Annotated in this window: 50 protein-coding genes, 2 tRNA genes and 1 pseudogene (1 of these 53 running past the window's edge); 37 read left to right on the top strand and 16 right to left on the bottom strand. The window is 70.2% G+C overall.

The features are described from left to right. From pstA to D8Y23_RS04820, 10 genes are all read left to right on the top strand, one after another. On the top strand, window positions 1-499 hold the final stretch of the coding sequence (gene pstA, locus D8Y23_RS04865) for a phosphate ABC transporter permease PstA (RefSeq protein WP_240663788.1). It extends 782 nt beyond the left edge of the window; the window shows 499 of its 1281 coding nt (coding positions 783-1281); its start codon lies beyond the left edge, outside the window; it ends in the stop codon at window positions 497-499. Then, window positions 496-2133: a phosphate ABC transporter substrate-binding protein PstS gene (gene pstS, locus D8Y23_RS04860; RefSeq protein ID WP_205796850.1), complete on the top strand. Its 1638-nt coding sequence runs from the start codon at window positions 496-498 to the stop codon at window positions 2131-2133. The genes pstA and pstS overlap by 4 nt, the downstream gene beginning before the upstream one ends. 201 nt (window positions 2134-2334) lie before the next feature. Beyond that, window positions 2335-4887 (top strand): hypothetical protein, encoded by a 2553-nt coding sequence (locus D8Y23_RS04855; protein WP_164878143.1) that lies wholly within the window; start codon window positions 2335-2337, stop codon window positions 4885-4887. A 60-nt stretch (window positions 4888-4947) separates the two neighbouring features. Beyond that, entirely contained in the window at window positions 4948-6078 is a 1131-nt protein-coding gene (locus D8Y23_RS04850; protein WP_128217040.1) for a substrate-binding domain-containing protein, read from the top strand. A 23-nt stretch (window positions 6079-6101) separates the two neighbouring features. Continuing rightward, window positions 6102-7136: a hypothetical protein gene (locus D8Y23_RS04845; protein ID WP_128217039.1), complete on the top strand. Its 1035-nt coding sequence runs from the start codon at window positions 6102-6104 to the stop codon at window positions 7134-7136. A 112-nt stretch (window positions 7137-7248) separates the two neighbouring features. After that, window positions 7249-8346 carry a WxL protein peptidoglycan domain-containing protein gene (locus D8Y23_RS04840; RefSeq protein ID WP_128217038.1) on the top strand — a complete coding sequence of 366 codons (1098 nt, stop codon included), beginning with the start codon at window positions 7249-7251 and terminating at the stop codon, window positions 8344-8346. A 2-nt stretch (window positions 8347-8348) separates the two neighbouring features. After that, window positions 8349-9194 (top strand): hypothetical protein, encoded by an 846-nt coding sequence (locus D8Y23_RS04835; RefSeq protein ID WP_164878142.1) that lies wholly within the window; start codon window positions 8349-8351, stop codon window positions 9192-9194. Beyond that, a complete protein-coding gene (locus tag D8Y23_RS04830) occupies window positions 9191-10150 on the top strand; it encodes a sortase (protein ID WP_128217036.1) in 960 nt (319 codons plus the stop codon). Before D8Y23_RS04835 ends, D8Y23_RS04830 begins: the two co-directional genes overlap by 4 nt. 224 nt (window positions 10151-10374) lie before the next feature. Further along, window positions 10375-11169, top strand: coding sequence for a phosphate ABC transporter ATP-binding protein (locus D8Y23_RS04825; RefSeq protein ID WP_205796860.1), 795 nt, complete (start codon window positions 10375-10377; stop codon window positions 11167-11169). A gap of 10 nt (window positions 11170-11179) precedes the next feature. Continuing rightward, complete coding sequence (locus D8Y23_RS04820; RefSeq protein WP_128217035.1) at window positions 11180-12013, top strand: hypothetical protein; 834 nt, start codon at window positions 11180-11182, stop codon at window positions 12011-12013. Window positions 12014-12047: 34 nt separating this feature from the next. On the opposite strand, the gene D8Y23_RS04815 is transcribed toward D8Y23_RS04820, so the two are convergent. Beyond that, window positions 12048-13445 (bottom strand): threonine/serine ThrE exporter family protein, encoded by a 1398-nt coding sequence (locus tag D8Y23_RS04815; protein WP_128217034.1) that lies wholly within the window; start codon window positions 13443-13445, stop codon window positions 12048-12050. Window positions 13446-13621: 176 nt separating this feature from the next. Here D8Y23_RS04815 and D8Y23_RS04810 point away from each other — a divergent pair, with 176 nt between their 5' ends. The 8 genes from D8Y23_RS04810 to D8Y23_RS04775 all read left to right on the top strand — a co-directional run bounded on the left by D8Y23_RS04810 (window position 13622) and on the right by D8Y23_RS04775 (window position 21578). Continuing rightward, window positions 13622-14908: an aspartate kinase gene (locus D8Y23_RS04810; RefSeq protein ID WP_128217033.1), complete on the top strand. Its 1287-nt coding sequence runs from the start codon at window positions 13622-13624 to the stop codon at window positions 14906-14908. Between the two features lie 79 nt (window positions 14909-14987). Continuing rightward, window positions 14988-15566 carry a DM13 domain-containing protein gene (locus D8Y23_RS04805; protein WP_128217032.1) on the top strand — a complete coding sequence of 193 codons (579 nt, stop codon included), beginning with the start codon at window positions 14988-14990 and terminating at the stop codon, window positions 15564-15566. A 65-nt stretch (window positions 15567-15631) separates the two neighbouring features. Then, window positions 15632-16702 carry an aspartate-semialdehyde dehydrogenase gene (locus tag D8Y23_RS04800; protein ID WP_128217031.1) on the top strand — a complete coding sequence of 357 codons (1071 nt, stop codon included), beginning with the start codon at window positions 15632-15634 and terminating at the stop codon, window positions 16700-16702. Window positions 16703-16804: 102 nt separating this feature from the next. Then, complete coding sequence (locus tag D8Y23_RS04795) at window positions 16805-18277, top strand: malate:quinone oxidoreductase (protein WP_128217030.1); 1473 nt, start codon at window positions 16805-16807, stop codon at window positions 18275-18277. Between the two features lie 7 nt (window positions 18278-18284). Beyond that, window positions 18285-18890: a thymidine kinase gene (locus D8Y23_RS04790; RefSeq protein WP_128217029.1), complete on the top strand. Its 606-nt coding sequence runs from the start codon at window positions 18285-18287 to the stop codon at window positions 18888-18890. A gap of 40 nt (window positions 18891-18930) precedes the next feature. Further along, a complete protein-coding gene (gene galE / locus D8Y23_RS04785) occupies window positions 18931-19959 on the top strand; it encodes a UDP-glucose 4-epimerase GalE (RefSeq protein ID WP_128217028.1) in 1029 nt (342 codons plus the stop codon). A 66-nt stretch (window positions 19960-20025) separates the two neighbouring features. Further along, window positions 20026-20760 carry a FadR/GntR family transcriptional regulator gene (locus tag D8Y23_RS04780; RefSeq protein WP_128217027.1) on the top strand — a complete coding sequence of 245 codons (735 nt, stop codon included), beginning with the start codon at window positions 20026-20028 and terminating at the stop codon, window positions 20758-20760. Then, complete coding sequence (locus tag D8Y23_RS04775) at window positions 20757-21578, top strand: siderophore-interacting protein (RefSeq protein WP_128217026.1); 822 nt, start codon at window positions 20757-20759, stop codon at window positions 21576-21578. Before D8Y23_RS04780 ends, D8Y23_RS04775 begins: the two co-directional genes overlap by 4 nt. 3 nt (window positions 21579-21581) lie before the next feature. Here the strand turns inward: D8Y23_RS04775 and D8Y23_RS04770 are convergent, their stop codons facing one another. Then, complete coding sequence (locus tag D8Y23_RS04770) at window positions 21582-22355, bottom strand: HAD-IIB family hydrolase (protein ID WP_128217025.1); 774 nt, start codon at window positions 22353-22355, stop codon at window positions 21582-21584. Window positions 22356-22514: 159 nt separating this feature from the next. Continuing rightward, a complete protein-coding gene (locus D8Y23_RS04765; protein WP_128217024.1) occupies window positions 22515-23114 on the bottom strand; it encodes a TetR/AcrR family transcriptional regulator in 600 nt (199 codons plus the stop codon). Window positions 23115-23203: 89 nt separating this feature from the next. On the opposite strand from D8Y23_RS04765, the gene D8Y23_RS04760 reads away from it, so the two are divergent. After that, window positions 23204-24037, top strand: a complete 834-nt coding sequence (locus tag D8Y23_RS04760) for an SDR family NAD(P)-dependent oxidoreductase (protein WP_128217023.1) — start codon at window positions 23204-23206, stop codon at window positions 24035-24037. 82 nt (window positions 24038-24119) lie between these two features. Here the strand turns inward: D8Y23_RS04760 and D8Y23_RS04755 are convergent. From D8Y23_RS04755 to D8Y23_RS04740, 4 genes are all read right to left on the bottom strand, one after another. After that, window positions 24120-24196 (bottom strand) — tRNA-Pro (locus tag D8Y23_RS04755). 108 nt (window positions 24197-24304) lie between these two features. After that, window positions 24305-25816: a hypothetical protein gene (locus tag D8Y23_RS04750; RefSeq protein ID WP_128217022.1), complete on the bottom strand. Its 1512-nt coding sequence runs from the start codon at window positions 25814-25816 to the stop codon at window positions 24305-24307. 114 nt (window positions 25817-25930) lie between these two features. Then, window positions 25931-26854, bottom strand: coding sequence for a metallophosphoesterase (locus D8Y23_RS04745; RefSeq protein WP_128217021.1), 924 nt, complete (start codon window positions 26852-26854; stop codon window positions 25931-25933). Then, on the bottom strand, window positions 26851-29571 hold the full coding sequence (locus D8Y23_RS04740) for a transglycosylase domain-containing protein (protein WP_128217020.1): 2721 nt from the start codon (window positions 29569-29571) through the stop codon (window positions 26851-26853). The genes D8Y23_RS04745 and D8Y23_RS04740 overlap by 4 nt, the downstream gene beginning before the upstream one ends. Window positions 29572-29678: 107 nt before the next feature. On the opposite strand from D8Y23_RS04740, the gene D8Y23_RS04735 reads away from it, so the two are divergent. Together D8Y23_RS04735 and D8Y23_RS04730 are read left to right on the top strand one after the other, a co-directional pair. After that, window positions 29679-29897, top strand: a complete 219-nt coding sequence (locus D8Y23_RS04735; RefSeq protein ID WP_128217019.1) for a hypothetical protein — start codon at window positions 29679-29681, stop codon at window positions 29895-29897. Further along, window positions 29894-30361 carry a RidA family protein gene (locus D8Y23_RS04730; protein ID WP_128217018.1) on the top strand — a complete coding sequence of 156 codons (468 nt, stop codon included), beginning with the start codon at window positions 29894-29896 and terminating at the stop codon, window positions 30359-30361. Before D8Y23_RS04735 ends, D8Y23_RS04730 begins: the two co-directional genes overlap by 4 nt. Before the next feature lie 6 nt (window positions 30362-30367). Here the strand turns inward: D8Y23_RS04730 and D8Y23_RS04725 are convergent, their stop codons facing one another. The 5 genes and pseudogenes from D8Y23_RS04725 to acs all read right to left on the bottom strand — a co-directional run bounded on the left by D8Y23_RS04725 (window position 30368) and on the right by acs (window position 36506). Beyond that, on the bottom strand, window positions 30368-31537 hold the full coding sequence (locus tag D8Y23_RS04725) for a bifunctional 2-methylcitrate synthase/citrate synthase (protein WP_128217017.1): 1170 nt from the start codon (window positions 31535-31537) through the stop codon (window positions 30368-30370). A 2-nt stretch (window positions 31538-31539) separates the two neighbouring features. Continuing rightward, a pseudogene (locus D8Y23_RS04720) lies at window positions 31540-32163 on the bottom strand (isocitrate lyase/phosphoenolpyruvate mutase family protein); the annotation flags it as partial. Between the two features lie 37 nt (window positions 32164-32200). Next, a complete protein-coding gene (locus D8Y23_RS04715) occupies window positions 32201-33727 on the bottom strand; it encodes an MmgE/PrpD family protein (protein WP_128217016.1) in 1527 nt (508 codons plus the stop codon). Continuing rightward, the gene (locus tag D8Y23_RS04710) at window positions 33724-34383 is read right to left on the bottom strand and encodes a GntR family transcriptional regulator (RefSeq protein ID WP_128217015.1); all 660 of its coding nucleotides are present in this window, start codon (window positions 34381-34383) and stop codon (window positions 33724-33726) included. Before D8Y23_RS04710 ends, D8Y23_RS04715 begins: the two co-directional genes overlap by 4 nt. 155 nt (window positions 34384-34538) lie before the next feature. Beyond that, window positions 34539-36506 (bottom strand): acetate--CoA ligase, encoded by a 1968-nt coding sequence (acs, locus tag D8Y23_RS04705; RefSeq protein ID WP_128217014.1) that lies wholly within the window; start codon window positions 36504-36506, stop codon window positions 34539-34541. A 470-nt stretch (window positions 36507-36976) separates the two neighbouring features. Here acs and D8Y23_RS04700 point away from each other — a divergent pair, with 470 nt between their 5' ends. From D8Y23_RS04700 to D8Y23_RS04645, 12 genes are all read left to right on the top strand, one after another. Beyond that, window positions 36977-37918 (top strand): TadA family conjugal transfer-associated ATPase, encoded by a 942-nt coding sequence (locus tag D8Y23_RS04700; protein WP_128217013.1) that lies wholly within the window; start codon window positions 36977-36979, stop codon window positions 37916-37918. Beyond that, entirely contained in the window at window positions 37915-38805 is an 891-nt protein-coding gene (locus tag D8Y23_RS04695; protein ID WP_240663787.1) for a type II secretion system F family protein, read from the top strand. Before D8Y23_RS04700 ends, D8Y23_RS04695 begins: the two co-directional genes overlap by 4 nt. A 26-nt stretch (window positions 38806-38831) precedes the next feature. Beyond that, window positions 38832-39062: a DUF4244 domain-containing protein gene (locus D8Y23_RS04690; RefSeq protein WP_128217012.1), complete on the top strand. Its 231-nt coding sequence runs from the start codon at window positions 38832-38834 to the stop codon at window positions 39060-39062. Next, entirely contained in the window at window positions 39059-39391 is a 333-nt protein-coding gene (locus tag D8Y23_RS04685; protein WP_128217011.1) for a TadE family type IV pilus minor pilin, read from the top strand. The genes D8Y23_RS04690 and D8Y23_RS04685 overlap by 4 nt, the downstream gene beginning before the upstream one ends. A 389-nt stretch (window positions 39392-39780) precedes the next feature. Beyond that, window positions 39781-42489, top strand: coding sequence for a type I DNA topoisomerase (gene topA / locus D8Y23_RS04680; RefSeq protein ID WP_128217048.1), 2709 nt, complete (start codon window positions 39781-39783; stop codon window positions 42487-42489). Beyond that, window positions 42486-43160 (top strand): dTMP kinase, encoded by a 675-nt coding sequence (gene tmk, locus D8Y23_RS04675; protein ID WP_128217010.1) that lies wholly within the window; start codon window positions 42486-42488, stop codon window positions 43158-43160. Before topA ends, tmk begins: the two co-directional genes overlap by 4 nt. 83 nt (window positions 43161-43243) lie before the next feature. Then, window positions 43244-44419, top strand: a complete 1176-nt coding sequence (locus D8Y23_RS04670; RefSeq protein WP_128217009.1) for a DNA polymerase III subunit delta' — start codon at window positions 43244-43246, stop codon at window positions 44417-44419. Beyond that, window positions 44416-45960: an alpha/beta hydrolase gene (locus D8Y23_RS04665; protein ID WP_240663786.1), complete on the top strand. Its 1545-nt coding sequence runs from the start codon at window positions 44416-44418 to the stop codon at window positions 45958-45960. Before D8Y23_RS04670 ends, D8Y23_RS04665 begins: the two co-directional genes overlap by 4 nt. A 60-nt stretch (window positions 45961-46020) precedes the next feature. Then, window positions 46021-46686 carry a deoxyribose-phosphate aldolase gene (gene deoC, locus D8Y23_RS04660; protein ID WP_128217008.1) on the top strand — a complete coding sequence of 222 codons (666 nt, stop codon included), beginning with the start codon at window positions 46021-46023 and terminating at the stop codon, window positions 46684-46686. 71 nt (window positions 46687-46757) lie between these two features. Beyond that, a tRNA-Thr gene (locus tag D8Y23_RS04655) sits at window positions 46758-46833 on the top strand. Between the two features lie 149 nt (window positions 46834-46982). Next, on the top strand, window positions 46983-47378 hold the full coding sequence (locus D8Y23_RS04650; RefSeq protein WP_128217007.1) for a hypothetical protein: 396 nt from the start codon (window positions 46983-46985) through the stop codon (window positions 47376-47378). 37 nt (window positions 47379-47415) lie between these two features. Then, window positions 47416-47991 (top strand): isochorismatase family protein, encoded by a 576-nt coding sequence (locus tag D8Y23_RS04645; protein ID WP_128217006.1) that lies wholly within the window; start codon window positions 47416-47418, stop codon window positions 47989-47991. Here the strand turns inward: D8Y23_RS04645 and D8Y23_RS04640 are convergent. Both D8Y23_RS04640 and D8Y23_RS04635 read right to left on the bottom strand, forming a co-directional pair. Then, complete coding sequence (locus tag D8Y23_RS04640; RefSeq protein ID WP_240663783.1) at window positions 47975-49090, bottom strand: sensor histidine kinase; 1116 nt, start codon at window positions 49088-49090, stop codon at window positions 47975-47977. The two genes, D8Y23_RS04645 and D8Y23_RS04640, sit on opposite strands and share 17 nt — an antisense overlap. Before the next feature lie 117 nt (window positions 49091-49207). After that, window positions 49208-50794: a molybdopterin-dependent oxidoreductase gene (locus D8Y23_RS04635; protein ID WP_128217004.1), complete on the bottom strand. Its 1587-nt coding sequence runs from the start codon at window positions 50792-50794 to the stop codon at window positions 49208-49210. A gap of 163 nt (window positions 50795-50957) precedes the next feature. Between D8Y23_RS04635 and D8Y23_RS04630 the strand changes: the two genes are divergently transcribed. Together D8Y23_RS04630 and D8Y23_RS04625 are read left to right on the top strand one after the other, a co-directional pair. Further along, window positions 50958-52001: a sodium:calcium antiporter gene (locus tag D8Y23_RS04630; RefSeq protein WP_128217003.1), complete on the top strand. Its 1044-nt coding sequence runs from the start codon at window positions 50958-50960 to the stop codon at window positions 51999-52001. A 100-nt stretch (window positions 52002-52101) separates the two neighbouring features. Continuing rightward, on the top strand, window positions 52102-52800 hold the full coding sequence (locus tag D8Y23_RS04625; protein WP_128217002.1) for a hypothetical protein: 699 nt from the start codon (window positions 52102-52104) through the stop codon (window positions 52798-52800). Between the two features lie 92 nt (window positions 52801-52892). Here the strand turns inward: D8Y23_RS04625 and D8Y23_RS04620 are convergent, their stop codons facing one another. Further along, window positions 52893-53618, bottom strand: coding sequence for an ABC transporter ATP-binding protein (locus D8Y23_RS04620; protein ID WP_240663782.1), 726 nt, complete (start codon window positions 53616-53618; stop codon window positions 52893-52895). A 28-nt stretch (window positions 53619-53646) separates the two neighbouring features. Continuing rightward, window positions 53647-55113, bottom strand: a complete 1467-nt coding sequence (locus D8Y23_RS04615; protein WP_128217001.1) for an ABC transporter permease — start codon at window positions 55111-55113, stop codon at window positions 53647-53649. A 154-nt stretch (window positions 55114-55267) separates the two neighbouring features. On the opposite strand from D8Y23_RS04615, the gene D8Y23_RS04610 reads away from it, so the two are divergent. Next, window positions 55268-55990: a response regulator transcription factor gene (locus tag D8Y23_RS04610; RefSeq protein WP_128217000.1), complete on the top strand. Its 723-nt coding sequence runs from the start codon at window positions 55268-55270 to the stop codon at window positions 55988-55990. After that, window positions 55987-57504, top strand: a complete 1518-nt coding sequence (locus D8Y23_RS04605; protein WP_128216999.1) for a sensor histidine kinase — start codon at window positions 55987-55989, stop codon at window positions 57502-57504. Before D8Y23_RS04610 ends, D8Y23_RS04605 begins: the two co-directional genes overlap by 4 nt. The last annotated feature ends 167 nt before the right edge of the window (window positions 57505-57671 follow it).

The raw sequence follows: 57671 nt of genomic DNA, 5'->3' as shown, positions 1-57671 counted from the left end.
CGTCCTTCGTCTGGTTCCCGGAAATCTGCGCGAGGCCTCGTACGCGCTCGGGTCCTCCCGGTGGCGCACCGTCTGGCACGTCGTCCTTCCGACGGCGCGTTCGGGTCTCGTCACCGCGGTGATCCTGGGCACCGCCCGCGGCATCGGCGAGACCTCGCCGGTTCTGCTCACCTCCGGGGTGACAGCCGTGATGAACGTCAACCCGTTCTCGGGCCCGATGATCTCCCTGCCCCTGCAGGTGTTCGACTTCGTCAAGTCGCCCGAGCCGAACATGATCGCCCGCGGATTCGGCGCGGCCGCAACCCTCCTCCTGCTCGTGCTCCTGCTCTTCGCGATCGCGCGCATCATCGGCGGCCGCGGTCCCGGACAGCTCAGCGCCCGCCAGCGTCGTGCCCGCACCGCGCAGTCGGCCGCAGACCTCCAGCGCATCGAGAACCGACACCGTGTCGCCGCCGAGGCGCTTCCGAACGACCCGACCCCTTCGAAGGACCAGCCGTGATCCGCCGCATCCGTTCTCTTCTGGCGGCTTCCGCCGTCGCCGTGCTCGTGGTCACGGGCTTCGTCTCGTCTTCTCCTCCGGCGGCGCACGCCGATTCCTGGGCGCCGATCTCCGGTACCGGGTCCACGTGGTCGCAGAACGCACTGGACCAGTGGCGCCGCAACGTCGGTGAGAACTACGGCATGACCGTGAACTACTCGGGCGTGGGTTCCTCCGCCGGTCGCCGCGACTTCATCAACGGCACCGTCGACTTCGCGATCAGCGAGATCCCGTTCCAGTCCAACCCGGAGGACGGCTCGCAGCCCGAGGTGCCACGCAGCGGTTACGCGTACATGCCCATCGTGGCCGGTGGTACCGCCTTCATGTACAACCTCAAGATCGGCGGCAAGCGCGTCACCAACCTGCGTCTGTCCGGCGCCGTGGTGACGAAGATCTTCTCCGGCGCCATCACGAAGTGGAACGACCCCGCGATCCAGGCCGACAACCCCGGCCTGGCGATGCCGGACCGGTCGATCGTCCCCGTCGTGCGCTCGGACGGATCCGGTTCATCCGCGCAGTTCACCCTCTGGATGTCGAAGCAGCACGGTGACATCTGGACGCGCGGAATGACGTCGCAGTTCCCCACGCCCGGTAACGGCAAGGCGCAGAACGGCTCGCTCGGCGTCGCCGGCTACGTCAGCCAGGATTACGGCGAGGGCGCCATCACCTACGTGGAGTACTCGTACGCGGTGAAGTCCGGCTTCCCCGTCGCGAAGGTCCTGAACTCCGCCGGTTACTACATCGAGCCGACCGCGCCGTCCGTGGCTGTCGCCCTGCTGCAGGCGCAGATCAACAACGACCCGAACTCGGCCGACTACCTGACCCAGATCCTGGACGGCGTCTACAACAACGGCGATCCGCGCACGTACCCGCTGTCGAGCTACTCGTACCTGATCGTGCCGACGCAGACGGCGGGGATCTTCACGGCGGAGAAGGGCCGCACCCTGGGCGGCTTCGCCGAGTACGTGCTCTGCGAGGGGCAGCAGTCGGCGACCGCTCTGGGATACTCGCCGCTCCCGATGAACCTGGTCCTGGCCGGTTCGGAGCAGCTCAAGCGCATCCCGGGAGCCAACGCGAACGGCGTCGACATCAATCGATGCAACAACCCGACCTTCAAGCCCGGCGACTCGCCGTCGAACAACCAGCTCGCGGTCTCCGCGCCGGCGCCGGCGGAGTGCGACAAGCAGGGCCCGAACCAGTGCACTTCCGGAACCGCGGGTTCCGCCGGTACCGACACGCCCGTGACGGGGACCGGCTCGGGCGGCTCCTCCGCCGAGGCCGGGGGAGCGGGCGGTTCCGCCGCGGGCGCGGCGACGGCAGACGCGGGGACCGCGGCCGCGGGGCCGGCGGACGCCGCGGCGGGTGTGGGTGACGCCGTCTACGACGCGAACGGCAACCTCGTTTCCGGGTCGGCAGCGAGCGGGGGTGGCGGTGTCGCTGCCGCTGCCGTTTCGTCTCCGTTCACCCTCGCCGAAGACGGATGGAAGGCACCGCAGTGGCTCATGCTGGCCGCCGCGTTGCTGTTGATCGCGGCGATCGTCCTCCCGCCCGTGGGGTTCCGTCGCATGCGTTCCAACACCGCCGGCAAACGCTGACCGCGATACACGCCGCCTCCCGTCCGGAGGCGGCATCCGGCGTGCCAAAAAGCCTCTTGACCTGGGCTTATATCTGAACCACCGGCTTCCATCAAGATACGACCCCTCGTTGGTCGATCGTTCATGCGGAAGTCACAACCCGCCCCTAATTTCATCGCTGTCGGCACCCGTTCAGGGTGTCGCCCTCACCTGGAGAATCTCGTGCGTAGTGCTCTACCCGAAGGGCGCGCCGCGCGACGTGTGCTGTCCGGCTTGTCCGGCGCGCTCGTCGGCGGCCTCGTCTTCGCCGCTCTGACCGCCGGCGGCGTGCTGCCGACCGGCGCAGCCGCGGCGGCCGATGCGACGTCGGCGACGGTCACCGCCAAGGCCTACGACTCGGATTGGGAGAACTCCCCGTTCCCGGATCTCTCCGTGACGGTGTCGCAGACGAAGGGCCTCGTCGCGCAGGGCCTGGAGATCAGCTGGACCGGCGGCAAGGAATCGACGCCGCCGACGCAGCAGTCCGGCGGCCAGAACTTCCTGCAGATCGCGCAGTGCTGGGGCGACGACCCGCAGAACCCGGGGCAGCCCGACCGCACGACGTGCCAGTACGGCGCGTTCGGAACACCCGGAGCGACACGAGACGGATACCGCTCCGAGGGCAGCACGGCCGAGGCCGACGAGTCGTTCTCCGTGCCGGGATCCGGCTCCCTCGACCCCGCCTACACCTCGGTTCCCTTCCGATCGGCGACCGGCGAAACGATCGCCTCCGTCGTCGATGGCACGCGCGTGCCCGACGTCGACGTGAACACGAACGCCTTCTTCACCCAGTACACCTCGAACGAGATCCCGTGGGCCGGCACCGGCGCGGACGGTACGGGCAGCACGAAGTTCGAGGTCCAGACGGTCACGCAGTCCCGCGGACTCGGATGCGGCACCCGCACCTCCGACGACGCCAACGCCGCGAGCGGCCAGCCCTGCTGGCTCGTGATCATCCCGCGCGGTACCGCCGACACGGGTGAGGCCGCCGTGGTGAGCTCCGGCCTCTTCTGGGACAACTGGAAGCACCACGTCGCGGTCAAGCTCGACTTCCGCCCGGTGGGCCTGCGGTGCGCGATCGGTGCGGCCGAGCGTCAGCTGGCGGGCAGCGAGGTCGTCGCGCGAGCGGTGTCGTCCTGGCAGCCGTCGCTGTGCTCGGGGACGGGAGGCAGCGTGTTCACGCTCCTCACCGGAACCGAGAGCGACGCGGTGGCCACGGCCAACGCGGCCGGCGACGACGCGCCCCTCGCCCTGACGTCGCTGCCCTACCGCGGGGAGGGGGAGGACAAGCTCGTCTACGCGCCGATCGCGCTGAGCTCGGTCACGGTGGGCTTCGCGATCGACCGATTCCCGCGCCAGGACGGAACCGTCCCCGATGATGCCCTCGCTCGGGCGCGTCTGCCGCTGACGGACATGAAGCTGACTCCGCGGCTCATCGCCAAGCTGCTGACCTCGTCGTATCTCGATTCGCTGCCGTATCAGGCCGACCGGTCGCACCTCGGCGAGAACCCCCGAAACCTCCTCTTCGATCCCGACTTCCTCGAGATCAACGACCCCGAGTGGGCACAGCAGGCGATCGCCAGCGTGGCCGTGGCCGACATGCTCGTGCCGCAGGGCCGCACCGATGTCGCCACCGCGCTGTGGGGCTACGTGATGGCCGACGCGGACGCTCGCGACTTCCTCGCGGGGAATGCCGACGCCTGGGGGATGGTGGTGAACCCCTACGCGTCGACCGACGCGGCGAAGAATCCCACCGGGAACGCCTTCGCCCTGCCGCGCGACAACTTCCCCCGCCCCGACCCCGTCGAGGTTCCGGCCGTCGAGGACGGCCCCGCGGCGATCAACTCCGTCACCTGGCGTCCCTACACGAACGACCTCGACAACGCGGCGTACTACACGTTGCGCGGCGACGGCCTGGCGTTGAGCGCCTGGGACCCTCTGGGGAACCCGCCCCGCTACACCCGGAGCCCGCGCAACCTGCCCGGCACGCAGGCGGTCGTCTCCCTCACCGACGGCGCCGCCGCGGACAAGTATCAACTGGTCACCGCTTCTCTGCGCAACCCGGCGGGGGAGTTCGTGAGCCCCACGAACGAGGCGCTGGTTGCGGCCGCTGCCGCGATGACGACGGTCGGCTCTCAGACCCAGGTCCGCAGCTTCGATCCCGCAAGCCCGGAGGCGGCTCGAGCGGCGGGCGCCTACCCGCTCGCGCTTCCCGTCTACGCCGCCGCGAGCCCGTTCGTGAAGGATGCCGACGTCCGCCGCGTCTACGCGGACTTTATCCGCTATGCGGCGGAGCCCGGTCAGGCCCCCGGGGTTCAGACGGGGCAGCTCCCCAACGGTTACGCTCCACTGCCCGACGGGTGGCGCGTCCAGGCGCGCGCGGCAGCCACCGCTCTGGAGAACGGCGTCACCCCGGGCAGTCCGACGACGCCGCCGCAGCCGTCCACGCCCCCGCGGCCCGGTGGATCCTCCGGATCGATCGGCGGCAGCTCCACGGGTGCCGGGGCGGCGTCCGGCGGCTCCACCGGAGCGGCCGCAGCACCCGCCGGATCGACCCCGGCGGGGGATTCCAACCCCGCCGCATCCGGGGCCGTCGCCGGCGCGCTCGCCGGAGCGAAGACCGCGGCCGACCCCGATTCGGGCGCCCTTCCGGCCGCCCTGCCGATCAGCCTCCTCGCCGGTCTCATCGCCGCGTTGGTCGTGCTGCTCATCCCGCGTCTGCCCCGCAGAACGTGACCTCCGACTTTTCCTTCCCGCAGTTCCCTCTCATCACAACAACCCACAGATAGGTCATCAGTGAAGATCAAGAAGATCGCCGCACTCGGTGCGGCTGTCGGCCTCGTCCTCTCGGGCGTCGCCTTCGCATCGTCGGCCTCCGCGGAGCCGGTCGCGAACAGCTACGCGGTCGTCGGTTCGGACACGCTCCAGGACTCGATGAACGCCCTCACCAACGGCACCAGCGTCTCGGGTGCCTCCGTCCGCATCCTCGCCGGTGGCAAGTCGATCGGAAACTTCGACGCGTTCGGTTCCGCCGCGATCCAGACCAAGCCGGGCGGCGTGTACTTCGCGCGTCCCAACGGCTCGGGCTCGGGCCGCGACGCGCTGCGCGCCTCGGTCAGCGGCACGAACTGGTCGGTCAACAACAACGCCACCCCCGCTCGCGCGATCACCGGTCAGGTCGACATCGCCCGCAGCTCCAGCGGTCCCGGCACCAACGCCAACGCCAACGGCCGCCTGCTCTACGTCCCCTTCGGTCGTGACGCTGTGGCCTACGCCTACAAGGGTGGCACCGCCGCCTGGGCGAACCTCACCCCTGCGCAGCTGAAGTCGATCTACGACGGCACGCTGACCTCGATCGACGGCGTCCCCGTCACGCCGCGCCTGCCCCAGGCCGGTTCGGGTACCCGCACGTTCTTCCTGAACGCTCTCGGCTACTCGGGCAGCGCTCCGACGGCCCCCGCGGTCAACGACACGGGCAACGTCACCCCCGAGAACGACGCCACGGTCCTCGGCGACAACCAGATCATCCCGTTCTCGGTGGCGAACTGGGTCGCCCAGGCCAACAACGTCTCGGGTGTCAACACCGTCGCCGCGGCTCCCACGGTGGCCCTCGGTTCGCCCGTCGCCGGCCAGGTCCCGTTCACGGGCACCGCGCCCAACCTGGTGCCGAGCACCGGTTTCTACGCCGACACCACGTTCGGCCGTGACACCTACCTGATCGTCGAGCGCGCCAAGGTGCAGTCGTCGTTCACCTACAGCGGCTCGCCCGCCTACGACGCGGTCCTCGCCGGTCTCGTCGACTCGTCCAAGGTCACCAGCCTGACCAACTTCACCACCTCTCCCTTCGCGCCCGGTGCCGTCAAGCGCAAGTTCGGCTTCCTCGCTCCCAGCTCCACGACCGCCATCGCCGCGTACGCGGCCGGCTGATCACACACTCGATTGGATCACTCATGAAGAACATCCGTATCAAGGCCGCCCTCGCCGGCGTCCTCGCCCTCACCCTCTCCGCCGGCGGTGCCCTCGCCGCGTCGGCTGCCCCCACCCCGGCCCCCTCGCTCGACCAGATGTGGCTGTGGAACCCCGAAGAGACGATCGTCCAGAGCACCGACGTCAAGGCGTGGGACGACCCGGTCTACGGTTACCCGCTCGACGCCGGATTCACGGACTACGACGACATGTTCACCGGTCCGGCCGACGCCGCCAACGTGTTCACCTTCTTCTCCAACCCCGGCGATGAGCTGGACTCGACCAAGTGGCTCGGTAGCGGCTTCAGCGGCTTCAACGACCCGGCCCTGAAGACCGTGCTCACGCCGGCCCTCCGCCCGATCGACATCGACGGCCTCGGCATGGCGGCCGCCAAGGCCAACGGCGGCATCTACTCGGTGGGTATCGCGTTTACCGACCAGGCCGGTGTCCTGGTCAAGGGCGTCAGCTTCGTGCGCCTGAACGTCGCTCCCGGTGGTAACTACACCTACACGCCGACCGTCGAGGGCACGGTCGACCCGGACCCGACGGGTGACTCGAAGGACATCGACATCTCGGCCGACGTGCAGGAGGCGCCCGGCGACCTCACCTTCACCGTGCCGACGACGTCCGTCGCCCTGACCACGTCGATCAACGCGCAGAAGCTGTCGGAGTCCACCGGCTCGATCACCGGCATCGCCGTCGCCGACACGCGCCGTACCGCCGATCGCAAGGGCTGGGACCTCACGCAGTCCGTCGCCAACTTCGTGTCGGGTGCGAACACCATCGACAAGGCCAACTTCGGTGTCAAGGTCACCAAGACCGCTGGTAACGCGGCCACGGCCGGCACCGAGCAGGTCGCCGGTAGCGCCGTGTACCCCTCGCCGTTCGCCACGGCCGGCGCGGGTGTCTCGACCGAGCCCAACACGACGCTCAACGCGGACCTGAAGCTCGTCGCTCCCGCCGGCACGCCCGCCGGCACCTACACCTCGAAGATGACGCTCACGCTCGTCTCGAAGTGACCCGTGGGAGGGGCGGCGCCGCAGGCGTCGCCCCTCCTCTCGGACCTTCCTCGTTCAGCCCCCGTTTCCGTTGCCGCAGTGCGGCCGTAAGCCTTCCCTGGGGAGATATACCGTGCAGATCTTCCGAACCGCGGTGCGCCCGAACGCCCGCTTCTCCGCCGCGATCGCGACCGTGGTCGCCGGTGCCGTGGCCCTCGGCGCGATGCTCGCGTCCGCTCCCGCACGCGCCGAAGACGCGGCTCCCGTCGACGAGATCGGCATCTCGGCTCAGCCCGTCAACGACGACGGACCGATCCGCACCCGGTTCGACTATCAGGTCGGTCCCGGCCAGACGCTCGAGGACGGCTACATCGTCAGCAACCGCGGAACCGCGGCTCAGACCTTCACCGTCTTCGCCACGGACGCCTTCAACACCGACGAGGGGGCGTTCAGTCTCCTCGACACGGGCGTCGCCCCCACCGACGCGGGCGCCTGGGTGAACTTCAGCGGCGAGTCCTCGGTGCAGGTGACACTGCAGCCGGGTGAATCCACGACGATCCCGTTCACCATGCGCGTGCCCGACGACGCGACGCCCGGCGACCACGCCGGCGGTCTCGTGGCATCCGTCCAGTCGCCCGACGGCCAGGTGATCGTCGACCGCCGCCTCGGAACGCGCCTGTACGTCCGCGTCCCCGGCGACCTCCAGCCGAACCTCTCCATCGCCGGGATCTCGGCGTCGTACACGCCGAGTTTCAACCCGTTCGCAGGCGAGACCACGATCACCTACACCGTCCGCAACGCGGGCAACGTCGCCCTGTCGGGGGACCTCAAGTCCGAGGTCCGCGGTCTGTTCGGCATCGGGCTCGCGACTCCCGTCGAGGAGGAGCTTTCCGAAATGCTCCCCGGCAGTACCCGCACGATCACGACGACGGTGTCCGGCGTGGGGCAGTGGCTGTACCTCAACCCCGCGGTGACGGTGTACCCCCAGGTCGATGAGACGGCCCCGAACCCGGGCCCCCTGCTGAGTGTCACGCGCGACACGGTGGTGTTCGCGGTGCCGTGGCTGCTCCTCGGGCTCATCGTCCTCGGACTGCTCATCTGGGGCGGCATCCGATTCAGCCGTCGTCGCAACGACGCCCGCGCCAAGGAGTGGATGGAATACGCCGAGGCGGAAGCACGGCGTAAGGCCGAGACCGAGCGCGAAGCCGTCTCCGCCGGTTCGGACGCGTGAGCGTGGTGCGGCTTCTTCTCCCGTCGAGTCGGTCGGCGCGTCGTCTCGCGGGCGCGGCGGTCCTGGCACTCGCGCTCCTCACCGCACCGGTGGCCGTGACCTCCGCGGCCGCGGCGGACGGACCCGTGCAGTGTCCGACGCCATCGCCGGCGGCCTCCGCCATCCCGACGAGCGGGGGAGTGGGGATCACCGCGCTGGTGTGCGGTCCGACGTCGGCCCCCTCCGGTGGCGGTACCGGCGGTTCCTCCCCGTCCGGTGGCCTGCCCACGTCGACCGGCTCCGGCTCGACGAGCGGCATCCGTGGGGGTTCGGGTTCCGCAGGCGGTGCGGGCACGCCCTCGGCGGTGGCGCCGTCCTCGCCCGCGGGTATCACCCTCGTCGACAGCGTCGATCTCGGTGGCATCCTCTCCGTCGGCGGGCTGTCCACCGGGAGCGCGCCCTCACTGAATCCGTTCGGTGGTGAGGTCCAGGTGTGGTTCACCGTGCGCAACACGTCGAAGTCGTCGATCGATCTGACCGCGGATTTCTGGATGGAGAACGTTCTCGGTCTGCGCCTGTCGAATGTCGACGGCGTGGCCGTTCCCGCCCTGAAACCGGGCGAGACCCGCACGATCAGCGCCGACCTTCCCGGGGCCGGCCAGTGGACGATCCTGACCGCGCACGCACGGGTCAACCCGCCTGCGCAGGTCGATGGGACCGAGCTCAGCCCGCTGACGCGTGATGCGACCGTGTTCGTCCTTCCTTGGCTCGCCGTGCTGTTCCTCGGGCTCGGGGCGGCGGCCGTCGTCATCGTGTCCCTCATCCGTCGCGCCGGCGCCGCGGTCGTCCCGGTGGCGGTGACCGCATGACCGTCACCGAGGAACCTCCCGCCGCGCGCCCGCTGCGGTCGCGTCGCGCGCCGTCCGTTCCGCGCCCGCCGCGCCGCCCGCCTCGCGAGAAGAAGCCCGCCCCGCCGCTCACCGCGACCGAGGCGATCGTCCGGGCCGTGGTCGCCCTCGCCGCCGTGTTCACGCTCATGTTCGTCCTGAACGTCACGGTGTTCAGCCACGTCCAGCACCTCGTCTCGCAGCAGCGCGTGGGGGACCAGTTCCGCGAGCAGTTGTTGGCGGGCACCGCTCCGGTGAGCGAGTACACGTTCGACGAGAACCTCCTGCCTGACGGCGCACCCGTCGGCATCCTCGAGATCCCGAGTCTCGGGCTGCACGAGGTGATCGTCGAGGGGACCTCCTCGGCCGAGACGGCGCAGGGCGTCGGCCATCAGCGGGACAGCATCCTGCCGGGCCAGGCGGGCGTCAGCTTCCTCCAGGGGCGCAGCGGCGCTTTCGGCGGTCCGTTCTCCGGCATCCAGTCGCTCAGCCCCGGGGATGCCATCACCGTGCGCACCGGCCAGGGTCTCCAGGAGTTCTCCGTCGTCGGTGTGCGCTACGCGGGCGATCCGACCCTGCCCAATCTCCGCGCCGGCGAGAGCCGACTCGTGCTCATGACGGCGCGCGGCGCGCCGTACGTCCCGACCGGCGTGGCCTACGTCGACGCCCGACTCGTCGGGACCGCTCAGCCGCGCGGGGCGCGCGTGACCACCGTCGCCGCGCTGCCGCAGGAGCAGCGTCCGATGGCGACGGACACGACGACCGTGTGGGCGCTCGTGTTCGCCATCCAGTTCCTCATCGCGGCCGAGCTCGCCGCCGTCTGGGCTTTCCGGCGGTTCGGTGCCCAGCGCACCTGGATCGTCTTCGTGCCGGTGCTCCTGCTGGCCGGTTTCCTCGCGGCCTACCAGGTCACGCTTCTTCTCCCGAACCTCCTCTGACCTTGCGAGAGGCATCCATGTCCGACGACATCACCCGCGTCATCGGGGCGACCCCCGATCCGACACCGCCCGGGCCCGTGCTGCCCGCCCCCGCCGCGCCGCACGATGACATCACCACCGTTGTCGCCCCCGTGGCCGCCGAGTCGCTGCGCCGCAACCGCGCCGGGAGCTACCCTCCACCGACCGGGGTCCCGGCGGTGGCGATCGAGCCGGCCCCGCAGGAGGTGTTCTCGTCGCAGGCGCCGCTCGCGACGCTCGAGGCCCGTGGCGTCACCGCCTGGTTCGGTGATCACCAAGTGCTCGACCGAGTGTCGCTCACGATGCCCGCCGGCCAGGTCACCGCGCTGATCGGACCGTCCGGATGCGGGAAGTCGACGTTCCTGCGCATCCTCAACCGCATGCACGAGCTCGTGCCCTCGGCATCCCTCGCCGGTGAGGTGCTCCTGGACGGCGACGACATCTACGATGCCGGTCGTCGCCTCACGGATGCCCGCAAGGACATCGGCATGGTGTTCCAGAAGCCCAACCCGTTCCCGGCCATGTCGATCTACGACAACGTCCTCGCCGGACTCAAGCTCACGGGCGTGCGGGCCAGCCGCGACGAGAAGGACTACCTGGTCGAGCGCTCGCTCACCTCGGCAGGGCTGTGGAAGGAGGTCAAGGACCGTCTCCGCGCCCCCGGCGGTGGTCTCTCCGGCGGGCAGCAGCAACGCTTGTGCATCGCGCGGTCGCTCGCGATCAAGCCGAAGGTCCTCCTCATGGACGAGCCCTGCTCGGCCCTGGACCCGACCTCCACGCGCGTCATCGAAGAGACGATGGGCGAGCTGCAGCACGAGGTGACGATCGTCATCGTCACGCACAACATGCAGCAGGCGCAGCGCGTGTCGCAGCAGTGCGCCTTCTTCCTGGCATCCCAGGGTCAGCCCGGTCATATCGTCGAGCACGGCGACACCGAGGCGATGTTCGACGCACCGGTCGACCCGCGCACGTTCGATTACGTCAACGGTCGCTTCGGATAAGGGCACGGGGATGACTCTCCTCGAGGATTCGACCGCGGTCGTGTCGCACCCGGCGCCGGCCCCCGCGGTCGATGAGCCCCCCACGTCGTCGTTCCCGACGGCACGGGTCATCCTGCTCATCGTCGCCCTGCTGGGCCTCACCGTCGCCGCGGTGCTGATCGGAGAAGCCATTGCGCGCGCCGACGTCGAGCGTTCGGTCGAGGCGAAGATGCGCACCGTGATGTCGCTGCCCGAGAGCCAGCACGTCGGGGTCGCCGTGGAGGGACCGGTGCTGCTGCAGGGCATCGTGAACCGGTACGAGAACATCCACGTGTCCCTGCCGAATGCGCCGTTCGTCGGGGCGGCCGCCGACCTCACGGCGACTCTCATGGGCACTCACCTCGACAATGCCGGGCAGTGGGTCCCCGAACGCACGACCCTGGTGGCCAGCCTCAACGCGGCGCAGGCGACGGCGTTCTACATCCCTGAGGACGCCCGCGGGAGCATGCAGGTCGGCTTCCGAGGAGCGGACATGACCATCGAGATGACGATGTCCTCCACCGGGACTCGCGTGCCGATGAGCGTGGCGGTGACTCCGTCCTTCGAGAGCGGCTGGCTGAGCACCACTCTGTCGTCGGTCACGGTCGGCGGCACGACGATCTCGCGAGACGACGTGCGGGCGAGATTCGGCGACGAGGGTCTCGCGACCACGCAGACGCTGCCCGTGTGCGTCGCCGAAGGCATGCCGCGAGCCATGACCGTGCGCGAGGTCGCGGTCCGCGACCAGCGCCTGCGGATGGACGTCTTGATCGACCTGGATCTCTGGGACACCCCGGAGGGCGAGCAGCCCGGCTCCTGCCTCTAAGCGGTGCTCGAGGACGCCCTGCCCTGACCGGACGCTAGCGCCGCGCCCGCGCCCGTGCGCGCACCACGCCCGACAGCGTCGCCCGAACGGGCTGGCCGAGGTAGATGCCCAGCGAGGCGCCGACGGCGAGGGCGATGCCGATCGTCGCCGCGCCCGCGAGGGTCGTGACGCCCGTCATCAGCACGGCGGGGTCGTCTCCGGACTCCACGATCCCGAGGAGCCCGCGGAAGACGGCCGCTCCGGGCACGAGGGGGAGGATCGCGGCGGTCGTGATCGCCACCGACGGCACGTGGAGGCGATAGGCCACGACGACGCCGATGAAGCTGGCCACGAAGGCTCCGACACCGCTGGCCGCCGCGACCTCGAAGCCAACGGCCGACGCGCCCGTGTAGCCGACCCAGGCCACCACGCTCAGGCCCGCACTGACGAGCACGATCCGTGCCCCCGCGCCGTTGTAGATCGCCACCGCGATCGCGATGACCGCGGCCCCGACGAACTGGACCGGAAGCGGTCCGAGCGGGAGCGCCATGGACGGCGGCGACATCCCGAGCCCGAGCACCCGCACGGTCTCCAGCCCCGCGAGGATCCCGAGCACCACGCCGAGCGTCTGCGTCGTGAGCTCGAGGATCCGCCCGGTGGCGGTGAGCGCGAAGCCGTCGATGGCATCCTGGGCCGCCCCGACCACCGTGAGGCCCGCGAGCATGAGCACGATCCCGGATGCCACGATCACCGACGGGCGGATCTCGGTGGCCGCGTCGAGCCCCGTGGAGCGCAGCAGCGGAGACAGCGCGGCGACCACCGTGATGACGAAGCCCCCCGCGATCTGCGCGAAGAAGTACGGCACGCGCGCCCGCGCGAGCAGGGACTGCGTCGTGGCGGCGAGAGCGGCGGCGACGAAGGAGAGGATGAGGGCGAGCCAGTTCGCACCGAACATGATCGCCACGCCGAGTGCCAGCGTCGCCTGCGCGGTGACGACGGCGGACGGGCGGTAGCGGAAGGGGAGCCGGCGGATGGCGCGGCACCGGGCGATCGCGGCCTCGAGATCGAGGCCGTCGGTGATCTCGCTCACCAGCGCCTGCAGCCGCTGCAGCTTCGCGTGATCGGGCACCGACCCACGGACGACCCGCAGCAGCGTCGTCGGGTGCACCGCGCCGGGGAGGCTGTGCGCGATGGTGATCGAGTTGTAGGTGACGTCGACGTGGACGGGGTCCAAACCGTAGGCCCCGCAGACACGGACGATCGTTAGGGTCACTTCGTTGGCCGGAGCGCCCACGACGAGCATCGTCTCGCCGATGCGGATGGCGAGGTCGAGGATGCGCGTGGCCAGGCCCTCGTCGATGACGGTGAGGAGCTGGGTCTCGGGGGCGAGGGTCTCTTCACTGTGGACGAGACGGCGCAGCGACGACAGCCATCGAGCGGGGGTGGGGGACATCCGGATCGCTCTCGGGAGACAGGGGGATGGAACGCCACGATCCTATCCGCGGGCAGCTGCCCGCTCCCCGCATGGCGGCGGCGGCATGCGGTCGCCTCTAAGATGAACCCTCGGGCGCGGCATCCGAGCGCCCCGTCGTGGCATCCCGACGCCCGACCCTCCCGGGAGTTCCTCTTATGGCGCTGATCGTCCAGAAGTACGGCGGTTCCTCCGTCGCCGACGCCGAGAGCATCAAGCGCGTCGCCAAGCGCATCGTCGACACGCGGCGCGCGGGCAACGAGGTCGTCGTGGCGGTGAGCGCGATGGGCGACACTACGGACGAGCTTCTCGACCTCGCCGGTCAGGTGGCGCCGATCCCCGCACCGCGCGAGCTCGACATGCTGCTCTCCAGCGGCGAACGCATCTCGATGGCGCTGCTGGCCATGGCGATCCACTCGATGGGCTTCGAGGCGCGCTCGTTCACCGGCAGCCAGGCCGGCATGATCACGGATGCCACGCACGGCGCGGCCCGCATCGTCGATGTGACGCCCGTACGCCTGCGCGAAGCGCTCGACGAGGGCGCGATCGTCATCGTCGCCGGCTTCCAGGGCTTCAACCGCGACACCCGCGACATCACCACGCTCGGTCGCGGGGGATCCGACACCACCGCCGTGGCGCTCGCCGCGGCCCTGAACGCCGATGTGTGCGAGATCTACAGCGACGTCGACGGCATCTTCACCGCCGACCCGCGCGTGGTGCCGATGGCCCGCAAGCTCGACCGCGTCGGCAGCGAAGAGATGCTCGAGCTCGCCGCCAACGGTGCGAAGGTGCTGTACATCCGCGCGGTCGAGTACGCCCGTCGCCACGGCGTGCTCATCCACGCCCGGTCCACGTTCAGCTCGGGCGAGGGCACGTGGGTGCTCGACGCCTCGAAGAAGTCCCCGCTCGTCCCCGAGGGAGCCACCATGGAAGAGCCCATCGTCGCCGGCGTCGCCACCGACCTCAGCCAGGCGAAGATCACCGTCATCGGCGTGCCCGACGTTCCGGGCAAGGCCGCCGACATCTTCAAGATCGTCGCGAAGTCCGGCGCCAACGTCGACATGATCGTGCAGAACGTCTCCGCCGCCGCGACCGGCCGCACCGACATCTCGTTCACGCTCCCCAAGACCGACGCCGCGACGGCGCTGAAGGCCCTCGCGGCCGAGCAGTCCGAGGTCGGGTTCGAGAGCCTCGTGCACGACGACCAGATCGGCAAGCTCTCGGTCGTCGGTGCGGGCATGCGCACGCACTCCGGCGTCTCGGCGACGCTGTTCGAGGCGCTGAGCCTGGCGGGCGTCAACATCGAGATGATCTCGACCTCCGAGATCCGGATCTCGGTGGTCGTACGCGGCGTCGATCTCGCCGAGGCCGCGCGCCTGGTACACACGGCGTACGGTCTCGACGGTGACGCTGAAGCGACCGTCCACGCCGGCACCGGTCGCTGACGGATTCCGCGGTTCTCTTCTCAGCGCTCTCGAAGGGGCGCCCGCTACTCTTCGCCCAGGGCGGAGGAGAGGACGCGGGATGCCACGCTCGGGAAGCGGTCGACACCGGCGGTGGTGGTGGATCGGCGGGGGAGCGCTCCTCGTCGCCGCCGTGATCGCGGGACTCGTGTTCCAGCCCTGGTTGCTGTTCGTCGACGTGCGCGTGGAGGACGAGATCCCCGCGGCAGCGACCCCCGTAGCCTCGGCCCCCGTCGCGTCGGAGCCGGCGGCCGAACCCGTCGACGTCGTCACCCCCGAACCGCCCGCCGGTCCCGTCGATCTGCTCACGGGGTCGCTCATCAGCCACGAGCACGAGACCAGCGGCCAGGTGCGTGTGATCGAGAACCCCGACGGCTCGCGTCAGCTCGCGCTCGTCGGACTCCAGACGACGAACGGGCCCGACGTGCACGTGTGGTTGAGCGCCGGCCCCGTGGTCGAGGGCCGCGACGGCTGGTTCACCGCGGCCGGATACGACCACATCGATCTCGGCCCGATCAAGGGCAACCTCGGCGACCAGCTCTACGACATCCCCGCGGACGCCGACCTGTCGGTGTTCCGTTCGGTCGACCTCTGGTGCGTGCAGTTCGGCGTCTCGTTCGGCGCGGCCGCGCTGGCGTGAGTCCGGACCGGCGTGTCGCGGGCCGCTAGAATCTGGATCTCACCCACGAATCCCGAGGACCTCGCATGACCCGCATCTCCGATTCCGGAATCTCGCTCGCCGTCGTCGGCGCCACCGGCCAGGTCGGCTCCGTCATGCTGGAGATTCTGGGTGAGCGGTCGTTCCCGATCCGTGAGCTGCGCCTGTTCGCCACGGCGCGCTCGGCGGGCACGTCGCTCGACTTCGGCGGCCACTCGATCGTCGTCGAAGACGTCGCCACGGCCGATCCCGCCGGGATCGACGTCGCGCTGTTCTCGGCCGGTGCCACGGGCTCGCGCGCACACGCCCCCCGATTCGCCGACGCGGGCGCGCTCGTCATCGACAACTCGAGCGCCTGGCGCATGGACCCCGAAGTGCCGCTCGTGGTGAGCGAGGTCAACCCGCACGCGATCGCCGAGGCCAAGAAGGGCATCGTCGCCAACCCGAACTGCACCACGATGGCCGCGATGCCGGTCCTCAAGGTCCTCGACGCCGAGGCGGGGCTCGAGCGGCTCATCGTCAGCACCTATCAGGCGGTTTCGGGGTCCGGGCTCGCCGGTGCGCAGGAGCTGCTCGGCCAGGTCGAGGGTGTCCTCGCGCAGGGCGGTGTCGAGCGGCTCGTCCGCGACGGCTCGGCGCTCGACTTCCCCGAACCCGAGAAGTACGTCGCGCCCATCGCTTTCGACGTCATCCCGTTCGCGGGCAACCTCGTCGACGACGGCCTCAACGAGACCGACGAAGAGAAGAAGCTGCGCAACGAGAGCCGCAAGATCCTCGAGCTCCCCGACCTCCGCGTCGCGGGCACGTGCGTTCGCGTCCCCGTCTTCACCGGGCATTCGCTGAGCATCAACGCCGAGTTCGCTCGCGACATCACGCCCGAGCGCGCGCGCGAGCTGCTCGCGGAGGCCCCCGGGGTCCGCCTCGAAGAGGTGCCGACGCCGCTGCAGGCCGCCGGCACCGACCCGAGCTACGTCGGCCGCATCCGCGCCGACCAGTCGGCTCCCGAGGGCAGGGGACTCGTGCTGTTCATCAGCAACGACAACCTCCGTAAGGGTGCCGCGCTGAACGCCGTGCAGATCGCCGAGCTGGTCGCGCAGGAGCTTTCCGCGCGCGCCTAGGCACCTGGCATCCGGATGCCGGCGGCCCGGGGTTGTCTCGATATCGAACCGACGAATCTCTCGATGTCGAGACACCTCGTACCCCGCACCTAGAATCGACGGGTGACTGAAAACGTCGACGTTCTCCTCATCGGGGGCGGCATCATGTCCGCCACCCTCGGCACGATGCTGAAGGATCTGCAGCCCGACCTGAAGATCGCCGTGCTGGAGCGTCTGAGCGACGTGGCGCAGGAGAGCTCGAACGCCTGGAACAACGCCGGCACGGGCCACGCGGCGCTGTGCGAGCTCAACTACATGCCCGACACGGCGAACGGCGAGCTCGATCCCTCGAAGGCCGTCACCATCAACGAGCAGTTCCAGCAGAGCCGGCAGTTCTGGGCGTCGCTCGTATCCGAGGGCGTCCTCGGCGAGCCGTCGACCTTCATCAACCCCACGCCGCACATGACGTTCGTCCGGGGCGAGAAGGACGTGGCGTACCTGCGCCGCCGTTACGAAGTGCTGAAGCAGCAGCCGCTGTTCGCCGGTATCGAGTACAGCGAGGACTCCCGCGTCATCAACCAGTGGGCGCCGTTGCTCATGCAGAAGCGCCGCAAGGGGGAGCCGTTCGCGGCCACGCGCGTCCCGGCGGGCACCGACGTGGATTTCGGGTCGTTGACGCGCCAGCTCTTCGACGGGCTCCGCGAGAAGGGCGTCGAGGTCGTCACGAACCACGAGGTCAAGAAACTCAAGAAGCGCAAGGACGGCCGGTGGGACGTCTCCTACCGTCACACCATCGGTCACACCCCGGGTTCGATCACCGCGAAGTTCGTCTTCGTCGGCGCCGGCGGCTGGGCACTGAAGCTCCTGCAGCGCTCGGGCATCGACGAGATCAAGGGCTACGGTGTGTTCCCCATCGGCGGGCAGTGGCTGAAGACCTCCAACCCCGCGATCGTGGCCCAGCACAAGGCGAAGGTGTACTCGCAGGCATCGGTGGGTGCGCCCCCGATGTCGGTGCCGCACCTCGACACGCGCGTCGTCGACGGCGAGACCTCGCTGCTGTTCGGTCCGTTCGCGACGTTCAGCCCGAAGTTCCTCAAGAACGGGTCGATGCTCGACATCGTCACTCAGGTGCGCCCCCACAACATCCTTCCGATGCTGAAGGTCGCCATCGACAACCCGAGCCTGCTGAAGTACCTCATCAGCGAGCTGCTCAAGAGCCACGCGAAGAAGGTCGAGAGCCTCCGCGAGTTCATGCCGACCGCCCGGGCCGAGGACTGGGAGTTGCTCGATGCCGGCCAGCGCGCGCAGGTCATGAAGCGCGACAAGGACAAGGGCGGCGTACTGCAGTTCGGCACCGAGGTCGTTACCTCCGCCGATCACTCGATCGCGGGTCTCCTCGGCGCCTCGCCGGGGGCCTCCACCGCCGTGTCGATCATGCTGGGCCTGATCAAGACGTGCTTCCCCGAGCGCATGCCCGAGTGGGAGCCGCGCCTGCGTCAGCTCATCCCGAGCTACGGCGAGACGCTGAACACGCGTCCCGACGCGGCGCGCGCCGAACTGGATGCCACGGCCCAGGCGCTCGGGATCAACGCCTGAGCCGTCCATGGCGAAGCTGTACTTCCGCTACGGAGCGATGAACTCCGGCAAGTCGACGGCGCTGCTGCAGGCAGCGTACAACTACGAGGAGCGCGGGCAGCGGGTCCTCCTCGCCAAGCCCGAGATCGACACGAAGGGTGCCGATCAGATCGACAGCCGTCTGGGGGTCTCGCGCACGGTCGACTTCCTCGTCGCACCCGACGACGACCTCCGTGCCGTGTTCCACGAGGCGGCCGGGAAGGCGCCGGTGGCGTGTCTGCTCGTCGATGAGGCGCAATTCCTCACCGCCGAGCAGGTCGACGACCTCCTGCGCATCGCGGTGCTCGACGGCATCCCGGTCCTCGCCTACGGCATCCGCACCGACTTCCGCACGGACGCCTTCCCGGGTTCCGCGCGCCTGCTCGAGATCGCCCACAGCCTGGAAGAGCTCAAGACCATCTGCCGGTGCGGTCGCAAGGCCGTGTTCAACGCCCGGCTCGTCGGCGGCCGCTTCGTCTTCGACGGCGATCAGGTCGCGATCGACGAAGGTCGGATCGCGGGCGAAGTGACCTACGAGTCGATGTGCGCGGCGTGCTACTTGCGGGAGTCCGGCGGGCGGCTCGACGGACGCTGAGCCGCCCGCCGGCGTCGGCGGCGGCCGATAGCCTGAGAGCATGCGCGTACTTCTGGCCGGCGGTGCCGGTTACATCGGAACCCATACCGCCGTCGCCCTCCTCGAGGCCGGTCACGACGTGGTCCTGCTCGACGACCTGTCGGGCACCCACCCCGTCGCCGCGGAGCGGGTCGAGCAGATCACGGGTAAGCCCGCTCCGCTCGTCGTGGGCGACGCGGCCGATGATGCTGTCGTCGCGAGCGTGTTCGACGAGCACGGGCCCATCGACGCGATCGTCCATCTCGCTGCTTTCAAAGCCGTCGGGGAGTCGACGCAGAAGCCGCTGGAGTACTACGCCAACAACCTCGACTCGACGTTCGCGTTGCTGCGTGTGGGCATCGCCCGTGGCATCCGCTCGTTCGTGTTCTCGAGCACCGGCACCGTCTACTCCGACCCGGCCGATCTGCCGTTCACCGAGGAGTCGACGACGAGCGTCGACCTCTCCAACGCCTACAGCAAATCCAAGCGCATGAACGAGGTCGTTCTCGCCGACGTCGCCCGAGTGAACCCCGACCTGAACGTGACCGTGCTGCGCTACTTCAACCCCGTCGGCGCGCACCCGTCCGGGCTGATCGGCGAAGACCCCGCCGGCATCCCGAACAACCTCATGCCGTTCGTCTCGCGCGTGGCGATCGGCACGCTCGACGAGATCGGCGTGTTCGGCGACGACTACGACACCCCCGACGGCACGGGGCTGCGCGACTACATCCACGTCGTCGACCTCGCCGAGGGACACGTCGTGGCGCTCGAGCAGGCGCAGCCGGGGCATCAGGTCTTCAATCTCGGCACCGGTCGCCCCGTGAGCGTTCTCGAGCTGGTCGCCTCGTTCGAGAAGGCGGTCGGCCGCGAGCTTCCGAAGAAGTTCCTCGCCCGCCGTCCCGGCGATGTCGCGGCGACCTACTGCGACCCCACCAAGGCGGCCGAGGTGCTCGGATGGCGCACGCGCCTCGAGATTGACGACGCCTGCCGCGACTACTGGAACTGGCAGACCCGCAATCCCGCCGGGTACGCAACCCCCGCAGACGCCTGATCGGTCGTGCCTAAGGTGGTGTGGTCAGGCCACACGACGTCGCCTGTCGTCCGTGGAGGGGGCACCGTGCCGGATTCCGAACTGCGTGCGTGGCAGGTCGTGCTGGAGCGCATCGAGAGCGACCTGCGGGAGGGGCGTCTCGCGCCCGGCGCCCGGCTGACGCCCGAGCGCGAACTCGCCGCCCAGCTCGGCGTCGGGCGCTCCAGCGTTCGCGAGGCGATTCGCGTGCTCGAAGTCCTCGGTGTCGTGCGCACCGCAACGGGGTCGGGCCCGTCATCGGGGGCCATGATCGTGACGACGCCGCGCGGCGGGCTCGCCGCGTTCCTGCGCCTCCAGGTCGCGGCCAACGGCTTCCCCCTCGCCGACGTCGTGCGCACGCGCATCGTGCTGGAGTGCGACATCGCCGAAACGCTCGCACACACCTCGGCCGACCTCGCCGAGGTCGACGGCATCCTGGATGCCATGGACGCCGACGCTCTGCGGCGCGAGGAGTTCCTCGCGCTCGACGCCCGCTTTCACCAGGCCCTTGCGGAGGCGTCGGGGAACGCCGTGGTCGCGGCGATGATGGCCGGACTCCGCAGCTCGATCGAGTCGTACACGCAGGCCGGGGCGGCCGTGCTCGACGACTGGGAGGGGACGTCCGCGCGGTTGCGGTCCGAGCATCGCTCCATCGTCGATGCCGTCGCCTCGGGGGACGCCGCGGCGGCGCGCGACCGGGTCCGTGCGCACATCTCGGGATACTCCACGCAGGTCGCCGAGGCGCTGCGCGCGAGCGATTCGGTGGGAGTGGGTGCCGCGTGAACGACCGTCCCGCGCGCCCGCCGCGTCCGCAGCACGTTCTCGAGGTCGTCTCGACCGAGCGACTGACGCCGCACCTGGTGCGTGTCCACGCCCGGGGAGCCGATCTCACCGCGTTCCGCGAGAGCCCGCACACCGACCGCTACGTCAAGATCACCTTCGCCAAGCCCGAGCTCGGGCTCGAGCCGCCCTACGACCTGGCGGCTCTGCGCGAAACCTTGGCACCGGGCGACCTCCCCGTCACCCGCACGTACACGGTCCGCCGCGTGGCGGGCGATGAGCTGGCGATCGACTTCGTCGTGCATGGCGACGAGGGCCTCGCGGGTCCGTGGGCGGCCCGGGCGCAGCCCGGGGATCGGCTCGTCGTGTCGTCGCCGGGGGGAGGGTACGCGCCCGACCCCGCGGCATCCTGGCATCTGTTCGCCGGTGACGAGTCGGCCCTTCCCGCGATCGCGGCGTCGCTGGAGGCGCTCGGCGCGGACGCGCGCGGGACCGCGTTCCTCGAGGTCGCCGGCGTCGCGGACGAGGTGTCGCTCGCGGCTCCCGCCGGGGTCGAGATCGTGTGGCTGCACCGGGGCGATGCAGCGGCCGGCACCTCTCGCGTGCTGGTGGAGGCCGTCGCGGCCTGGCCGGTACCCGAGGGGCGCGGACAGGTGTTCGCGCACGGGGAGCGCGAGGCCATGAAAGCCCTGCGCGAGCTGTTCTTCATCGACTGGTCGCTCGACCGGTCGCAGGTGTCGCTGTCGGGTTACTGGGCCTACGGCCGCACCGAGGACAGGTTCCAGGCCGAGAAGCGCGAGCCGATCGGCAAGATCCTCTGAGCCTCAGCTCCGGGCGGGGAGCGTGGGGATGAGCGCCTCGAGATAGTCGGCGGTGTCTTCCCACCCGTGCACCGCGTGGCACTCGACGCCCATTGCCAGGACCGGGTAGTCGTTGCCATCCGGGTCGAGTCGGTCGCCGACGAAGAGCATGTCGTCGAGGGGGATGCCCGTGGCGTCGGCCAGCTGACGCATGCCGTAGGCCTTGTCGATGCCGCGGTGGGTGATGTCGACGGACGTCGAACCGCCCGAGCGCACCTCGAGGTCGGGGATGCGGGCGGCGACGGCCTCGCGCAGAGTGTTCTTCTTCTCGCCCGTGGGATCCCACGCCATCTTCGCCTCGAGGGGTGCGGTCTGTCCGAGGGCCGAGAACGTGATCTGCGACCCGCGGTCCTCGAGGATCTCGCCCCACGGTTCGGCTTCCCACAACCCGAGCCTCTCGGCCTCTTCGCGAACGGCGCTCAGGGCGCGCTGCTTCTCGTCGTCGGTCAGCGAGTGGGCGTACACCGTCTGGATGCCATCACCGCTCAGCCGGTAGTACTGGGTGCCGCACGTCGGCATGAGGTGCAGGTGAGAGAGCAGGGCCGAGTCGGTCTCGGGGAGACGCTCGACGACCTGGGCCTTGAACTGCTGGAGCTGGCCGCCCGAGATGATGGCGACCTCGACGCGCTCGGCGAGGGTGAGCAGCAAGTCGCCCATGCGCGGGTCGATCGCGGTCTTCGACGGGGCGAGAGTGTCGTCGAGGTCGAAGGCGACGAGACGGGGCGAGGTATCGGGCACGGTGCTCCTGAGGGCGGTGAGGTCGGTATCTCGACACAACAGAGGCTCCCGACGGGGGAGCCTCGCTGCTGTCGGTCTCGACGCCGAGCGCGTAGCGCCGTGCGGGCCGGGACTGGAAGCAATCGTAGCGGAGGGGGCGATGCCGCCGAGCGCCTCGCTTCAGCCGGAGGCCGGCGCCGCGGAACCACGAACGGCGGCGACAGCACGATCGTAGAGATCGGCGAGGTCCATCCGCCCTCCGCTACGTGCCCACGCCTCGCCGGCGGTATCGAGGCAGGCGATGGCGGCGGCGATGATCGCGGTGGCGCCGAGGTCGTCGGCATCCTGGCCCAGGCGCTCGCGGATATCGGGCAGCAGGAGCGCGTGCCAGTGGAGATGCTTCTCCGCACTGCGGCTGCGGAGGGAGGGGGTGTCGTACATCATCCGCGCGATCTTCAAGAGATCATCCGAGCTCTGCGCGCGCGCGTGCACCGAGGCGAGTGCGCGCCGCAGCGCGTCCCACGGGCCGACCTCGGAGGGGATGTCGTGGAGTGCGTCGCGCACCCGCTCGCCGTCACGGGCGAGATCGCCGAGAAGGACGTCCTCTTTCGTGCCGAAGTAGCGGAAGAAGGAGCGGCGTGAGATGCCGGCCGCGGCGGCGATCTGATCGATCGTCGTCTGCTCGAAACCCTGATCCAGGAAGAGCCGCATCGCGACGCGGGTGATCTCACCGTAGACGGCCTGCCGTGAGCGTTCCCAAAGGGACGGTTCGGTCTCCATGCACCGACCCTACCCTAAATGCCTGATTGACACTGAGTGCCAAGTAGGCATACGGTTCCCTTACGTTCGCTCTCAACCGAAGGACAGCCGTGCCTCGAATCGATTTCGCCACTCAGACCGTTCTGATCACCGGGGCATCCTCGGGGATCGGTGCCGCGTTCGCGCACGCGCTGGCCGCACGCGGGTCGGATGTCATCCTCGTCGCGCGTCGCCGCGACCGCCTGGAGCGTCTGGCGGCAGAACTCCGACAGGTGCACGGCATCTCGGCGACACCGATCGCCCAGGATCTCGGAACGTCCACGGCGGGCGAAGACCTGCGGTCCGAGGTGGAGCGCGCGGGCCTGCGCGTCACGGCAGTCATCAACAACGCGGGGTTCGGCTCCTTCGGGCACTTCGTCGACGAGGATCCGGAACGACTGGCGCAAGAACTCGCCGTGGACGTCACGGGACCCGTGCAGCTCAGTCGCGCCTTCCTCCCCGGCCTCATCGCGGCGGGGTCGGGATTCCTCATCAATGTCGCCAGCATGTCGGCGTACGCCCCGACGCCCCGCATGGCGGTCTACGGGGCGGCCAAGGCCTTCGTGCTGAGTTTCACGGAGTCTCTGTGGGCCGAATCGCGCGCAGCGGGCGTGACGGTCTTCGCCCTCTCCCCGGGCGCAACGAGCACCGAGTTCAACGCCGTCGTCGGGACCGACGATGCGACCGCCGGAGCGCGGATGCGTGCTCCCGAGCAGGTCGTGGACACGGCCCTCACGCATCTCCAGCGGCGTCGTCCTGGGCCGAGCGTCGTCGACGGGTCGGGCAACGCTCTCGGGGCCTGGCTCGTGACCGTCCTCCCACGCCGTCTGGTCGCCGGAACGATGTACTGGGTGACCGATCCCGCCCGTCGTCGGGCTGCGACCGAAGGCGCGGGGATGCCCTGACGGCACGGTGTCCACCGCTGAAACCGAAGAGGGCTCCGCGTAATCGCGGAGCCCTCTTCGTCGCCGGAATGCCGGTCATCACTGGTCGGGGTGACAGGATTTGAACCTGCGGCCTCGTCGTCCCGAACGACGCGCGCTACCAAGCTGCGCCACACCCCGTGAGCAACCATGTAAGTCTACCCCGTTCGCGGGCGTGGTCCGAACCGGGGCGCCGGGCGGGCGCGTCGTGAGTCGCCCCGCGCCCGCCCGACGCGTCACGCTCCCGTCTCAGGCGCGCGCCCGCGGACGACGCCGGGCGAGCACGATGGCGGCGACGCCGGCCGCCATCGTGACGGCGGCGATGCCACCGCCGGTGGCCAGGCCCGCGGTCGATGCGCCCGTCGTCGCGAGCGCCGCGGTCGCGGGCTTCTCGGCGGGCGGCGGCGCGACCGTCGGCGTCACGGTCGGAGTCGCGGCGGGAGCGGACGTGGGTGGCGGCGCCACGAGTTGTTCCGTCTGGGCGGGCGAGGCGAACCGCTCGACCCAGGAGAATCGTCCGGGCAGGTGGGGGACCGTGGCGGCATCCTGGTCGGCGCGTTCGATGCGCCACACGGCGGTGTAGACGCCCGGTCCGGGGAGAGGGTCCGTGGCGGCGGTGTACGTTCCGGCCCCCGTGACGGGGTCGGTCGTCAGCTCGAGGCGGGCGATGGGCTCGAGGCCGTCCGGGATGGTCGCCGACTCGGCGGGGAACGTCCCGGTCCGGTACACGTCGGCCCGTGCGCGCAGGCGCACGAATGTGCCGTCCGCGGAGCGCGGCCACACACCTTCCCCTGAAGAAAACGTCACGGCGTCGACGAAACGCCCGTCCTCGAGGCGGGCGTCCGTCCGGATGCGCGGGGAGAAGCGGACGGGTCGCGCGGCGGCATCTTCCGCGGTGAGGTCGAAGCGTGTGGGTTCGGCGGGACCGGCGGATTCCTGCTGGCCGGGCGTGCTGAAGTACCGGATCGCGGCGGAGCGCACCGTGAAAGCGCCACGAGCACGCACGGTGTACGGGCGCCCGTCGGTGTTCGCCGGGGGCGACGCGAGGATCGGGTACGCCACTCCGGGTGCGACCGCAGCGCGGTCGGCGGAACCGGAATCGGCGAAGACGGCCCCGTCGAGGTGGAGTCCGCCGGTGGCATCCGGGTCGACGTCCGCCGTGATGGTGCCGCGTGTCGGGTCGCTCGGATCCGTTGTGAGCGTGATCGCTCCGCCGACCCGCGGGACGCGGATCTCCGCGGCCTCGGCGAGGTAGCGCTCGGTGCGGTCCTGGACGGCCACGCTGTTCTCGGGACTCGCGCGCCGCAGGATGTAATCGATCCCCTCCCGCACGGAGTCGCCTTCGTATCCCCACGCGTGCAGCGACGTGTCGCGGTCGACGATGATCTTCACCGCCCAGCCGACGGCGGCGGCCTGCACCGGGTCGTCGGTCTGCCCGTAGGTCGTCACGAGGTGGTTGATCGAGACGAGTTGCTGCGGGGACAGCCCGTTCACGTCGGTGCGCACCCCGAGGTCGGTCGTGGGGCCGGTCGCCACCGGCAAGCCGGGGTGGATGCAGTACGTGTGCACGTCGCCGACGCGCATCGAGCCATGCCACCCGGTGAGTGACAGCGGTGCCCAGGTGCCGAACCCGCTCCCACGATCGGCGGCCTCAGCGGGGGAGGCCACGAGTGTCGGACCGACTACGAGCCCGGCGGCGGCGAGGGTGAAGGCGAAAGCGGCCAGCGCGAGGCGGCGTCGGCGCGGAGGAGGGTGGTGCATCGAGTGTCCCTTCGGTCGAGGAGACTCGATCATGCGGTTTCGCGGGCTGCCCGTAACGGCCGAAAGGGTCGATCCGTGAATGGATCGACCCTTTCGCGAGCGGGGGAGGAGGGGTCAGCGCGGCAGCAGCGTGAGCAGGGTCGCCTCCGGCCGGCACGCGAAGCGCACGGGCGCGTAGATCGAGTGTCCGAGGCCGGCGCTGACGTTCAGCGGGACGGCGCGGCCGTCACGCGTCCACGCGCTGAGTCCGCGCGCCTGGTCGAGGGGAAGGTCGCAGTTCGACACGAGCGCCTTGCGGCTGAACGGAACACGTACCTGCCCGCCGTGCGTGTGGCCGGCCAGCAGAAGGTCGGCACCCAGATCGACGAAGCGGTCGAGCGTGCGCCGGTACGGGGCGTGCATCACGCCGAGCGTGAGGTCGGCGGCATCCAGGCCCGACAGGACGGGAGGGATGAGTTCGGGCTTGTCCCAGTTGCGGTGGGCGTCGTTGACACCGAACGCCGTGATCCGAAGCCCCTTGACCTCGAGCGAGACCGCCGTGTCGTCGAGGATGCTCCAGCCGAGGTCGTCGGTGAAGAATCGGTCGAGCGCGTCGACGTCGAGGTGCTTGTATTCGGGCAGGGTGCCCGAGGGGCCGAGGAAGTAGCGGAGCGGATTGCGCGGCGACGGCTCCTGATAGTCGTTCGAGCCGTGCACGACGAGCCCCGGCACTCCGCGCAGGGGGGCGAACGCGGTCCGGATGCCGGTGAGCCCGTCACGGTGACCGAGGTTGTCGCCCGTGTTGACGACGAGGTCGGGCGACAGCTCGACGAGCCGCTCCATCCAGTCCTGCTTGCGGTGCTGCCACGGTGCCATGTGCGCGTCGGAGACGTGGAGCACGCGCACCGCGTCGGATCCCTTCGGGAGGACGCGCAACGCGTGGTAACGGACGGTGAACAGGTAGCGCTCGACGCCCATGCCCCACACCGCCGCGCCGACAGCGGCCGCCCCCGCAACCCCGAGGGGCGCGAGGGCGGCTTTCGCGACGGGATGCGTCACTGCTGGCACTGTTTCTTCACGACCTCGAGAACGATCGCGGTGCCCTTGTTGGCGGCGGTCCCGCCGCTGGGGTTCGTTCCCGTGACCCGGGCTTCGTCGGGTGCTGCCGCGTCCGTTGTGCAGTTGACGGAGAGGTTGGTGAACCCGGCCGACCTCAGCGCGGCTTGCGCAGCGTTGTAGTCTCGGCCCGTGACGTCGGGAACCGTTCCACCCTGGCCGTTTCCGGGGCTGATCGTGATGGACGCCCCGGCGGGAGCGGATCCGCTCGGGTCCTGAGCGGCCACGCGGTCGCCCCCGAACTCCGCGTCCACGGGGGAGCCCACCGTCACGCTGAAGCCTGCGCCCTGCAACGCCGACCGCGCATCGTCGATGCTGCGACCCACGACGTTCGGAACATCGCGCAACTGCACCCGCAGAAGGTTCTGCGCGGGATTGGGGAAGCGGTCGCCGCCGTAGAACTCGTCAGCCGCGCTCTGCAGCTGACGGGCCACCGCGTAGCGCATGTCGCTGAGCTGGTATCCGTTGGCGTACTTGCGGAACAGCGTCTCCTGGCCGCCGTCCCAGTTGCCCACCCAGACCGCGGTCGTGACGTTGGACGACGACTCGATCATCCACGTCTCGTGGGCCTCGTGGGTACCGGTCTTGCCGAGCACGGGTGTGCCGTCCCGCGGGTTCGCCGTGGCACCCGTTCCGCCGCTGTCCATGACGCCCTGGAGCGCGAAGGCGGCGGTCGCCGCGACCTCGGGCGTGAGGACCGTCTCGCACGTGCGCTCCGGGATCGGGCGCTCCGCGCCGTCGGCATCCGTCACCTTGTCGATCAGCTTGGGCTGGCAGTGCGAGCCGCCGTTCGCGACCGTGGCGAACGCGCCCGCCATCGCCAGGGGCGAGACGTTGTCGCTACCGATGATCTGGTTGGCCACCGACATCGTGATCTCTTTGCCGTTACCGGTCGTGCCGACGCCCATCTTGTCGGCGACCTTGGCGATGTCGCAGAGATCGAGCTGGGCGGCCATGGCCAAGTAGCCCGTGTTGAGCGATTCGCGGGTGAATCGCAGCGGCGTACCGTAGTAGCCCGGGTTCTCGTCGAAGTTGTTGATCTGGTAGCGGGTGGTGTTGATCCAGTCGCCTTGACACGAGTTCTTCATGTTCGGAACCGGCTGCAGGCGTCCGTTCAACTGCTCGTTGAGCGAGCGACCCTTCTCGAGCCAGTCGACCAGAGTGAAGAGCTTGAACGTCGATCCTGCGCTGAAGCCGATCGAGCCACCGATGTCGCTGTCGCCGGCGAACACGATCGAGCTGTACGACGGATCGCTCTCGGCCTGCGTGGGGTCCTGCGTGAATCGGGTGTTCTGCGCCACGGCGAGCAGGCGGCCGGTCTTGGCTTCCAGACTGAGAGCCGTCGAGCCGAGCCTCAGGCGGTCATCGCTCGCCGGGACGACATCGTTCATGGCGTTCTGGGCCGCCTCCTGCATCCGCAGGTCGAGCGTCGTCTGAACGGTGAGTCCGTCCTGACGCAGGGCCCGAAGGCGATCGTCGGGCTCCGCGCCGAACGCGGGGTCGCTGAGGATCGTGGCGACCACGAGCTGACAGAAGTACGGAGCCTGTGAGACACCGCATCCCTGCTCGGTGGACGTCAGGCTGGGGGAGATCGGCTCGAGCGCGTACTGCACGTACTGCTCGTGCGTGATCTTGCCGTCCTCCTCCATGCGGCTGAGGACGTAGAGCTGACGCCCCTTCGTCTCGCTGTACGCGTCGGCCGCCGCGACGAGCTGATCCTGCGTGATCTCGCCGTTGTCGCGCAGCGTGTAGAGGGCCTGGATGGTGCCCTGGGCGACATCGTCGATCGAGCCGTCGGCCTGCTTGTTGTAGGCGACACCGTCGGCGTCGTAGATCGAGCCCTCGGGGAGGTCGAGCCGGAATCGGTTCGGGTTCTGCACCATGCCGGCGAGGATCGCCGCCTGCCCGATGTTCAGGTCGGCGGCCGAGACGTTGAAGTACCGCTTGGCCGCGGCGTCGATGCCGTAGGTCACACCGCCGAAGTTCGCGATGTTGAGGTAGCCGAGGAGGATCTCGTCCTTCGTGTACTGCTTCTCGAGCTGCACGGCGTAGCGCATCTCCTGCAGCTTGCGCTGGTACCCCTCGACGCCCGAGGCCGTGATCGCTTCCTCGGCACACGCCTGCAGCGCTTCGTCGCGCGTCATTGCGGGCATCGCGGGGGAGGTGTCGGTGGCTTCCGTGGCCTCGGTGGCGCGTGCATCGCGCTCGCAGCGCTGCACCAGCACGTTCTTGACGTACTGCTGGCTGATCGAGGATCCACCCTGGGTGTCGTTACCGGCCGCGTTGCTGAGCAGAGCGCGGGTGGTTCCGATCAGGTCGACGCCGCCGTGCTGGTAGTAGCGGGGGTCTTCGGAGGACAGCACCGCGTCGTACATCACCGTGTTGACCTGGGTGAAGGTCACGGGCGAGCGGTTCTGGTCGTAGAACTTCGCCAGCACCTGGTCGCCCGCCATGAGAGTCGTGGGGAGCATGAGCCGGTCGGGCTCCAGGTAGCTCGGCATGTTGTCGAAGATCGTGATCGCGCTCGACGCCGCCAGGCCCGAAACGGCGATCGCCGGGGTCACTGCCGCGGTCACGAGGACGCCGGCGGCCGCGCTCAGGCCGACGAGGCCGACGATGCCGCCGAGGGCGCCGCTGGCCGTACGTTTGTTCTCAGGCATAGGCTTGATGCTAAGCGACGTTGCTGGGCGATGCCTCGAAGGCGTGCGCTCGCGCGTTCGCGTCCACCCTCTCGCTCGAGAGCCGAGCCGACCCGCCGGGAGCCCCGATGACCACGTGGGAATACCTCACCACGCCGCTGCTGATCCACAACACCGCCGCGATCCTCAACAACTGGGGCAAGCAGGGGTGGGAACTCGTCCAGGTCGTGACCGGACCCGAGGGGGGTCTCGTCGCCTACTTCAAGCGTCCCACCGGTGGTGGCGAGGCCAACGCCGGTCTCGGTGCCGCCGCGACCGCCGCGCGCCAGTTCGAGGGTCAGCAGTGAGCGTCTCGGAGCGCCTGGCCGAGCTCGGGGTCGAGCTGCCCGGCGTCGTTCCCCCGGTCGCCGCGTACATCCCCGCGAAGCGCCACGGTGACCTCGTCTACACGTCCGGTCAGCTGCCCATGGTGCAGGGGTCGCTCCCCGCGACCGGCAAGGTCGGCGAGGCAGAGGGACTGGTCTCGCCGGCGGATGCCAAGACCTATGCCCGTCAGTGCGCCCTCAACGCCCTCGCGGCCGCCGCGTCGCTCGTCGGCGGCGTCGACAACCTCACCGGTGTCCTGAAGATCACCGGGTTCGTGGCATCCGTTCCCGAGTTCACCGGCCAGCCCGGCGTCATCAACGGCGCCAGTGAGTTCCTCGGCGAGGTCTTCGGCGAGGCCGGGGCGCACGCGCGGTCGGCGGTCGGTGTGCCGGTGCTGCCGCTGGACAGCCCCGTCGAGGTCGAGGTCGTCTTCACCGTCGCCTGATCCGGGCTAACGCGCTTCGGCGTCGCGTTCCGCGGCCTCCCGGTCCGCCGCGGTGGCGACGTAGCCGTCGATGTGCCGCTCATCCGGACCGTTGTAGGTCGAGAGCGGGCGGATGAGGGCATTGGACGCCGCCTGCTCGATGATGTGCGCCGTCCACCCGGTCACGCGGGCGGCGACGAACAGCGGCGTGAAGGTGGGGGTGTCGAAGCCGATGAGGTGGTAGGCCGGCCCGGACGGGTAGTCGAGGTTGGGGTAGATGCCCTTGCGGCCGACGAACTCCGCCTCGAGCGCGTCGTACAGCGCGGCCAGGTCGTCTGCGCCGTAGTGCTCGACGAGGGTATCGAGGGCGGCCTTCATCGTCGGGACGCGCGAGTCGCCCTTCTTGTAGACGCGGTGCCCGAAGCCCATGATCTTGCGCTTCTCGGCAAGGGCGGTATCCAGCCACGGCCCGACGTTCTCGGCCGAGCCGATCTCGTCGAGGATGTGCATCACGGCCTCGTTGGCACCGCCGTGCAGGGCGCCCTTCAGTGCGCCGATGGCCCCCACGACCGCGGAGTACAGGTCGGCGGTGGTCGAGGTGATCACGCGCGCCGTGAAGGTGGACGCGTTGAAGGAGTGCTCGGCGTACAGCACCAGAGACACCGCGAAGGCGCGCACGACGACCTCGTCGGCCTCGTCACCGAACGTCATCCAGAGGAAGTTGCGCGCGTACTCGAGGTCGGCCCGCGGTTCGACGGGGTCCTCGCCGCGTCGGCGGCGCTGGTCGTACGCGACCATCGCGGGGATCTTCGCGAAGAGCAGCTTCGCCTTCGCGAGGTCGGCAGCGGGAGAGTTGTCCTCGACATCGGCGGCGGATGCGCCGACGATGGACACCGCGGTGCGAAGCACGTCCATCGGGTGCGCGTCGAGGGGAAGCAGGTCGATCGTGGTGCGGACGGCCGGGTCGAGCTCTCGGTGCGACCGCTCGTACTCCTCGAACTCCCGCAGCTCCTCGGCTGTCGGGAGCTCACCGTTCCACAGCAGCAGCGCGACGGCTTCGAACGACTGCGTCGCGGCGAGCTCCTGCACGGGGTATCCGCGGTAGAGCAGGCTGTTGGTCTCGGGGTTGACCTTGCTGACGGCGGTGTAGTCCACCGTCACCCCGGCCAGGCCCTTCTTGATCTCGACGTCGGTCATGCTCACTCCCTCGTGGCTCGGTCATCGGTGACGGTGAAGTCGAACACGTTCGCGTCGAAGCGCGTGTAGTGCTCGTAGTCGATGAGGTCGTACAGGTCGGCGCGGTGCTGCATCTCGCCGAGATGCTCGCGTAGGTGCCCTTCGGATGCCAGGGCGTCCAGGCCCCGTCCGGCGGCACCCATCGCCAGGCGCATGAGCGACACGGGCCAGATGACCATGTTCACGCCGACGCCGCGCAGCTGGTCGGTGGAGAAGAGGTCGGACTTCCCGAACTCCGTCATGTTCGCCAGGATCGGCACGTCCAGCGCCGTGCGCATGGCCTCGAACTCGCCGAGGTCGCCCATTGCCTCGGGGAACACCGCGTCGGCGCCGGCGTCGACCAGGGCCTTCGCGCGGTCGATCGCGGCATCCAGGCCCTCCACGGCCCGCACGTCGGTACGGGCGATGACGAGGAAGTCCGGGTCGCGACGGGCGTCGACGGCCGCGCGGATGCGCTTGATCGCGGTGTCGGCATCCACGACGCTCTTGCCGTCGAGGTGGCCGCACCGCTTCGGGTTGACCTGGTCCTCGATGTGAGTGCCGGCGAGCCCCGCGTCCTCCAGCGTCTGGATGGTGCGCGNAGCGCGCGACGCTTCTCGGCCGGGGTGGTCTGGGCGTACAGCATCAGAACAACCCCTTCGGGGCGGGGGCGAGGGCCAGGACGCCGGGCTTGGCCACGATCGTGAGCTGCAGCACCTCGTCGGCGGTGAGCTCGGGCAGGCGCTGGGCCAGGTCGAGGAAGCGCTCGATCTCCTCGGGCAGCAGCACCGGTTCGGCGAGCAGCCGGAACTTGCGCACGTAGTCCTCGCGGACGAAGGGGCGGGCGCCGAGCGGGTGGGCGTCGGCGACGGCGATCTCGTCCTCGACCACGGATCCGTCGGCGAGGGTGATCACGACGCGACCGCCGAACGCCTTCTCGTGCGGATCCTCGGAGTGGTAGCGGCGCGTCCACTCGGCATCCTCGTCGGTCGTGACCTTGTGCCACAGCGCGACGGTGTCGTCGCGGCCCGCGCGCTCGGGCGTGTACGAGTCGACGTGGTGCCACGCGCCGTCCTGGAGGGCGACGGCGAAGATGTACGGGATCGAGTGGTCGAGCGTCTCGCGCGACGCGGTCGGGTCGTACTTCTGCGGATCTCCGGAGCCCGAGCCGATCACGTAGTGCGTGTGGTGGCTGGTGTGCAGGACGATGGATGCCACGTTCGCCGGGTCGCGCAGCTCGGGACGCTGCGTGCCGAGGCGTCGCGCGAGGTCGATCCACGCCTGCGCCTGGTACTCGGCCGAGTGCTCCTTCGTGTACGAATCGAGGATGGCGCGCTTGGACTCGCCCTCGGCGGGGAGCGGCACGTCGTAGGTGGCATCCGGTCCGCCGAGCATCCAGGCGATGACGCCGTCCTCGCCCTCGTAGATGGGGGACGGGCTGGTCTCGCCGCGCATCGCGCGGTCGACGGCCTCGACCGCCATCTTCCCGGCGAAGGCGGGGGCGTGCGCCTTCCACGTCGAGATCTCGCCCTTGCGCGACTGGCGGGTGGCGGTGGTGGTGTGGAGGGCCTGGCCGATGGCCTGGTAGATGGTCTCCTGGTCGAGGTCGAGCAGCGTGCCGATGCCGGCGGCGGCCGAGGGGCCGAGGTGCGCGACGTGGTCGATCTTGTGCTTGTGCAGCGAGATCGCGCGGACGAGATCGATCTGCACCTCGTAGGCGGTCGCGAGAGCGCGGACGACGGCCGCGCCGTCGCGTCCGGTGTGCTGGGCGACCGCGAGCAGGGGCGGGATGTTGTCGCCGGGGTGCGAGTAGTCGGCGGCGAGGAAGGTGTCGTGGTAATCGAGCTCACGGACCGCGACACCGTTGGCCCACGCGGCCCACTCGGGGCTCGATCGACGCTCGAGCGCGCACCCGAAGACGGTGCCGCCGACGCCGCCGATCGACACGGCGTGGTCGAGGGCCTGCTGGCGCGCGGCGCTGACGGGTCGGCGGGTGAGAGACGCGGCCGCGACCGCGGCGTTGTCGATGACGCGGTTGATGATCATGTCGACGACGTCGTCGTCGACGGCGACCGGGTCGACGGCGATGCGCGCGAGGGCCCACGCCAGCTGCCCCTCGCGCGCGAGGTTCTCGTCGCTGCGGTGGACGCGGAGGTGGTGGGTGATCGTCATGCGAGGGCCTTTCGGTGGGGCGAGGGGGCGTCGTCGAGGGACTCGAGGATGCTCGTCAGGGCGTTGTGCAGATGTACGTGGGTCGCGTGCGCGGCGAGGTCGGCGTCGCCCGCGGCGATCGCGGCGGCGATGAGCCGGTGCTCGGCGACCGAAGCGGCCAGCCGCTCGGGCTGGTAGCGGGCGAGACGGCGCACCCGCACGAGGTGGGTGCGGACGGTGCGCAGCGCCGAGCTCAGGTAGTCGTTGGCAGCGGCGTCATCGAGCGCCGCGTCGAACTCCGCGATGAGGCGGTAGTAGTCGTCGCGGGCGGCTTCGCCGTCCAGGCGGGCGGCGTCGAACGCGGCGGTGAGCTCGGCGAAGTCGGGGGCGCGCGGTGAGGCGGCGGCCAGACGTGCAGCGGCCTCCTCGAGGGCTCGGCGGACGACGAACAGCGCACGGATGTCGTCGCCGTCGATGTGAGTGACGACGGTGACGCGGGGCGAGATCTGGGCGACCAGTCCGTCCGCGGTCAGACGCGCCAGCGCGGTGCGCAACGGCGTCCGGCTCACTCCGAGGCGGGCCGACTGCTCCACCTCGCCGAGGACTGTGCCCGGCGCGAGTGCGCCGGTCTGGATCTCCTCGAGGAGCGCCGCGTACGCGCGATCGCTGGCGCGCATGGCATCCACCCCCTCGCTATCGATGTGCCCAGTGTATACACAGAGCCATCATCGCGGCAGGTATCGGCCGATGCTTGCGTCTTCGGTATACATCGACGCGAAGAGTGCACAGGATCGTGGATGCCGAGACCCCCGGCATCCACGATCCTTCCGGGTCACTTCACCTGGGCGCTGATGACGCTCATGACCGCCGTGTCGGCGAGGGTGGTCGTGTCGCCGACCTCGCGGCCCTCGGCGACATCGCGGAGCAGGCGCCGCATGATCTTGCCGGAGCGGGTCTTGGGCAGCTCGCCCACGATGTAGACGTCGCGCGGGCGGGCGATCGGGCCGATCTGCTCGCCGACCCACCGGCGGAGCACGTCGCCGAGCCCGTCGACGCCGTTCTTCTTCATGTAGCGGCTCTTCATGATGACGAAGGCGACCACCGCCTGGCCGGTGGTCTCGTCGGAGGCTCCGACGACGGCGGCCTCGGCGACACCCTCGTGTCCGACGAGCGCCGACTCGATCTCGGCGGTGGAGAGGCGGTGGCCCGAGACGTTCATGACGTCGTCGACGCGGCCCAGCAGCCACACGTCGCCGTCGTCGTCGAGACGCGCGCCGTCGCCGGCGAAGTAGTAGCCCTTGTCGGCGAACTTCTGCCAGTACGTCTCGACGTAGCGGTCGGGGTCGCCCCAGATGCCGCGCAGCATCGACGGCCAGGGCTCGGTGATGACGAGGAGTCCGCCGTTGCCGTGGCCCACGGGCTCACCGGCGTCGTCGACGACGTCGATCGAGATGCCGGGAAGCGGCACCTGCGCCGATCCGGGCTTGGTCTCGGTCACACCGGGGAGGGCCGAGATCATGATCGCGCCGGTCTCGGTCTGCCACCATGTGTCGACGATCGGGGCGCGGTCGCCGCCGATGATGTCGCGGTACCAGATCCACGCCTCGGGGTTGATGGGTTCGCCGACCGATCCGAGCAGGCGCAGCGACGACAGGTCGAAGCTCTGCGGCACGTCGCGGCCGATCTTCATGAACGAGCGGATCGCGGTGGGAGCGGTGTAGAAGACCGTGACGCCGTGGTTCTGGATGAGTTCCCACCACCGGCCCGGGTGCGGGGTGTCGGGGGTGCCTTCATAGAGGAGTTGCGTCGCGCCGTTGGCGAGCGGGCCGTACGTCACGTAGGTGTGACCGGTGATCCAGCCGATGTCGGCGGTGCACCAGTAGACGTCGGTTTCGGGGTGCACGTCGTGCACGACCCGGTTGGTGAAGGCCGCCTGCGTGAGGTAGCCGCCCGAGGTGTGGAGGATCCCCTTCGGCTTTCCGGTCGTGCCCGAGGTGTAGAGGATGAACAGCGGGTTCTCGGCAGGGAAGGCCTCGGCCTCGTGCTCGCCGGAGGCCTGCGGCACGACGTCGTGCCACCAGATGTCGCGGTCGTCGGTCCACTCGACGTCGTTCTCGCCGCGCTTGACCACGAGCACGTGCTCGACGGTCTCTTGGATGCCGGACCCGTTGCGGTCCGCCAGGGCTTGGTCGACCGCGGGCTTGAGGGGGGAGACCTTCCCCTTGCGCCACCCGCCGTCGGCGGTGATGACGAGCTTGGCGCCGGCGTCGTCGATGCGGGAGCGGAGGCTGTCGGCCGAGAAGCCGCCGAAGACGACCGAGTGGACGGCGCCGATGCGGGCGACGGCGAGCATGGATGCGATCGCCTCGGGGATCATCGGCAGGTAGATCGCGACGCGGTCGCCGCGCTCGATCCCGAGGTCCTGCAGCACGTTGGCGAGGCGCTTCACCTCGTCGGTGAGCTCGGCGTACGTCACGTTGCGCTGATCGCCGGGCTCGCCCTCCCAGCGCAGAGCGATGCGGTCGCCGTTTCCGGCTTCGACGTGGCGGTCGAGGCAGTTGTAGGCGACGTTCAGTTCGCCGTCGGCGAACCACTCGGCGAACGGAGGGTTCGACCAGTCGAGCACGGTCGTGAACGGCGTGTGCCAGTACAGTGCGCGCGCCTGATCGGCCCAGAAGCCCTCGCGGTCGACCGCGGCGCGCTCGTACAGACTCGCGTCGGCGACGGCGTGGGCGGCGAATTCCGCCGACGGGGCGAAACGGCGGGTCTCGGTGAGGAGATGATCGATCTGGCTGCTCATCTGGCGCTCCTTCGCGGTCGAGGCACGGCGCGTCCTTGCGCCACGGTCACGCTATCCTTCCGGCGCTCGCGGCGGTTACCTCCGATAGTTGGCATCCGCCCGAGCGCGACGCACCTGATATATCGCTTGCTTTTCGAGGCATTCCGTTCCTCCTCCCTCGAGGGGCGGTTAGTCTGGTATCTGCCCGAACATCGTTTCCGGCAGCGCGTCGGGGGGAGCCCCCCAATTTTTCCCCGGCGCGTGGCGGCATCCCTCGCCCCCCATTGACGGGATGCCGCCCCCTCTTTCTCCGGGCCCGTTCGGCGGGCCGTCGGTTCCTCCCCAGGCCGCGAAGTCGCGGACTGTTCCACGGATGGGGCGTTCGGCCCGGCGCGGCCGCCAGCGACTTTCGTACCGTCGTCGGCGTGACCTCGCCTCTCCTTCTCCCCGTCACGGGTTCCCCCGTTCGGACGCATCCCTCGCCTGCGGGAATGCCGTCGGCTTGGGCCGACCCGGCCCTCGCGTTCCTCCGTCCTTTCCTCGATGATCCGACCGTCAGCGACGTGTTCGTCAACGGAGAGCACGGTCTGTTCATCGACCGTGGTGAGGGGGCCGAACGCGTGCCGTCGTGGAGGGCGACCGAGGCCGAAGTGCGCGGCCTCGCGGTGCGGCTGATCGCGCTCGGCGGTCGTCACCTCGACGACGCGACGCCGTGCGTCGACGTGCGTCTCGAGCGCGGAGTGCGGGTGCACGCGGTCCTGGCACCGTTGGCGACTCGCGGCACGGCGATCTCGATCCGCGTTCCCCGCTGGGATTCTCCCGACCTCGACGAGCTGGCGGCGACGGGGATGTTCGGCGGAGCGATCCGCCACCACCTCGAAGTCCTCGTCGACGAACGGTCGAATGTCCTCATCACCGGGGCGACCGGCGCGGGGAAGACCACTCTGCTCTCGGCGCTGCTCTCGCGAGTGCCCGCCACGGAACGCATCCTCACGGTCGAAGAGGTCGCGGAACTGCGTCCTCGCCACCCTCACCACGTCGCACTGGAAGCGCGTCAGGCCAACCTCGAGGGCGTGGGCGGCATAGAGCTGTCTCGTCTCGTGCGCGAGGCTCTCCGCATGCGCCCGGACCGCCTCGTGGTCGGGGAGTGCCGAGGCGCCGAGATCCGTGAGCTGCTCCTCGCGCTGAACACCGGACACGACGGCGGGGCGGGCACCCTGCACGCCCGAGGACTCGCTGAGGTCCCGGCGCGCCTCGAGGCGCTGGGAGCGCTGGCCGGAATGGATGCCACGGCACTCGCGCGCCAGGCGGTCAGCGCCGTGCATGCCGTCGTCCACGTTCAGCGCGTCGGCGGTCGACGTCGGGTCGTCGGCATCGGACGGCCCGTGCTGCGGGACGAGCGGCTCGTGATCGACGAGGAGCGGCGCGCGTGACGGCGACCACGCGAGACACCGCCGATGCGACGGCCATCGAAACGGTGATGCGCCTCGCCGTGCTGCTGTCCGCGGGGGTGGCGGCGCCGGCGGCGTGGCGTCATCTCGCTCACGGCGGCGACCCTCTTCTGCGTGAGGCGGCGCGCGCCGCCGAGAACGGGGGCGACGTCGCCGCCGCACTCCGCTCCGGGAGAGGCGCGTGGTCCGACATCGCGGCCGCGTGGGCGGTCGCCGTCGCGGTCGGGGCACCCCTCGCGGACACTCTGCGCTCTGCCATCGCCGCCCTCCGCGACGCGCTCGAGGTCCGTGCCGAGATCACCGTGGCGCTCGCCGAACCCGTGGCCACCGCGCGGCTGCTGACCTGGTTGCCCCTCGTCGGCGTGCCCCTGGGCGTCGTTCTCGGCGTCGATCCGATCCGGGCCGCGGGAGAGCCCATCGGTGCCGGGGCGCTCGCGGCCGGAATCCTGCTCGTCGGCGTCTCCCGGGCATGGACCCGCCGTCTCGCTCGTCGCGCTCGACCCGCTGATGATCTCCCCGGATGGTATGCCGAACTCGTCGCGGTCGCCCTGTCGTCCGGTGCGTCCGTGGAGCGAGCGCGGACACTGGCGGTCGAACATCACTCGCGAACCACGACCGCCCGAATTCCCGCGGGGGTGGACGCGGCCCTCGAGCTCTCGATGCGCACCGGAGCGCCTGCGGTCGAACTGCTGAGGGGAGAGGCGTGGCTCGAACGTCAGCGCGCCCGGACGGACGGGCGGCATCGCGCGGCGCGGTTGTCGACGCGTCTGCTCGTTCCCCTGGGCGTCTGCACGCTGCCGGCGTTTCTTCTCCTCGCGGTCGTTCCCGCCGTCCTCGGCGTCGTTCGATCCACCGTTCTTCCCCTCTGAATCCGTCACCAAGAAATAGGAGTCCCATGTCCGTCTTCTCCCGAGGGTCCGCCCTCACTCTCTCCCCGCTGCCGCCGCTCACCTCGCGTGGCGCAGCCCGCTTGTTCATCGACGACCGCGGGGCCGCTACCGCCGAGTACGCCATCGCCACGATGGCTGCCGTGGCGTTCGCCGGCCTTCTCGTCGTCATCATGCGGTCCGACGAGGTGCGCGGTATCCTCACCGACCTCGTCCGGCGCGCGCTGACGGTGCAGTGAGGCGCATCGTCCTCAACGATCGCGGAGCGGTCACGGCGGAGTTCGCCGTGGCCCTGCCCGCGATCCTGCTGGTCCTGACGCTCGGTGTCGGCGCGCTGTCCGCGGGCGCGGCGGCGGTTCGGCTGCAGCACGTCGCGGCGGAGTCCGCACGGCTGTTCGGCCGCGGCGACGATGATCGCGCGCGCCGAGTGGTTTCGGAGGTCGGTGCGACGGTCGCCCTCGATCGAGTCGACTCCCTCGTCTGCGTCGATGTCTCCGCTCCCGCGCCGATTCCGCTGCCCGTCGGCCCGCTCACCGCGCGGGCGTGCGCGCTCGACGGGGGCGCCTGATGGCGGGCGCCGCCGCAGCGGTCGGTGTCGTGGTCGCGGTCTCGGTGGCCGCGCTGGGGCTGGCCGTCGCGGCAGGTGCGGCGGTCCAGGCGCAGCGCATCGCCGGGATCGCGGATGCCGCGGCCCTCGCGGCCGCCGACACCGTCAGCGGCGCGGTCACCGGTGTGCCGTGCGAGGCGGCCGCCGCCGTGGCGGAGGCAGGCGGCGTGAACCTGCGCGAATGCGATGTCGACGGCCTCATCGCCACGGTCACGGTCGGCAGCGCGTACGGTGGGATTCCGTTCGTTGCACGCTCCCGCGCGGGGCCACCCGATGTCTCGACGGCGCACGACCTCCCGGAACCCGGACAGGGAGGCGTGTGTATGGTGTGCAACGAAGAAAGGACCCCAGTGGCAAACGGCAAGAAGCTCGTCATCGTCGAGTCCCCGACGAAGATGAAGTCGATCCAGGGATACCTCGGCGATGGTTACGAGGTGCTCAGCTCGGTCGGGCATATTCGCGACCTCGCCTCCAAGAAGGAGATCCCGGCCGACAAGAAGGCGGCGTACGGCAAGTACTCCATCGACGTCGAGAACGACTTCGACCCCTACTACGTCGTCAACGACCGCAAGACCAAGACGGTCGCCGAGCTCAAGCGCGCCCTGAAGTCCGCCGACGAAGTCCTGCTTGCAACTGATGGTGACCGCGAAGGCGAAGCCATCGCGTGGCACCTGCGCGAGGTCCTCAAGCCCAAGGTCCCCGTCCGCCGCATGGTGTTCCACGAGATCACCAAGGACGCCATCCAGGACGCCGTCCACCACACCCGCGACCTCGACGAGTCGCTCGTCGACGCGCAGGAGACCCGCCGCGTCCTCGACCGCCTCTACGGCTGGGACGTGTCGCCGGTGCTCTGGCGCAAGGTCGGCTCGGGCCGCGAGGGCACCGCGCTCAGCGCGGGCCGCGTGCAGTCCGCCGCCACCCGCATGGTCGTCGAGCGCGAACGCGAGCGCATGGCGTTCGTCTCCGCCACGTACTGGGACGTCGAGGCGCTGGCATCCAAGTCGGGCTCGTCCTTCACGACGCGTCTGAACCGCCTCGACGGCGCGCCGCTCGCCCGCGGTGGCGACTATGACGACAACGGAAAGCTCAAGAAGGCCGTCGTCGTCCTCGACGAGGCCGAGGCTCGCGCGCTCGCCGCCGACATCGTCGCCGCGGCCAAGGCCACCGTCGCCAAGGTCGAGGCCAAGCCCGGCACCCGCAGCCCCCGCGCCCCCTTCACCACCTCCACCCTGCAGCAGGAGGCCGGACGCAAGCTCTCGATGAGCGCCAAGCACGCCATGGGCGTCGCGCAGCGTCTGTACGAAAAGGGCTTCATCACCTATATGCGTACCGACTCCACCGCGCTCTCGGGGCAGGCCATCAAGGCCGCGCGCGAGCAGGCGGTGGCGCTGTACGGCGACAAGGCCGTGCCGGCCAACCCGCGCGTGTACAAGAGCAAGTCGAAGAACGCGCAGGAGGCGCACGAGGCCATCCGCCCCTCGGGGGAGCACTTCCGCACGCCCGCGTCGCTGGCGTCCTCGCTCGACCGCGACGAGCAGAAGCTGTACGACCTCATCTGGAAGCGCACCGTCGCCAGCCAGATGTCGGATGCCAAGTACGAGACCACCACGGTCACCCTTGCCGTCCAGGCGGGGGAGAAGCAGGCCGAGTTCACCGCCTCGGGCACCGTCTACACCTTCAAGGGATTCCTTGAGGCCTACGAAGAGGGCAACGACGAGAAGCGCAACGACGACGACGCCGATCAGTCGCTGCCGGTCGTCGCCGTCGGTGACGAACTCGCGATCAGCGACGTCGAGCCCAAGGGGCACAGCACCTCGCCGAAGCCGCGCTACACCGAAGCCAGCCTCGTCAAGGCGCTCGAAGAGAAGGGCATCGGCCGCCCGTCGACCTTCGCCAGCATCATCGGCGTGATCCTCGACCGCGGCTACGTCACCAAGCGCGGCCAGGCGCTCGTTCCGAGCTGGCTCGCGTTCAGCGTCGTGCGACTGCTCGAACAGCACTTCGCCGACCTCGTCGACTACGACTTCACCGCCGCCCTCGAAGACGACCTGGATGCCATCGCCCGCGGCGAGCAGCGTCGCACCGAATGGCTCAAGGCCTTCTACTTCGGCTCGGAGAAGCAGGTGGGCCTCCGCCACATCGTCGAGAACCTCGGCGAGATCGACGCGCGCGAACTGAACTCGACGCGCATCACCGACACCGCCACCCTCCGCTTCGGCAAGTACGGCCCCTACCTCGAGGTCACCGAGCCCGGTGCCCCCGAGGACGCGAAGCCCCGCATCGTCAACATCCCCGAGGACCTCGCGCCCGACGAACTGACGCCCGAGAAGGCACAGGAGCTGATCGACGCGCCCGTCGCCGGCGACCGTGTGCTCGGCGAGAACCCCGAGAACGGCAAGCTCGTGGTCGTCAAGGACGGTCGTTTCGGTCCGTACGTGCAGGAAGTCGAGGCCGAGGAGCCCGAGGAGGTCGACCAGGCCACCGGTGAGGTCGTGGAAGCGCCGAAGAAGCGCGGCGCCAAGAAGGAGGCCGCGCCCAAGCCCCGCACGGCCTCGCTCTTCCGCTCGATGTCGGTCGACACCATCGACCTCGACACCGCGCTGCAGCTGCTGTCGCTGCCCCGCGTCGTCGGCGCCGACCCCGCGACGGGCGAGGAGATCACGGCGCAGAACGGGCGCTTCGGTCCCTACCTGAAGAAGGGCACCGACTCGCGGTCGCTCGACTCCGAGACGGAGATCTTCGACATCACCCTCGAAGACGCCCTCGCCAAGTACGCCGAGCCGAAGTACGGCGCCCGCCGTGCGTCGAGCGCCCTGAAGGAGTTCGAGGCCGACCCCGTCAGCGGCAAGCCGATCAAGCTCAAGGACGGCCGTTTCGGGCCGTACGTCACCGACGGCGAGACCAACGCCACGGTGCCGCGCGGCGAAGACGCGATGGCCATCACCTTCGAGCGTGCCGTCGAACTCATCGCCGACAAGCGCGCCAAGGGCCCCGCCCCCAAGCGCACCGCGGCGAAGAAGACGACGACCACGCGCAAGGCCCCGGCGAAGAAGTCGTGACCGCCGACGCCCCCCGTCCGCCGCACGCCCCCCGCGCGGCGACGGCCGGGGGCCCCGGCCTCTTCCTCACGTTCGAGGGAGGCGACGGCGCCGGCAAGACCACCCAGGCGGCGCTCCTCGAAGAATGGCTGCAGGCGCAGGGCCGCGAGATCGTCCGGACACGCGAACCCGGCGGCACCGACGTCGGCATCCGCATCCGCGACATCGTCCTGCACCACCGCGGACACATCGCCCCCCGCGCGGAAGCTCTGCTCTATGCCGCCGACCGCGCCCACCACGTCGACACCGTGGTGCAGCCCGCGATCGCCCGCGGCGACATCGTCATCCAGGACAGGTACCTCGACTCGTCCGTCGCGTACCAGGGTGCCGGCCGCGTCCTCGACGCCGACGACGTCCGCGAGCTATCGCTCTGGGCCACCGGCGGGCTCCTGCCCGACCTCACCGTCCTTCTCGACCTCGACCCGGCGTCCGCACGCGCGCGCCTCGACGCCGACGACAAGCCGTTCGATCGGCTCGAAGCAGAGAAGGCCGAGTTCCACGAACGCGTGCGGGCCGCGTTCCTGGCCCTCGCCGACGCCGAACCCGACCGTTTCCTCGTCCTGGATGCCACCGAACCCGCCGCGGCCCTGGCCGAACGCGTGCGGGAGGCCGTGGCATCCCGCCTCTCCTGAACCATCCGCCGGGCCCGTCGACACGGCCGACGCCCAGCCGATCGACAGCGGCCGTGTCGGCGGCCGCGATTAGGGTGGAACCCATGTCGGCCGCCGTGGACTCCCTCGCGCAGACCGCCGCCGCGCCCTTCCCGTGGGACGCCGTGTGGGGGCAGACCGAGGCCGTCGAGACGCTCCGCGCCGCCGCTGCCGACCCCGCGGCCCTCGCGCACGCCTGGCTCATCACCGGGCCGCCCGGCTCCGGGCGCTCGACCCTCGCCTACGCGTTCGCCGCTGCGCTCATCGCCGACCCGGGCGACGAAGCCGCCCAGCGCCAGGTGCTCGCCCGCACCCATCCCGACCTCACCGCGCTGCGGACCGAGCAGGTCGTGATCCGCATCGACGAGGCCCGTCGCCTCGTCGAGCGCGCGTCGTTCGCCCCGTCCCTCGGGCGGCACCGTGTCATCGTCGTCGAAGACGCCGACCGCATGGCCGAGCGCACCTCGAACGTCCTGCTGAAAGCGCTCGAAGAACCGCCCGAGCAGACCGTGTGGGTGCTGTGCGCACCGAGCGACGCCGACCTACTGCCCACGATCCGTTCGCGCGTACGGGTCCTGCGGCTGCGCGAACCGTCGGTCGCCGACGTGGCCTCGCTCATCGTCGAACGCACCGGCGTCCCCGCCGACGTCGCCGAAGAGTCCGCCCGCCATGCCCAACGCCACATCGGCATGGCGCAGCGCCTCGCCACCGACGACGACGCCCGCGCCCGCCGCGCCGAGACGCTGTCCGCCGTGCTCGCCGTCCGCGGCATCAGCGACGCCGTCGAGGTCGCGGGGCGGATCGTGCGTCTCGCCACCGACGACGCGAAAGCGCTCACCGCCACCCGCGACGAAGAGGAGCGGCGCAGTCTGCTGCGCACCCTGGGCGTGGCCGAGGGGGCCGCGGTCCCGCCGAGCGTCCGCGGGCAGCTCAATGCCCTGGAAGACGACCAGAAGCGCCGGGCCACCCGCAGCCTCCGAGACGGCATCGATCGCGTCCTCACCGACCTCCAGTCGCTCTTCCGCGACGTCGTCATGCTGCAGTACGGGCGCGACGGCGACCTCGTCAACGCCGAAAGGATCGACGACCTGCGCTCCCTGGCCGCCGAATGGACCCCGGCCCGCACCCTGGGCGTCCTCGATCGGATCACCGACACCCGCCGCAATCTCGAGCAGAACGCCGCACCGCTGCTCGCCCTCGAGAGCCTGCTCATCACCGTGGCGAACGGATCCGCACCGTGAGCCTGCGTCGGCGGATCGTCACCGCCGTGGCCGGAGTCGCGGCACTCGCCGTCGCCCTATCCGGATGCCTCTACGCCCAGATCCCGCCAATGGCACCCGGGGGCGGAGCGTCGCTCGCACCCCAGACCGACGGGGTCTCGGCCGAGTTGCTGCCCTACTACGGCCAGAGCCTCGACTGGGAGGAGTGCGGCACGGGCCTCGACTGCACCACCGTCACGGTTCCCCGCGACTACGCCGACCCGAGCGCGGGCGATCTCGAGCTCGCGGTCGCCCGGCACCGCGCGACCTCCGGTGCGCCGATCGGTTCGCTCCTGACCAACCCCGGCGGTCCGGGAGCAGCGGGCGTTTCGTTGATGAAGCAGGCGCTGTCGATCCTCGTCGACGACGAGCTCACCGAGGCGTACGACGTCATCGGCTTCGACCCGCGCGGGGTGGGGGAGTCCACCGCGGTCACCTGCTACGACCCTCCCGAGCTCGACGCCTACCTCTACGACATCCCGCCGGGTGCGCGCGGCAGCGACGAACGGCAGGCCGCCCTCGACCGGCGCGCCGCCGACTTCGCGAACGCCTGCCAAGCGCGCAGCGATGGCATTCTGCCCTACATCACGACAGACAACTCCGCGCGCGACATGGACGTGCTGCGTGCGGTGCTCGGAGACCCGAAGCTGAATTACCTGGGCTTTTCGTACGGCACGTTCCTCGGAGCCACGTACGCGGGGCTGTTCCCCGAGCGCGTCGGTCGCATGGTGCTCGACGGCGGCATCGACCCGACCGTCTCGGGCTCGGACACGTCGCTCCGGCAGGCCGTCGGATTCGAGGATTCGATGCGCGCCTTCATGGCCGACTGCCTGAGCACCGACGAGTGCCCCTTCGCAGGCAGCGTCGACAACGCCATGTCCGACCTGTCCGCACTCCTGGCGCGAGTCGACGCCCGCCCGATCACCGCCTCGGATGGCCGTCAGCTCGGCGGCGACACCCTCATGACGGCCATCACCGCGGCGCTCTACAGCGAAGAAAGCTGGCCCTACCTGCGATCCGCCCTCACGGACGCCGTCAACGGCCGCGCCGACGTCGCGTTCCAGCTCGCCGACTTCTACACCGGCCGCATGGGCGACACCTACGACGGCAACACGATGGAAGCGTTCGTCGCCTACAACTGCATGGACTACCCCGACGAGGGGACGGATGCCGACCTCGCCGCGTTGCAAGAGCAGCTGAATGCCGCGGCCCCCGTCGTCGCGCCCTACTGGACCGGTGGGGGCGACCCGTGCGCCGCGTGGCCCGTGCCGCCCACCGGTGTGCGCCAGGCGATCACCGCACCCGGTTCCCCGCCGATCGTCGTGATCGGGACCACCGGCGACCCGGCGACTCCCTACGAGGGCGCACAGGCTCTCGCGTCGCAGCTCTCGCAGGGTGTCCTCGTCACGAACGTCGGAGAGGGCCACCTGGGGTACAACAAGGGCAACACGTGCGTCACCGACGCGGTCGACGCCTACCTCGTCGACGGAACCGTGCCCGAGGACGGGCTCCGCTGCGGCTGAGGCCCCCGTGCGTCGCGGTCGGAACGTAGGCTTGTCGTCGTCCCCGCCCGAAGGAGCACCATGACCACGCCCGACCTGGCCGCCTACATCGACCACACTCTGCTCAAGCCCGAGGCGACCCGCGCCGACGTCGAGCGCACGATCGCCGACGCCGCCGAACTCGGCACGTACAGCGTGTGCCTGTCGCCGTCGTTCCTCCCGGTGCAGGTGCCCGAGGGGCTCAAGGTCGCGGTCGTCTGCGGGTTCCCGAGCGGCAAGCACCACGCGGAGGTCAAGGCTGCGGAAGCGGCGCTGTCGGTCGCCCAGGGTGCCGACGAGATCGACATGGTCATCGACATCGGCGCGGCGATCGAGGGCCGTTACGAGGTCGTCGAGGCCGAGATCCGTGCCGTGCGCACGGCCGTTCCCGCCCCGACCGTGCTCAAGGTCATCATCGAGTCCGCGGCGCTCTCCGACGAGGCGATCGTAGCCGTGTGCACCGCCGCCGTGGCGGCCGGGGCCGACTTCGTCAAGACCTCGACGGGATTCCACCCCGCCGGCGGCGCGAGCGTCCACGCGGTCGAGCTCATGAAGCGCACGGTCGGTGACCGCGCCGAGGTCAAGGCGTCCGGCGGCATCCGCACGCGCGCGGCGGCCGAGGAAATGATCGCCGCCGGCGCGACCCGTCTGGGGCTGTCGTCGAGCCGTGACATCCTCGCCGACCGGTCCGCCAGCGGCGACTACTGAGCCGACGCCGATTCGTCGGGTGGCCCGCGGAGCATGTAAGATCGATGATCGTGCACGCGTCAGCGGCGCGCGCCGCCTTAGCTCAGACGGCAGAGCGATTCACTCGTAATGAATAGGTCAAGGGTTCGATTCCCTTAGGCGGCTCCAGCACGACGAAAGGCCCGGGTTCTCCCGGGCCTTTCGTGTTCCTCGCCCCGGCGTCACGGCGCGGCGGGAGGATGCTCGCCCGCCCGATAGGCTGAAGCCTCCCGTCGCGCTGCGGCGCGGAGATCGCCGCCCCGCCCGCAGGAGCCACCGTGTCGAACGTCCTCGATGTCGTCATCGAGCTCTTCACGTGGGTGGGCTTGGGGGTCGGCATCCTCCTGGCCGTGGCCGCCCTCATCCTCTATGTCGCCGACGGTACCTGGGTGCCCGTGCGGGCGGTCGTGGAAGACGTCGACGGTCATCGGGTGGTCCGCTGGTTCGACGAGCACGGGGGAGTCAACGAGGCTCCGCTGTCGTCGCACGACGACGCGCGGATCGGCTCGGCCGACATGGCGGACATCTTCGCCCGGCGGGGCTCGTCGCATCGCATGCGGTTGACGCAGACGTCGCCGGTGGTGCGGTTCGTCGCCCTCCTGGCTGCGGGAGTCCTCGGCCTCGGCGTGGTCGCGTTCGCCGTTTCGATCGTTCTGCTGTTCACGCAGGGGTGACGGGCCCGGTGTCCGCGGCCGCGCGTAGGCTCGAAGCATGAGCCGGGCCCTGTTCATCGTCGACGTTCAGAACGATTTCACCGAGCGTGGCGCTCTCGGGGTCGTCGGGGGCGATGAGGTCGCCGCGCGCATCTCGCGGTACCTCGACGCGCACGCCGACGACTACGCGATCGTCGTCGCGTCGCGCGACTGGCACCACGGTGACGACGACAACGGCGGGCACTTCTCCGCTGAGCCGGATTTCGTCGACACCTGGCCCGTGCACTGCGTGGGCGGTACGTTCGGCGCCGAGTACGACGAGGTGTTCGACACCCGCCGGGTCACTCACCATCTCAAGAAGGGCCAGGGCAAGCCCGCCTACTCGCTGTTCGAAGGGGTGACCGACGACGGTCGTACCGCCGCCGGCATCCTCGACGAGCACGGCATCCGCGACATCGACGTGGTCGGGATCGCGACCGACTACTGCGTCCGTGCGTCGGCACTCGACGCACTCCGGGCCGGGCGGACGGTGCGCGTGCTGACGGATCTCATCGCCGGGGTGCACCCCGACTCGAGCGCGGCGGCTCTGGCCGAGATCGAAACGGCCGGGGCACGCCTCACTCGCTCGGCGTGAGCTCGTCGTCCGCACGGGGGATCGTGAGGGTCACGGTCGTCCCCACGCCGAGGTCGCTCGCAATCCGCAACCGTCCCCCGTGCGCGCCCACGACGTGCCGCACGCTGGCGAGTCCGATGCCGCTGCCGCCGTCGCGCGGGTCGGCCAAGCGCCCCCGCTCGCCCTCCTCCAGCACCGCCCGCAGGTCGTCGGGATGGATGCCACGACCCCGGTCGCGCACGGAGAGCGTCGCTCCTTCGTCGGTCTCGTAGACCTGGACGTCGATGACATCGTCGGAGTACTTGGCGGCGTTCTCGAGCACGTTGGCGACGGCGCGGCGGAGGCCCAGCACGTCGCCCTCGACCGGGATGGCATCCATCCGACCGAACGCCACCCGGTCGGGGGTGTCGCCGGGCAGGACGAGGGCGACGGCTCCCCGCGCGATGAGGTCCATGGTGACGCGTCGGCGTCCGCGTTCGGGGCGTGCGTTCGCGTCCGCCATGAGAGCTTGCGCCATCGCGACGAGGTGGTCGCTCGCCTCGCCGGCCAGCTGAAGGAGGCGGTGGTCGGGCGACAGCTCATCGGCGAGGAGATCGAGGTAGCCGCGCAGCGCGGTGACGGGGGAGAGCAGGTCGTGCGCGAAGGTCCGCTGGAGCGCCGCCTGCTCGTCGGCCGTCTGCTTCTCGCTGGTGAGGTCGCGCACGATCTTCACGAACCCCAGCACCGTCCCGGATTCGCTGCGGATCGCCGAGATGGTCACGCGGGCCCAGAACTCGGCGCCGTCCTTGCGCACGCGCCAACCGATGTCTTCGACGTGCCCGTCGCGCTGGGCGTCGGCGAGAAGGCGGTTCGGGAGACCGCGGCGTCGATCCTCCTCGCGGTAGAACCGCGAGAAATGCTCGCCCACGATCTCCTCCGCGGCGTAGCCCTTGATCAGTTCGGCGCCGATGTTCCACCCGCGGACGAAGCCGCCGCCGTCGAGCTTGACGATCGCGAACTGATCGACCTGTCCGTCCCAGTCCGTCGGAAGAGTGCGGCGCATGCTAACGATGGGGCGTCCCGCGTCGGTCGGCGGTCGTGCGGACGAGAACGGCGACGCGTTGTCTTCGGTCACGCTCACGCGCGCCGGCCGATGACGGGAGAAATGCTTGCTGAAGGCATGGTCCGATCATGCCCGCCGCGCCTCCGGCAAGACGGCCGCTTGACATCGGCGCATCCTGGGACGGTTCGCGCAACGTCAGCTGACGGTGACGAGCGTGCGCTGCCAGCCGCTCGACCCGTTCGGCGCGATCGCGGCCGGCTCCTGGATCTGCACGTTGCCCTGCTTGTCGGTCGCGCGGACCGTGATGTAGTGCGCCCCCGGCTGGGCGTCCCACTCCAGCACCCACTGCACCCAGGACTGGTCATTGATCGGCGTCGACAGCGTCGCCTGCTGCCATTCGCCGTCGTCGATGCTGACCTCGACGGTCTGCACACCGATCGGCTGCGCCCACGCCATCCCGGCGATGGGCACTCGTCCGGCCGGCACCGGGGTGCCGATCTTCGGTGTGTCCACGCGCGACGACATCTTGATCGGCGCCTCCGCCGAGTAACCGCGGGGCGTCCAATAGGCCTCGTCCTGGTCGAAGCGCGTGACCGTGAGCTTGGTGACCCACTTCGTCGCCGACACGTAGCCGTACAGACCGGGCACGACCATGCGCACCGGGAACCCGTGTTCGAACGGCAGCGGTTCGCCGTTCATCGCCACGGCGAAGATGGCATCCAGTCCGTCGTCCGTCAGCGACGACAGGGGAGTGGATGCCGTGTAGCCGTCGACGCTCTCGGAGAGCACCATGTCGGCGTCGGACTGCGGCCCCGCCATGCGCAGGACGTCGCGGATGGGGATGCCGGTCCAGATGGCGTTGCCCACGAGTCCGCCGCCCACCTCGTTCGAGACGCAGGTCAGGGTCACGCCGTACTCGTCGAGACCCATGTTGACGAGATCGTCGAAGCTCAGCTCGATCGGAGTGTCGACCATGCCGTCGATGCTGAGGCGCCACGTGGAGGGGTCGACATTGGGCACGGTCAGGGCCGTGTCGACGCGGTAGAAGTCGGCGTTGGGGGTGATGATCGGCGCGAGACCGGGCACGTCGAGCGACGCACCCTCGGGAACGGCGACGGTGCTGCGCACGGCCGGAAGGCGCAGCGCGTCGCGTGCCGCGGCGACCGACGCCGTGGCCGCGTTGACGACGCGTGCGCCCACGCCCACGACGACGGCGGTGGCGGCGGCGATACCCGAAAGCAGGAAGAACCCGCGGCGGTTCACGCCAGCGGCGGCAGCATCGTCCCCCGCCGCCGCGGCGTCCCAGCGACGCAGGCGCCGCACGAGGAACACCAGGAGCACCACGCCGGCCACCGTGCCGAGCACGGGGGGCAACCAGGCGAGAGCCCCGGCGCCCGCGCGCGTGATGATCGCGGCGGTCGCGAGCGCGCCGCCCACGCCCAGCAAGATCGCGCCGACCGGGCGGAACCGGTACTGCAGCACCCCGGCGACGGCGGCTGCGACCGCGGCGCCGAGCCCGACGCCGACGAGCAGGGCGATCTTGTCCGACTCGCCGAAGACCGTGATCGCGAACTCCTTGAGCGGGCGCGGCACGATGTCGACGATGAACGATCCGACCGCGAGCACGGGGCTCGCGGACCGCGCGACGAGCACGGCGAACAGCTCGGCGACGGCCAGCAGCGCGGCGGCCGAGACGAGCCCCGCCAGAGACGCCCAGAACCACCCCCGCGGACGCCGGACGGTCGTCGGCTCGTCGGTGCGGGTCGCGGTGTCGGTGGTCATGGCATCCCTCTTCCTCGTCGACGACGCACGAAGCACCGCCATCAACGGATTGTTCGGAGCGGGAGGGGGAACGGATGCCGTCCGCGGTCGGTCGTGTGTAGGCCCCGCACGACCGCGCCGCAAGTGGAGGCGTCGTCCGTCCTCCCGGAGGTCTAGTGAGCCCGTGGATTCCTTGCCCTTCGCTCTCATCGTCGTCATCTTCGTCGCGGCCGCCGCGGTGGTGTGGGTCGCGGGAATCCAGCTGTCGAAGGCGACGGACGTCCTCGACGCGCGGCTGCACCTGGGCAGTGCCCTCGGCGGGCTCATCGTCCTGGCCGTCGCCACGAACCTGCCCGAGATCGCCATCACCGTGTCGGCCGCCGTGTCGGGCAACCTCGATGCCGCGGTCGGCAACATCCTCGGCGGCATCGCCCTGCAGACGGTGGTGCTCGTCATCCTCGACGCATTCGGGAAACGGGGCCGTGGGGTGAAGCCGCTCACCTATCGCGCGGCGTCGTTGACCCTCGTGCTGGAGGGGCTTGTCGTGATCGCCGTCCTCGCGGTCGTCATCGCGGGAAGTCAGTTGCCCGACGGGCTCGAACTCCTCCACCTCACCCCCGACGTCGTGCTGATCGCAGCCCTCTGGGTGGTCGGGCTGATCCTGGTGCAGCGGGCGGGATCGCACCTTCCCTGGCATGAGGACGGCCGAGCGCCCGAAGCGACGGCGAAGCCGAAGAAGAGCGGCGGCACCAGCATGAGCACGAAGAAGGCGGCGGTCGTCTTCTCGATCGCAGCCCTCGCCACCCTCGTCGCGGGTGTCGTGCTCGAGCGCGCGGGAGACGCGGCGGCCTCGCAGATCGGACTGTCCGGCGTGCTGTTCGGTGCGACGGTGCTGGCGCTCGCGACGTCGCTTCCCGAGATCTCCACTGGTCTGCGGGCCATCCGGCAGGGCGATGACAATCTCGCCATCAGCGACATCTTCGGCGGGAACGCTTTCCTTCCGGTGCTGTTCCTCGTGGCGACCCTGATCTCGGGCTCCGCGGTGCTGCCCCGGGCGAACGCGGCCGACATCTACCTGACGGCTCTGGCGGCCCTGCTGACGCTCGTCTACGTCGTCGGCCTCATCTTCCGGCCCCAGCGGCGCATCATCGGCATGGGTGTGGACTCGTTCATCGTGCTCGCCCTGTACGCGCTCGGCATGATCGGTCTGTTCGCCGTCTCGTCCTGACCACCGCCGCGGAGTCCCTCCCTAGCGGACGAACGGTCGCCGCTACGCTGTGAGGCATTCGCCCGTGGCATCCGACCCGCCTGCGCGAGAGGAGCCCGCCGTGACCGATGTCGCTCGCTGGGCCGCGGCGCTGTCGACCCTCGTCGGACTGGGGCTCAGTCTCGGGCTGAATCCGGCGCTGTACGCGGCGACGACGAACGTGCTGGCGCAGAACACCCGTATCGCGTCGCGCATCGGCGGCATGATCGTGGGGCTGGCCCTGGGAGCGACCGCGCTGTACTTCCTGCTGCAGACATTCGACCCGACCGCGCTGGTCTCCGCGGCCGAGGAGCGCGCGTCCGCGGCCGTCCGTGACGCCCGAGTGGATGCCATCGCCGGGGCGCTCTTCCTCGTCGGTGCCGCGTCGGTCGTCGTGTGGAAGATGCGCGCGCCGGCCCGCGCGCCCCGGCCCGCAGCAGCCGCTCCGCGAACGCGCCCGTGGAGCTACGTCGCCCTCGGTCTCGCGTGCTCGGTGGTCGGCTTCACGACACTGCCCATCATGTACATGACCGGTCGGGTGACCGAGGGTCTGTCGGCCGATCCCGCTCTCCGGCTCGCCGCGTTCGCGGTGTTCCTCGCGGCTCTCGCCGCCCCCTTCGCCGGCCTGGCCGGTGCCTGGACGCTGTTCCCCTCGGCGGCGACCACGGTGAACCGCATCTACGCGCGGCTGGCTCGCACGGACCACCGTTGGCTCTACGCGGGCGTCCTCGCCGCTGTCGCTCTCACGTGCTTTGGGTTCGCGCTCGTGCCCGTGAGGTGACGGCACCGATCACGGGCGCTCCGTGAAAGACATCATGCGGCCGACGAGAGCGCGGCTGCCGGGGCGCGGACGCCACCGGCAGCCGCGCAGGGTCATTCGCGTGTGATGTCGGTGATCAGACCCTTCGCGAGACGCAGTCGCCGGCGGGCGCGCCGCGCCACGGCCGAGTCGTGCGTCACGACGACGAGCGTGAGCCCCTCGGCGTTGAGCGCGTCGAGGACGTCGAGGATCTCGTCGCGCATGTGCTCGTCGAGGTTACCGGTCGGCTCATCGGCGAGGAGCACCGTGGGCTGCTTGGCCACGGCCCGGGCGATGGCGACGCGCTGCTGCTGCCCTCCGGACAGCTCGCCGGGGCGGTGGTCGTGCCGGTCGGCGAGTCCCACGCGCGCGAGAGCGTCGGTGACCCGCCGCTTCCGCTCGTCGCGGGACAGGCCCAGAGGCTCGAGGCCCATGTCGACGTTCTCGGCCGCGGTGAGGGTGGGGATGAGGTTGAAGCCCTGGAACACGAACCCGATCTGTGCGGCACGGACCCGACCGAGCTGGGCGTTCGACGCCTCGGCGATGTCGAGGTCGCTGAGGCGGACGTTCCCCGACGTGGGGCGGTCGAGCGCGCCGAGCATCTGCAGGAGAGTGGATTTGCCTCCGCCGGTCGGCCCCTGGATGGTCACGAAGTCGCCGGCGGCGATCTCGAGGTCGATTCCCGCGAGCGCGGTCACCTCGCGCTCGCGTTGTCGATAGGTGCGGGTGACACCGGTGAGGCGGTAGGCGGTTGCGCGCGCCGCGGGGTCGGCGGTGGAGGAAGCGGCTGTCATGGTCATGATGTCTCCGATCGGGTGAGGATGCCGGTCATGCGACGGCGCGAAGGGCGGCAGCGGGGCTGAGTCGTGCGGCGCGCCAGCCACCGAAGGTGCCGGCGAGGACGCCGCCGAGGACGGCGATGCCGACCGCCGCGACGACGATGGTGGGCGTGACGGGCGCGTGGAGGACGATGTCGGTGGCCTGCGCCGCCGCCTGGCCGAAGCCGCCGGGGCGTCCCCGGCCCGGGCCACCCTGACCGGCGGGGCCTGTCGCGTCCGTGGAGGAGGCGGCGACCGAGATCGTGGGCGAAATGACGTTGACGAGAAGGATGCCGCCGAGTCCCAGGATCAGCCCCGCCGCGCCCCCGATGAGCCCCTGGACGAGCGACTCTCCGGCGACCTGTCGGACGACACGGCCGTTGGACCAACCGATCGCCTTGAGCGTGCCGAACTCCCGCGTGCGGCGGGCGACGCCCGAGAGCGTGAACAGCACCGCGAGGGCCACGGCGACCGCCAGCACGACGATGGACAGCCACGTGCCGAGGTTCGTGATCAGGGCGGACGCGCTCGAGAGCGAGCCCGAGACCGTCGAGGCGAGATCGGACTGCGAGCTCACGGTCGCGTCGGGCAGCGCGGTGGCGATCTCGCTCTGCACCGCGTCGATGGCATCCGCGGAGGTGGCCTGCACGTACACCGTCGAGACGACGTCGCCCACGCCCGCGAGCGTCTGGGCGACGTCGAGCGGAAGGTAGACGTTGGCGGCGGTGTCGGCCTCGGCGGAGGCGGAGGAGACGATGCCGACGATCTGCACCGCAGTGCCTCCCACGTCGAGGGTTCCGCCGACGGTCAGGGTGTTGCTCGTGGCGTAAGTCGCATCGACCACCGCGACATTCGTGCCCGTGTCCGAGGCGGTGAGGGCCCGCCCCTCCGAGACCGTGACGGAGGTGAGCGGCCCCACGGTCGCGGCGGGATCGACACCGAGCACGCTGAACGAATCGATGCCGAACGCGCTCCCGCCGTCCCCGCCCGGTCCCCCCGCCGGGGGCTCGCCCATGCCGCCGCCCTGGGCGCCGTCGGTCTCGGACATCGCGCTGCGGTCGGGCACCTCGCCGGTGAACGTGGTGTTCGTGAGCGACAGGGCGCCGGTGGCGGCGGTCACGTCGTCGAGTCCGGCCACGGTCGTGACGGTCGTGGCATCCAGGGTTCCGCGGAGGAAGTCGGTCATCAGACGCGACTGACTCAGGGAGGTCGTGCCGTCCTGGGTCGATCCGTCGTCGGCGCCGAAGTCGAACCGCGGGCCGCCGCCCTCGCCGGGTTCCGTCTGCGCGCCCGTCACCGTCAGGTCGGTTCCGACGCCGTACACCGACGACAGCGCCTGGGCCTGAGCGTCACGCACGCCGGCCGAGAGGGCATTGACGACGATCACCAGTGCGATCGCGACGGCCAGGCCGACGGCGACGATCACGGTCTGTTTCGTGCGGCCGGCGAGTTCGCGCCGCAGGTACGTCCAGTACATGGTTCTCCTTCCCGGCGCGAGGTGCGGCCGTCGCCCCGAAAGTAGGGACGGCGACCTCACCGAACCCTCACCGTTGCTATGAAGCGCGTATGGGGCTGGCCGGATCGGCACCGAACGCCTGCCGATCCGTGATCGACACGGCATGCTGAGGCACATGTCCGCCCCACGGCCCCCGCTGACCCGCCCCGATGGCTCTCCCGTGCGCGCCCTCGTCGTCGACGACGAGGTGAACCTCGGCGAGCTGCTCCGCATGGCCTTGACGAACCAGGGGTGGCACGTGCGATCGGCGACGAACGGACGCGAGGCGCTCGACATCATCCGCGAGTTCGAACCCGACCTTCTGGTCCTGGACGTCATGATGCCCGGCATCGACGGGGTCGAGCTGCTCACCCGCATCCGCGCCTCGGGCAACGATGCGCCGGTGCTCTTCCTGACGGCCAAGGATGCCGTGGAGGACCGCATCGCCGGGATCGCGGCAGGCGGGGACGACTACGTCACGAAGCCCTTCAACCTCGAGGAGGTCGTGCTGCGCCTGCGCGGAATGGCCCGACGGCACGTGGCCGCTGCGGCGGACGCGGACAGCCTCCTGCGGGTGGGAGACCTCACGCTCGACGAGGACGCCTACGAGGTCCAGCGTGCCGGGGTGGCGATCAGACTCACCGCGAAGGAGTTCGAGCTGCTGCGGTACCTGATGCAGAACACGAGACGGGTCGTGAGCAAGACGCAGATCCTCGACACCGTGTGGGGGTACGACTTCGGCGGCAGCAGCGGGGTGGTCGAGATCTACATCTCGTACCTGCGGCGGAAGATCGATGCCCGGAGAGAGCCGTTGATTCACACCGTGCGCGGTGTCGGATACACCATCAAGTCCTCATGATCCGCCAGCCGCTGACGCTGCAGAAGGCGCTCGTGATCGGCGCGAGCGCCCTGGTCGCGGTCGCCCTCCTGATCATGAGCGTCGCCACCGTCGCGGCGCTCCGCGCCTTCGTCTACGACCGCCTCGACGAGCAGGTGCAGGGCGGCCTGATGATCGTGGGAGGACCGCGAGGCGGCGGGCACGGGCAGTCCTCCGACACCGACGGCGGCGGGTCCGCCACCCCCGCGCCCCACCCTTCGAGCAGCACGGGCGGGTCGGTGGGTCGGGGTCCGTCCCCGCGCGTGGGCTCCCTGCAGCTCATCGTCACCGGGGACGGCAGCGCACAGGTTTCCGGCTACACGCGGTCGGATGGAACCGTGGTGGCGCTCTCGGAGGCCCAGATCGCGATCCTCCGGGCGGATGTGCCGACCGACGGGGTACCCGTCACCGCAGACATCGGGGGAGACCTCGGCGCGTTCCGCGTCGCTGCGCGCGACATCAACGGTTCGACCGTCTTCTCGGGAATCTCGCTCGCGGACTCGGCCGCGACGACGTCCGCGCTGACGACGATCCTCGTCGCGGTCGGTGCGGTGACGCTTCTCCTGGCGGTCGCGGGGTTGTCCTTGTTCGTCCGCCGGACTCTGCGTCCGCTGGACCGTGTGGCCGCCGTCGCGCAGCGGGTGTCGGAACTCTCGCTCGGCCGCGGCGACGTCGACATCCCCGACCGGGTCGCCGAGGCGGATACAGACCCTCGCACAGAAGTCGGACGGGTCGGTGCCTCACTGAACGGCCTGCTCGGACACGTCCAGGCCGCGCTCGCCGCGCGGGCGCACAGCGAGAACGAGCTGCGACGGTTCATCGCGGATGCCAGCCACGAACTGCGGACCCCTCTGGCCAGTGTGCGCGGGTACGCGCAGTTGACGCTGACCGATCCCGAGCCGATGTCGTCGACTCAGCGGCGTTCGCTCGAGCGCATCGAAGCCGAGGCCCGGCGCATGACGATGCTCGTCGAGGACCTCCTCCTGCTCGCCCGGCTCGATGCGGGGCAGGGGTTGCGCGTGGACGATGTGGAGCTACCCCTGGTCGCGGTCGACGCGGTGAGCGATGCCCAGGCCGTCGATCGGGGGCGCGAGTGGAGGCTGGACGTGGCATCCGACGATCCGTTGACCGTTCCCGGCGACGAGGACCGCCTGCGTCAAGTGGTCGCCAATCTGCTGCGCAACGCGCACACCCACACGCCGCCCGGGACCGTCGTGACGACCGCGATCCGGCGCGACGGCGACCACGCCGTGCTGAGCGTGACCGACGACGGACCCGGCATCGACCCGGTCGTCGCCGACACTCTCTTCGAGCGGTTCGCCCGGGGGGATCGAGCGCGCAATCGCGAGGCGGGGAGCACGGGACTGGGGCTCTCGATCGCGCAAGCGATCGTGCTCGCGCACGGTGGTTCGCTCGAGGTCCGCAGCCGCCCGGGACGGACGACGTTCACGGTACGGCTGCCCGCACTTCGCTCCGAGCATAACGCGGGGCTCTGAGTTCGGGGCTCTCCTCGGCCGTGACGACGGCATTCGTCGTCGATCACGTCGTGCCCCCACCACAACCGCCGTCGGTTTCCCAGCCCATCCATAAGAACGATTAGCCCGGGTAGAGTCGCCCATCCTTACCGTCGGAAATCCCCCGCCGAGCCCAGGAGACCCCCCCC

The organism is Microbacterium enclense (assembly GCF_004022425.1).
GTDB lineage: Bacteria > Actinomycetota > Actinomycetes > Actinomycetales > Microbacteriaceae > Microbacterium > Microbacterium enclense_A.
The sequence above is the reverse complement of the archived record's forward strand: the minus strand, read 5'-3'. Positions and strand labels throughout refer to the sequence as shown.

What these genes read in the sequence shown, in the direction of transcription:
- D8Y23_RS04845 (WP_128217039.1), top strand. Translation starts at nt 6,102, where the DNA reads ATGAAGAACATCCGTATCAAGGCCGCCCTCGCCGGCGTCCTCGCCCTC.
- D8Y23_RS04830 (WP_128217036.1), top strand. Translation starts at nt 9,191, where the DNA reads ATGACCGTCACCGAGGAACCTCCCGCCGCGCGCCCGCTGCGGTCGCGT.
- D8Y23_RS04820 (WP_128217035.1), top strand. Translation starts at nt 11,180, where the DNA reads ATGACTCTCCTCGAGGATTCGACCGCGGTCGTGTCGCACCCGGCGCCG.
- D8Y23_RS04815 (WP_128217034.1), bottom strand. Translation starts at nt 13,445, where the DNA reads ATGTCCCCCACCCCCGCTCGATGGCTGTCGTCGCTGCGCCGTCTCGTC.
- D8Y23_RS04810 (WP_128217033.1), top strand. Translation starts at nt 13,622, where the DNA reads ATGGCGCTGATCGTCCAGAAGTACGGCGGTTCCTCCGTCGCCGACGCC.
- D8Y23_RS04805 (WP_128217032.1), top strand. Translation starts at nt 14,988, where the DNA reads ATGCCACGCTCGGGAAGCGGTCGACACCGGCGGTGGTGGTGGATCGGC.
- D8Y23_RS04800 (WP_128217031.1), top strand. Translation starts at nt 15,632, where the DNA reads ATGACCCGCATCTCCGATTCCGGAATCTCGCTCGCCGTCGTCGGCGCC.
- D8Y23_RS04790 (WP_128217029.1), top strand. Translation starts at nt 18,285, where the DNA reads ATGGCGAAGCTGTACTTCCGCTACGGAGCGATGAACTCCGGCAAGTCG.
- galE (WP_128217028.1), top strand. Translation starts at nt 18,931, where the DNA reads ATGCGCGTACTTCTGGCCGGCGGTGCCGGTTACATCGGAACCCATACC.
- D8Y23_RS04765 (WP_128217024.1), bottom strand. Translation starts at nt 23,114, where the DNA reads ATGGAGACCGAACCGTCCCTTTGGGAACGCTCACGGCAGGCCGTCTAC.
- D8Y23_RS04750 (WP_128217022.1), bottom strand. Translation starts at nt 25,816, where the DNA reads ATGCACCACCCTCCTCCGCGCCGACGCCGCCTCGCGCTGGCCGCTTTC.
- D8Y23_RS04740 (WP_128217020.1), bottom strand. Translation starts at nt 29,571, where the DNA reads ATGCCTGAGAACAAACGTACGGCCAGCGGCGCCCTCGGCGGCATCGTC.
- D8Y23_RS04735 (WP_128217019.1), top strand. Translation starts at nt 29,679, where the DNA reads ATGACCACGTGGGAATACCTCACCACGCCGCTGCTGATCCACAACACC.
- D8Y23_RS04725 (WP_128217017.1), bottom strand. Translation starts at nt 31,537, where the DNA reads ATGACCGACGTCGAGATCAAGAAGGGCCTGGCCGGGGTGACGGTGGAC.
- D8Y23_RS04715 (WP_128217016.1), bottom strand. Translation starts at nt 33,727, where the DNA reads ATGACGATCACCCACCACCTCCGCGTCCACCGCAGCGACGAGAACCTC.
- D8Y23_RS04710 (WP_128217015.1), bottom strand. Translation starts at nt 34,383, where the DNA reads ATGCGCGCCAGCGATCGCGCGTACGCGGCGCTCCTCGAGGAGATCCAG.
- acs (WP_128217014.1), bottom strand. Translation starts at nt 36,506, where the DNA reads ATGAGCAGCCAGATCGATCATCTCCTCACCGAGACCCGCCGTTTCGCC.
- D8Y23_RS04700 (WP_128217013.1), top strand. Translation starts at nt 36,977, where the DNA reads ATGCCGTCGGCTTGGGCCGACCCGGCCCTCGCGTTCCTCCGTCCTTTC.
- D8Y23_RS04690 (WP_128217012.1), top strand. Translation starts at nt 38,832, where the DNA reads ATGTCCGTCTTCTCCCGAGGGTCCGCCCTCACTCTCTCCCCGCTGCCG.
- D8Y23_RS04670 (WP_128217009.1), top strand. Translation starts at nt 43,244, where the DNA reads ATGTCGGCCGCCGTGGACTCCCTCGCGCAGACCGCCGCCGCGCCCTTC.
- deoC (WP_128217008.1), top strand. Translation starts at nt 46,021, where the DNA reads ATGACCACGCCCGACCTGGCCGCCTACATCGACCACACTCTGCTCAAG.
- D8Y23_RS04645 (WP_128217006.1), top strand. Translation starts at nt 47,416, where the DNA reads ATGAGCCGGGCCCTGTTCATCGTCGACGTTCAGAACGATTTCACCGAG.
- D8Y23_RS04635 (WP_128217004.1), bottom strand. Translation starts at nt 50,794, where the DNA reads ATGACCACCGACACCGCGACCCGCACCGACGAGCCGACGACCGTCCGG.
- D8Y23_RS04620 (WP_240663782.1), bottom strand. Translation starts at nt 53,618, where the DNA reads ATGACCATGACAGCCGCTTCCTCCACCGCCGACCCCGCGGCGCGCGCA.
- D8Y23_RS04615 (WP_128217001.1), bottom strand. Translation starts at nt 55,113, where the DNA reads ATGTACTGGACGTACCTGCGGCGCGAACTCGCCGGCCGCACGAAACAG.
- D8Y23_RS04610 (WP_128217000.1), top strand. Translation starts at nt 55,268, where the DNA reads ATGTCCGCCCCACGGCCCCCGCTGACCCGCCCCGATGGCTCTCCCGTG.
- D8Y23_RS04605 (WP_128216999.1), top strand. Translation starts at nt 55,987, where the DNA reads ATGATCCGCCAGCCGCTGACGCTGCAGAAGGCGCTCGTGATCGGCGCG.